35 protein-coding genes (1 of these 35 cut by a window edge) are annotated in these 41,274 nt (G+C 61.5%); 25 read left to right on the top strand and 10 right to left on the bottom strand.

What is annotated here, in order from left to right; translation table 11 throughout:
• Positions 1-452: 452 nt before the first annotated feature.
• Positions 453-1,928, bottom strand: coding sequence for an OmpH family outer membrane protein (locus IGW03_RS19860; protein WP_194724274.1), 1,476 nt, complete (start codon positions 1,926-1,928; stop codon positions 453-455).
• Between the two features lie 370 nt (positions 1,929-2,298).
• Between IGW03_RS19860 and IGW03_RS19855 the strand changes: the two genes are divergently transcribed.
• Together IGW03_RS19855 and IGW03_RS19850 are read left to right on the top strand one after the other, a co-directional pair.
• Positions 2,299-3,270 (top strand): DMT family transporter, encoded by a 972-nt coding sequence (locus IGW03_RS19855; protein ID WP_194724273.1) that lies wholly within the window; start codon positions 2,299-2,301, stop codon positions 3,268-3,270.
• A 284-nt stretch (positions 3,271-3,554) separates the two neighbouring features.
• Positions 3,555-5,045: an ATP-binding response regulator gene (locus IGW03_RS19850; RefSeq protein WP_194724272.1), complete on the top strand. Its 1,491-nt coding sequence runs from the start codon at positions 3,555-3,557 to the stop codon at positions 5,043-5,045.
• Between the two features lie 808 nt (positions 5,046-5,853).
• On the opposite strand, the gene IGW03_RS19845 is transcribed toward IGW03_RS19850, so the two are convergent.
• The gene (locus IGW03_RS19845) at positions 5,854-6,495 is read right to left on the bottom strand and encodes a response regulator (RefSeq protein ID WP_194724271.1); all 642 of its coding nucleotides are present in this window, start codon (positions 6,493-6,495) and stop codon (positions 5,854-5,856) included.
• A 236-nt stretch (positions 6,496-6,731) separates the two neighbouring features.
• On the opposite strand from IGW03_RS19845, the gene tssK reads away from it, so the two are divergent.
• From tssK to IGW03_RS19770, 15 genes are all read left to right on the top strand, one after another.
• A complete protein-coding gene (gene tssK, locus IGW03_RS19840) occupies positions 6,732-8,087 on the top strand; it encodes a type VI secretion system baseplate subunit TssK (protein WP_228535814.1) in 1,356 nt (451 codons plus the stop codon).
• Positions 8,084-9,478, top strand: coding sequence for a DotU family type VI secretion system protein (locus IGW03_RS19835; protein ID WP_194724270.1), 1,395 nt, complete (start codon positions 8,084-8,086; stop codon positions 9,476-9,478). The genes tssK and IGW03_RS19835 overlap by 4 nt, the downstream gene beginning before the upstream one ends.
• Positions 9,475-13,131 (top strand): type VI secretion system membrane subunit TssM, encoded by a 3,657-nt coding sequence (tssM, locus tag IGW03_RS19830; RefSeq protein WP_194724269.1) that lies wholly within the window; start codon positions 9,475-9,477, stop codon positions 13,129-13,131. Before IGW03_RS19835 ends, tssM begins: the two co-directional genes overlap by 4 nt.
• Positions 13,113-13,820: a type VI secretion system-associated protein TagF gene (gene tagF / locus IGW03_RS19825; protein WP_194724268.1), complete on the top strand. Its 708-nt coding sequence runs from the start codon at positions 13,113-13,115 to the stop codon at positions 13,818-13,820. Before tssM ends, tagF begins: the two co-directional genes overlap by 19 nt.
• Positions 13,821-13,835: 15 nt before the next feature.
• Positions 13,836-16,841 (top strand): serine/threonine-protein kinase, encoded by a 3,006-nt coding sequence (locus tag IGW03_RS19820; RefSeq protein ID WP_194724267.1) that lies wholly within the window; start codon positions 13,836-13,838, stop codon positions 16,839-16,841.
• 108 nt (positions 16,842-16,949) lie between these two features.
• Positions 16,950-17,432, top strand: coding sequence for an Hcp family type VI secretion system effector (locus IGW03_RS19815; RefSeq protein WP_194724266.1), 483 nt, complete (start codon positions 16,950-16,952; stop codon positions 17,430-17,432).
• Positions 17,402-17,863: a hypothetical protein gene (locus IGW03_RS19810; RefSeq protein WP_194724265.1), complete on the top strand. Its 462-nt coding sequence runs from the start codon at positions 17,402-17,404 to the stop codon at positions 17,861-17,863. Before IGW03_RS19815 ends, IGW03_RS19810 begins: the two co-directional genes overlap by 31 nt.
• A 115-nt stretch (positions 17,864-17,978) precedes the next feature.
• Complete coding sequence (locus IGW03_RS19805; protein WP_194724264.1) at positions 17,979-18,197, top strand: YMGG-like glycine zipper-containing protein; 219 nt, start codon at positions 17,979-17,981, stop codon at positions 18,195-18,197.
• 267 nt (positions 18,198-18,464) lie between these two features.
• The gene (locus IGW03_RS19800) at positions 18,465-18,719 is read left to right on the top strand and encodes a hypothetical protein (RefSeq protein WP_194724263.1); all 255 of its coding nucleotides are present in this window, start codon (positions 18,465-18,467) and stop codon (positions 18,717-18,719) included.
• A 175-nt stretch (positions 18,720-18,894) separates the two neighbouring features.
• The gene (locus tag IGW03_RS19795) at positions 18,895-19,587 is read left to right on the top strand and encodes a hypothetical protein (RefSeq protein ID WP_194724262.1); all 693 of its coding nucleotides are present in this window, start codon (positions 18,895-18,897) and stop codon (positions 19,585-19,587) included.
• A gap of 236 nt (positions 19,588-19,823) precedes the next feature.
• Complete coding sequence (locus IGW03_RS19790) at positions 19,824-21,239, top strand: acyltransferase family protein (RefSeq protein WP_194724261.1); 1,416 nt, start codon at positions 19,824-19,826, stop codon at positions 21,237-21,239.
• Between the two features lie 122 nt (positions 21,240-21,361).
• The gene (locus IGW03_RS19785; protein ID WP_194724260.1) at positions 21,362-23,923 is read left to right on the top strand and encodes a PAS domain S-box protein; all 2,562 of its coding nucleotides are present in this window, start codon (positions 21,362-21,364) and stop codon (positions 23,921-23,923) included.
• Between the two features lie 2 nt (positions 23,924-23,925).
• Positions 23,926-24,408, top strand: coding sequence for a response regulator (locus IGW03_RS19780; protein WP_194724259.1), 483 nt, complete (start codon positions 23,926-23,928; stop codon positions 24,406-24,408).
• Between the two features lie 10 nt (positions 24,409-24,418).
• On the top strand, positions 24,419-25,906 hold the full coding sequence (locus IGW03_RS19775) for a sensor histidine kinase (protein ID WP_194724258.1): 1,488 nt from the start codon (positions 24,419-24,421) through the stop codon (positions 25,904-25,906).
• On the top strand, positions 25,899-28,250 hold the full coding sequence (locus tag IGW03_RS19770) for a response regulator (RefSeq protein ID WP_194724257.1): 2,352 nt from the start codon (positions 25,899-25,901) through the stop codon (positions 28,248-28,250). Before IGW03_RS19775 ends, IGW03_RS19770 begins: the two co-directional genes overlap by 8 nt.
• A gap of 166 nt (positions 28,251-28,416) precedes the next feature.
• On the opposite strand, the gene IGW03_RS19765 is transcribed toward IGW03_RS19770, so the two are convergent.
• Complete coding sequence (locus IGW03_RS19765) at positions 28,417-28,878, bottom strand: nuclear transport factor 2 family protein (protein ID WP_194724256.1); 462 nt, start codon at positions 28,876-28,878, stop codon at positions 28,417-28,419.
• Positions 28,879-29,134: 256 nt separating this feature from the next.
• The gene (locus tag IGW03_RS19760; RefSeq protein WP_194724255.1) at positions 29,135-30,151 is read right to left on the bottom strand and encodes an ABC transporter substrate-binding protein; all 1,017 of its coding nucleotides are present in this window, start codon (positions 30,149-30,151) and stop codon (positions 29,135-29,137) included.
• A 478-nt stretch (positions 30,152-30,629) separates the two neighbouring features.
• Between IGW03_RS19760 and IGW03_RS19755 the strand changes: the two genes are divergently transcribed.
• Both IGW03_RS19755 and IGW03_RS19750 read left to right on the top strand, forming a co-directional pair.
• Positions 30,630-31,193, top strand: a complete 564-nt coding sequence (locus tag IGW03_RS19755; RefSeq protein WP_194724254.1) for a nucleotidyltransferase family protein — start codon at positions 30,630-30,632, stop codon at positions 31,191-31,193.
• 157 nt (positions 31,194-31,350) lie between these two features.
• Positions 31,351-31,767, top strand: coding sequence for a GFA family protein (locus IGW03_RS19750; protein WP_194724253.1), 417 nt, complete (start codon positions 31,351-31,353; stop codon positions 31,765-31,767).
• 26 nt (positions 31,768-31,793) lie between these two features.
• Here IGW03_RS19750 and IGW03_RS19745 read toward each other — a convergent pair whose 3' ends face one another.
• Together IGW03_RS19745 and IGW03_RS19740 are read right to left on the bottom strand one after the other, a co-directional pair.
• A complete protein-coding gene (locus IGW03_RS19745; protein ID WP_194724252.1) occupies positions 31,794-32,510 on the bottom strand; it encodes a branched-chain amino acid ABC transporter permease in 717 nt (238 codons plus the stop codon).
• Positions 32,500-33,408, bottom strand: coding sequence for a LysR family transcriptional regulator (locus tag IGW03_RS19740; protein ID WP_194724251.1), 909 nt, complete (start codon positions 33,406-33,408; stop codon positions 32,500-32,502). The genes IGW03_RS19745 and IGW03_RS19740 overlap by 11 nt, the downstream gene beginning before the upstream one ends.
• A 103-nt stretch (positions 33,409-33,511) precedes the next feature.
• Between IGW03_RS19740 and IGW03_RS19735 the strand changes: the two genes are divergently transcribed.
• From IGW03_RS19735 to IGW03_RS19725, 3 genes are all read left to right on the top strand, one after another.
• Positions 33,512-33,838, top strand: a complete 327-nt coding sequence (locus tag IGW03_RS19735; protein ID WP_194724250.1) for a nuclear transport factor 2 family protein — start codon at positions 33,512-33,514, stop codon at positions 33,836-33,838.
• Positions 33,835-34,614: an SDR family oxidoreductase gene (locus tag IGW03_RS19730; RefSeq protein WP_194724249.1), complete on the top strand. Its 780-nt coding sequence runs from the start codon at positions 33,835-33,837 to the stop codon at positions 34,612-34,614. Before IGW03_RS19735 ends, IGW03_RS19730 begins: the two co-directional genes overlap by 4 nt.
• A 273-nt stretch (positions 34,615-34,887) precedes the next feature.
• Positions 34,888-35,379 carry a hypothetical protein gene (locus IGW03_RS19725; protein WP_194724248.1) on the top strand — a complete coding sequence of 164 codons (492 nt, stop codon included), beginning with the start codon at positions 34,888-34,890 and terminating at the stop codon, positions 35,377-35,379.
• 178 nt (positions 35,380-35,557) lie between these two features.
• Here IGW03_RS19725 and IGW03_RS19720 read toward each other — a convergent pair whose 3' ends face one another.
• Positions 35,558-36,625 carry an AraC family transcriptional regulator gene (locus IGW03_RS19720; protein WP_194724247.1) on the bottom strand — a complete coding sequence of 356 codons (1,068 nt, stop codon included), beginning with the start codon at positions 36,623-36,625 and terminating at the stop codon, positions 35,558-35,560.
• Between the two features lie 195 nt (positions 36,626-36,820).
• Here IGW03_RS19720 and IGW03_RS19715 point away from each other — a divergent pair, with 195 nt between their 5' ends.
• Positions 36,821-37,654 (top strand): class I SAM-dependent methyltransferase, encoded by an 834-nt coding sequence (locus IGW03_RS19715; RefSeq protein ID WP_194724246.1) that lies wholly within the window; start codon positions 36,821-36,823, stop codon positions 37,652-37,654.
• A 142-nt stretch (positions 37,655-37,796) separates the two neighbouring features.
• Here the strand turns inward: IGW03_RS19715 and IGW03_RS19710 are convergent, their stop codons facing one another.
• Positions 37,797-38,117, bottom strand: coding sequence for a hypothetical protein (locus tag IGW03_RS19710; RefSeq protein ID WP_194724245.1), 321 nt, complete (start codon positions 38,115-38,117; stop codon positions 37,797-37,799).
• A 198-nt stretch (positions 38,118-38,315) separates the two neighbouring features.
• Here IGW03_RS19710 and IGW03_RS19705 point away from each other — a divergent pair, with 198 nt between their 5' ends.
• Positions 38,316-38,948, top strand: a complete 633-nt coding sequence (locus tag IGW03_RS19705; RefSeq protein WP_194724244.1) for a TetR/AcrR family transcriptional regulator — start codon at positions 38,316-38,318, stop codon at positions 38,946-38,948.
• 15 nt (positions 38,949-38,963) lie between these two features.
• The gene (locus tag IGW03_RS19700) at positions 38,964-40,178 is read left to right on the top strand and encodes a multidrug effflux MFS transporter (protein ID WP_194724243.1); all 1,215 of its coding nucleotides are present in this window, start codon (positions 38,964-38,966) and stop codon (positions 40,176-40,178) included.
• Between the two features lie 23 nt (positions 40,179-40,201).
• Here the strand turns inward: IGW03_RS19700 and IGW03_RS19695 are convergent, their stop codons facing one another.
• Complete coding sequence (locus tag IGW03_RS19695) at positions 40,202-41,080, bottom strand: DMT family transporter (RefSeq protein WP_228535812.1); 879 nt, start codon at positions 41,078-41,080, stop codon at positions 40,202-40,204.
• Positions 41,081-41,163: 83 nt separating this feature from the next.
• Positions 41,164-41,274 carry the 3' portion of a hydantoinase B/oxoprolinase family protein gene (locus IGW03_RS19690; RefSeq protein WP_194724242.1) on the bottom strand. 3,567 nt of this gene lie beyond the right edge of the window, so the window shows 111 of its 3,678 coding nt (coding positions 3,568-3,678); the start codon falls outside the window, past its right edge — the gene reads right to left on this strand; its stop codon occupies positions 41,164-41,166.

Raw genomic sequence — 41,274 nt, 5'->3', positions numbered from 1 at the left:
CGGGGGCCGGAATAAGCGGCTCAAGAATTGCCCATTGTTCATCGGTAAGTTCTTCTCTTCGCGTCATGATGAAAACCCCGTCATGTCGAAAAGAGCGTTGACTACCTATTTATGAAATGAGTTCTAGTCTTTCTTGCCCAATGGTTTCAGGCCGCACGAATGTTTTCGCAATGCCTTCGAATTGACGCATACCTCTAGCCGCATCAGTACTCCACCAGCCTAATGGCCGTCTTGCCGCCTCTGCTTATCCATGCCGCCGACATATGATGGTCATGACCATGCCGACATAATGTGTTCCAATTTCTTCGGTAAGGCTATTTTTTAACTTAGCATATGCAACGCAAATGCAGCGTGAATGGACAAAAAGCTGTCTGGCCTTTCTTTTGTGAGCGATTAAGGAGGGATTACAACAATGCATGCCATCCTTGGCTATGTCCCATACGGATCAACACTCACTGACTAACTATTCCCCAGTGTTGTTCAATCTCAGCAAAAATTCTATTCTGAAAGTAAAGTGCCCCACCATTTTCCCTAAGTGGCCTGACTGCTCCAAGTATTGCTCTAGCCGTATCGCCAGAAATCAACCTTAGCCTGTCAATCCGTTGTCGATCGTTTCCTGCAAGGCTGGTAACAACGGGTGCATACGGCCGTCTAGGGAGAAGGCGATGATTACTGTTTTCCAGGCTGCCGGGATGCATGATGCGTTGGAAAAGCCTTGCATACTGGTTCCTCAAATCGTTGGGGATATGGCGGAAACCCACCTCGCGTCCAAGATTTGAAAGGGCGAGCAGAAGGTGCTCCCTCAAAGCCTGCTTCGCAAACACGTTATCGCCTACTGAATGTGTACCCAATAGGGATTTGATTTTTCCGAAGGTGCTGGCTAATTTTCTAGTCAGGTAAATTACCTTAAGGGTAGCGATCTTTTTTCCATTCAGTCCTTCGATTTCCGATACCAACCGGTCCACTTTTTCGATCAACCGATTTGCTTTGTCTACTTCTTGCTCGCTCATAGGAGGAAGCTGCGCAGTTTCCGACACCATTGTTTGGGAGCTTCCACTACCACGTCGAGACTGTACGGCCAGACTGGCATCACGCCCCGGAATATCAGATGCAAGCGCTGGTACCAATGCGCGGGGTCCACTGCTTTGGGATGCGGGTCTTAACGCCCGTCTGGCCTCCTCATGCAAGACGGCAAATTGCAGCGCTTGAATATTCGGACCACTCTCTGCTTGGGCTGGAGGTGTGTTTGAATTACCTAATCGGTTAGGGCTATCGAGCTCATCTACTGGAACGGCACTTAGGGAACTTGTTCTTGACCTTCGCCCGCTGTCTATAACATTGCCGGAACCAGCCGAGATGGCAAGGATAGTCTCTGCAAGATAAGCCTCCATGGTTACGACACTCTGCAGCAAATTTGAAATATTCGGTTGTCTTCCAAAATCCCCCAACTTTGCGTGCAGCCTTTTTAGAAGCTCCACGCGCCTGTGCAGATTGCCTAGCTCCTTATCTAACGCTTCCGTCGAAAGTGAAGATTGGACAAATTCTCTTGCCATATCGCCTACTTCTTGTGCCAGATTTTGATGATTGCCGATACTTGCGATTTCTTGCATGAATGCACCCGCATTGTCATAGGCGGTCAAAAAGGTTTCGGCGTTCGACGTTCTCGAATTTATTTTCGCTTGATAGGCTTTAATCGCAGTTTCAAGCGCAACTTGGGCGCTCTGGACAATTGGATTGTTCTGAATACGCCCGTATGTTTCCGCAATGCTTCCAACTTGCGTGGAGAGATTATTTCGTTGCACTGAGGAAGGCCCGGCGATTCCATGGCCTAGCGAGGCATTAACACTGGCAGAGGAGGAAGCGTTAGACGGTGGAAGAGGTGTCTGTGCAGCTAACAGCAAACTAGGACTGGGATTTAATGAAAACATTATTAGCTTTTAACAATGAAATATGAAAGGGAAAAACAGTAATCTGTGAATGTCACAAATCGAACACCGTGACTATGTGGCAATGAGCAATAATTAGTTCCAATCATGCCTTTGGCCTTCCTTTTTCGCCGTGCCTTGCGTTCCAGAAACTTTTAATTGGGAACCATAGCTAGCGCTACCATATCCACAAAGGAAGGTAGTTGTTTAGTTAGCATTGATATCCAACGACCGCTTTTTTGTAAGACGTCCAAGCAAATTTGTACGATGACTGCTATGATGGCTGCCATATTTTGGTGCAAGCCCTCCTTCCCTCTTCGGAAGAGTGTTCGCATTTCGCTCCCATCATTTCCGTCTTCAGGTTTTCCAAAGCATGTCAGTCAGCTCAAAAACAGCCCCGTTGCCCCTCGCCGGCGTCTCCCAATTCTTTTCCAGGCCCAAGGTGGTCGTCCTGCTCGCCACCCTGTGCTGCCTGCTCTGGGGCAGCTCCTATCCGGCCATCAAGAACGGTTATGCGCTGTTCCATATCGCACAGGGCGACATTCCCGGCAAGCTGGTCTTCGCGGGCTATCGCTTCGTGATGGCCGGCATGGTGCTGCTGGCGATTGCCGCAGCATCGGGCAAGGCGGTATTCGGCATGAGCAGCCGCACCATGGCGCGGCTTTCCCTGCTGGGACTGACACAGACCGCGATCCAGTACGTGTTCTTCTACATCGGTCTGGCCTATACCACCGGCGTGCGCGGTTCCATCCTGAATGCGACCACCACATTCTTCAGCGTGCTGCTTGCGCATTTCATCTTCCACAATGACAGGATCACGCCGCGCAAGGCGCTCGGTTGCATCGTCGGCTTTGCCGGCGTTCTGGTCGTCAATTTCGGCCAGGGCCTGCTCGATTTCGAATTCACGCTGCTGGGCGAGGGCTTCATCGTGATCGCCGCCTTCGTGCTGTCGGCCGCATCCATCTACGGCAAGCGCTTGTCGCAGGGCATGGACGTGATGGTCATGACGGGCTGGCAGCTCGGCATCGGCGGCGTGTTCCTGCTCATAGCAGGCTATGCGGCCGGCGGCACGCTGAGCGGCTTTACCGTTGTTTCGACCTCGCTGCTGGCCTATCTCGCGGTGCTGTCGTCGGCGGCCTTCTGCATCTGGAGCCTGCTGCTCAAGTACAACCCGGTGGGCACGGTAAGCGTGTTCAATTTCCTGGTGCCGGTATTCGGCAGCGCGCTGTCGGCACTCTTCCTCGATGAAAGCATTCTCGAATGGAAGAATCTGCTCGCCCTCTTGCTCGTGTGCAGCGGCATCTGGCTGGTGACGCGCGTGGTGACGAAGAAGCCCGCCGCCTGAGCTGTATTTATTCTTTCGCCTGCCGCCTTTGCTTTCATCAATAGAAGGCGGCAGCGCACAGGTTTGGTCCAAACCTGCTGTATCGGCTTGTCATCTTTCCGCCGTGCCTGTTGCACGCACGGCAATCACCTCCTCATCACCGCCGTCGCCCGCTGAAATCCTTCGCGGGCTTAATGTCGCTCAAACCCGCTTGCTTGCCGTCTCGTCCTTTCAAGCGCCGCTGTAGGTACCATACGCATCTCAGGCACAGCGCTCATTCATCATCGACGAGGACTGACATGCGCATGGCAAACGACACTGCTTCGGTGCCTCACTCGGAGATCTCCTTCTTTTCCATGCTGCAGCATGCCGGACACTCCGCCGGCCTTGTCGGCCTGGTCATCCTGCAGGGAGCATGTGCGGCATGCGTGCTGTGGTTTTCCCTGGAAGGCGGCAATCCGGTTTCACCGCTCGCCTTGCTCGGCTATGCGCTGACCGCCTGGACGGTCTTCCTGGGCTGGATCTGTCATCGCCTGACGGCAAGGCTTGCCGATGCGGCAAGTGCCGAACTGCTGTACAGGCACGAGACCGCCGCGTTGCAGGAGCAGTTGTCAAGGCAGACGCTGGCGAACGAGAAGTCGAAGAAGGCGCTCTGCATTGCGGAACAGGCCTGCCTCGACAAGACGCGTTTCCTTGCCGCCGCCAGCCACGACCTGCGGCAGCCCATGCATGCCATCACGCTGTTCGTCGCCGCCCTCAAGGCGGAAAACTTCGAAGGCCGGCCGCGCTACCTTCTGGACCGGCTGGACCGTTCCATTGCAGGACTCGACGAACTTTTCAACCGCCTGCTCGACTTGGGCCGGCTGGACGCAGGCGTGATCACGCCTGCCATCAAGACCTTCGATGCCAGAGCCATGGTGGAAACGCTGGAGTCGCGCTTCGCCCCGGCAGCGGCGGCAAAGTCGCTGGACTTCCGCATACGCTGCCCCGAGGGACTGCGGGTGCGCAGCGATCCGGTGCTGCTGGTGGAACTGGTGAGCAACCTGCTGTCGAATGCCTTCCGCAATACCGACAAGGGCGGCGTGCTGCTGTCGCTGCGGGAGCGTGGCGACCGGTTGCTGATCCAGGTGGTCGACACCGGCTGCGGCATACCGGAGCAGTACTTCGAAACGATCTTCGACGAGTTCGTGCAGCTGAACAATCCTTCGCGCGACCGCCGCAAGGGATCAGGCCTGGGGTTGGCCATCGTGAAGCGGCTGGCCGACGTGCTCGATCATCACATCCTGGTGCGTTCCCGCGTGGAGCGCGGCTCCTGCTTCGAGCTGCAGATGCAGAGCGCGCCCAGGGAAAGCGCCGAGACGCGCGAAGCATATGCAAAGGCGCCCGCCTCTGCGCTCAACGGCGCGCTTGCGCTGGTCGTCGATGACGAAGCCGACATCCTCGCGGCGATGGAAGCCATCCTGAATTCCTGGGGATGCCATTGCATCGCCGCGCGTTCTCCCGGCGAAGCGGCGCGCTATATCGACGACAGCCTGCGCTTCCCGGATGTGATCATCACGGATCATCGCCTGGCCAATCATCTGACGAGCTTCGATGTGATGGCGGCGATTGCGCCCCTGCTGCCCTATGAAGTGCCGGTCATCATGATTTCCGGCGAATGCTCGCCGGGGCTGGAAAAGGAGGCGCAGGACATGGGGTATGCGTTCATCAGCAAGCCGGTGAATGCGCCGCGGTTGCATCGGGCGATTGAGGAGGCGCTGGCGAAGGGGGCGGCGGCTTTGGAGCGGGCGGCGTAGAGGCCTGCGATGGGGCTTGACGCATGCGTTGCGAAACCCTCGCTCCCCCGCCACCTCGCCGCTTGCAAGGCGCTCCGAGTCCGCGAGCGCAACGCATGCGTTGCGAAACCCTCGCTTCCCCGCCACCTCGCCGCTTGCACGCGGCTCCGAGTCCGCGAGCGCAACGCATGCGTTGCGAAACCCTCGCTTCCCCGCCACCTCGCCGCTTGCACGCGGCTCCGAGTCCGCGAGCGCAACGCATGCGTTGCGAAACCCTCGCTCCCCCGCCACCTCGCCGCTTGCACGCGGCTCCGAGTCCGCGAGCGCAACGCATGCGTTGCGAAACCCTCGCTCCCCCGCCACCTCGCCGCTTGCATGCGGCTCCGAGTCCGCGAGCGCAACGCATGCGTTGCGAAACCCTCGCTCCCTCCCCTTCAAGGGCGGTCGGCGAGGTGGAGGGTTGGGGTGGGGATGGAATTCAACTGCGCCATTTAAACCCATCCCCCACCCAACCTCCCCCTTGAAAGGGGAGGAGCATTCTCTAATACCAATCCCAAGGAATAACGTGCCAGATGAGATTGATGGATTTTTTCGTCTGGCAAGGCGTGGGAGGAATCCATAGCGGGGCTATGGATGACGAGCACAACGCCGGCAGGCGGAAAAAGACGCGGTCTCATGGCATGTTATGCCTTGGGATTGGTATTAGGTTTTACCTTCCACCTCGCCGCTTGCAAGCGGCTCCGACTTCGCAGGCGCAAGGCATGCCTTGCGAAACCCCTGCTACGCCCCCCTTGAAAGGGGAGGCGCATTCTTTATTCACTCTGGCGCCTCAAAACATCGGCAACGAAATCCCCCGCCGCGCCACTTCCAGCAGCGCCTGCGTGCGCGTGGCTACCTTCATCTCGCGCAAAATCGCGCTGACATGAATCTTCACGGTCGATTCGACGATGTCGAGCTTGCGGGCAATCATCTTGTTCGACAAGCCCAGCACCAGCAGGGCAAGCACTTCCTTCTGGCGTTCGGTGAGATTCCATTCGGGTTCCGAAACATGCACCGGGCTCGCGGGAGCGCCCGCCTCCGGCGTCAGCACGCTGTCGGGCAGGCAGACCTTGCCGTCCAGCAGATTCCGGACCACATTCCTGATCTCGGCGGAATTGGCCGACTTGGGGACGAAAGCCTTGGCGCCCATCTCGAGCGCGCGCAGCACCGTGGGCCGGTCTTCCTGCGCCGACACGACGACCACCGACATCATTTCGTTTCTGCGCTTCATGCTCTGCAGCGCATCGAAGCCGGACGCGTCGGGCAGCTGCAGGTCGAGGAAGGTGAAATCGATGGGTTGGCTGCTTGCAATCTCGGCGCCTGCGGATGCGGTATTGGCCAGCCATACGCCGGCTTCGGGTCGGATGCTCTTGACCATCATCGCGATGCCTTCGCGTATGAGCGCATGATCGTCGATTATCAGGACATTCATCCCAGGCTCTCTTGCAGTTTGAAAAGACTCTACACGGCGTGCATGGAGCTGTCTTTACTACTTGAGTATTATCGAATCGGAAGCGACGTTGGCGTATCGTAGCCTGACACGATCCGGCCGCCGTGTCCGCGAGGCGTGCCCTTTCCTGTCGCAGCCGCTGTCCGAGCCGCCGTCTGCCGTTCATTCTGACCGGAGCCCGGGAGGCAAGTTCGCAGCCCATGTCCCGATGCGAGTCCATGCCCATGTGGAAAAACAAGGTGATCTGGTCGGAAGGAACCTTTCTTCAGACCCAGCATTTTCAGCAGCAGGAACGCTACCTTGAAGGCCTGCTCGACCGCAAGGCCAGGCATCTGCACAGTCACGGCTGGGGCTTTTCCGAACTGGTGCTGGACCGCGCTGCGCTGGCGCACGGGCAGGTGCGCATCAATGCCGCGGCCGGCATGCTGCCCGACGGCACCGTATTCGACATCCCGCAGCAGGACTCCGCTCCGCCGACGCTGGAAGTGGGCGCGGAGGTGCGCAATGCCATGGTCTACCTGGCGCTGCCGCTGGAGAACGACGGTGAACCCTCCGTCGTGCTGGAGCCGCCGGCGCGACCCGGCATGCACCGCTTCACTGCGCAGGTGGTGGAGCTGCGCGACAGCATCGAAGGCTTCAATGAACGCGTGCCGGTGCAGCTGGGCAAGCTCAACCTGCGGCTGCTGCAGGCAGATGCGCAGGCCTCGCAGGAAGGGGGTTTCTCGCGCATCGGCGTGGCGCGTGTCATCGAACGCAAGGCCGACGGACAGGTGATGCTCGATGCTTCCTATATTCCGCCCGTGCTGTCGGCGGACGCCGCCGCGCCGCTGCGCTCCTGGCTCAATGAATTGCGCGGCCTGGTGCAGCAGCGCAGCGAGGTGCTGGCCCAGCGTCTGGCGCAGCCCGGACGCGGCGGCATGGGCGAAGTGGCGGATTTTCTGCTGCTGCTCATCGTCAACCGTTATGCCGGCCTGCTGGCGCATGTCGCCGGTCTGCCCGGCCTGCATCCCGAAAGGCTCTACAGCCTGTGCCTGGAAATGGCCGGCGAGCTTGCCAGCTTCGGCAGCGAGCGCCGGTTGACGAAGCCCTTGCCGCCGTACAACCATGACGAACTCGAAGCCTGCTTCTTTCCGCTGATGGTGCAGCTGCGGCTGGCATTGAGCATGGTGCTGGAGCAGACCGCATTGCAGATAGAACTGCATGACCGCAAGTACGGCGTGCGGGTGGCCGTCATCAATGACAAGCAGCTGCTGTCATCGGCCAGCTTCGTGCTCGCCGTCAATGCCAGCCTGCCGGGCGAGGTGCTGCGCGCACGCTTCCCGACACAGACCAAGATCGGCACGATCGAAAAAATCCGCGACCTCGTCAATCTTCAACTGCAGGGCATACCCCTGCGCCCGCTGCCGGTGGCGCCTCGGCAGATTCCCTACCATGCCGGCTGCAATTACTTCGAGCTCGACAAGGGCCACGAGCTGTGGCGGCAGCTCGGTTCCTCGGGCGGCATGGCCATGCACATCGCCGGCGATTTCCCCGGCCTGGAGCTTGAGCTCTGGGCGATCAAGGGCGCATCATGAGCCAGATGCCGTTCCGGCCCGCGGCAGCCGATGCCTCGGTGGTGCGGCCGACCCCGGGCGGACGCAGGGCGCAGGCGCCGGGAGGAGATGCCACGGCTCCCCGTTCGCCCGCCGTTCCCGGCGCCCCCGGCAACCGTGCGGCGCGCGGCATGGGCGAACCGGGTGCGTCGGACGGCGCCGCCTTCGCGCTGCCGCGCGCCGTGCGCAATCCGCTGGTGGCCGCCGCCAGTCCGCTGCTGTCGATCGCGCCGCAGATCCGCCACAGCAGCAGCCATCCCGATCCTCACCGGCTCAAGGATGAACTCACGCAGGGGCTGCGCCGCTTCGAGCAGCAGGCCGAGGAGTCAGGCGTAGCGCATGCCACGGTGGTTGCGGCGCGCTATGTGCTCTGCACCTTTCTCGACGAATGCGCGGCCAGTACGCCATGGGGCAGCGGCGGCATCTGGGCGCGCGATACGCTGCTGGTGCGGCTGCACAGCGAGACCTGGGGCGGAGAAAAAGTGTTCCAGCTGCTGGCGCGCCTGGCGCAGGAACCGGCGAAGAATGCCGATCTGCTCGAACTGATCTATCTCTGCCTGTCGCTCGGCTTCGAAGGCCGCTACCGGGTGGCCGACAACGGCCGCTCGCAGCTGGAGACGATACGCGAGCGGCTGTACCAGCTGCTGCGCGAACAGCGCGCCCAGCCCGAGCGCTCGCTGTCGGTGCAGTGGAAGCCGCTGCGCCTGGAGGCGCAGCGCTGGTTCGAGATGACGCCGCTCTGGGTATCGCTCGCCTTCTTCCTGGCGGCAACCGTGCTGTGCTTCTTCGCCTACAGCACGCTGCTCAACATGCGTTCCGATCCGGTATTTGCGGCGCTGCAGGCGATCAGGGCGCCTGCTCCGGCGATACCCGGTGCGAGCGGTGCGGCGGCGCCCGCTCAGCCGCCCGCTGCGACGCTTCAGGCACCGGCGTCGCCCCGCCTGCGCCGCTTCCTCGAACCGGAGATTGCTGCCGGTCTGGTCAGCGTGCAGGAAACCGTCGACAAGAGCATCATTACCCTGCGCGGCGACGGCCTGTTCGAGCCGGGCAGCGCGCAGATTTCCAAGCAGGTGCTGCCGCTGCTGGGACGCATCGGCGCGGCGCTGCGCGAGTATCCGGGCACGGTACTGGTCGATGGCCATACCGACAGCCAGCCGATACGCTCGGTGCGCTTTCCGTCGAACTACCACTTGTCGCGCGAGCGTGCCGACGGCGTCGGCCGCATTCTCGCCTCCGCCATCGGCACGCAGCGCATCCGCGCCGAAGGCAAGGCCGATGCGGAACCGGTCGCCGGCAACGACACGCCGGCCGGCCGTGCCAAAAACCGGCGCGTGACGATCACGCTGCTGCACGGCCAGGGAGGCGCGTCATGAGCGCCGAACGCCAAGCCGAACCGGCCAGGGCGAAAAAGCCCCGCCGGCCGCAGCGCAGCCGCTGGATGCTGCGCATCATGGGCGCGCTGCTGCTGGCACTGGTGATCTGGTTCGCCGGCCCTCTGGTGGCCTTCGCCGACATGCATCCGCTCGATCCCGAGTGGGCGCGCATCGCGCTGATCGCCGCCCTGCTCGTCTTCATGCTGGGACGGCTGCTGCTGAGGCAGATGAAGGCGCAGCTCGGCAACCGGCAGCTGTTCGATCTGCTGGCCAGCCGCACCGATCACAAGACGGAAACATCGGCGCCGCCGGAGGTTCAGGCGCGTTTCGAAAAGGCGGCGGCGCTGCTCAAGACCATGCGGCTCGGCGGCGCGCCGGGCAGCCGTTCCCGCTCCGGTTTCCTCGGTCTGTTCGAAGGCAAGCGCTACGCCTACCAGCTGCCGTGGTATCTGTTCATCGGTGCGCCCGGCAGCGGCAAGACGACCGCGCTTACCCGCTCCGGCCTGCATTTCCCGCTGGCCGATGCGCTGGGCAACGATCCTCTGCAGGGCATCGGCGGCACCCGCAACTGCGAATGGTGGTTCACCGACCGCGCGGTGCTGATCGATACCGCCGGCCGCTACACGACGCAGGACAGCAATGCCAAGGCAGACGCGGCCGAATGGAAGGAGTTCATCGACCTGATCCGCCGCTTCCGTCCGCGCCAGCCGATCAACGGCGTGCTGGCCACCATCAGCGCCGCCGACCTGCTCGGCGGCCAGTCGGGACAGGCCGAATTGTCGCGCCAGGCCGCCGCGCTGCGCGCGCGCATCGCCGAACTGCAGCGGCATGTCGGCCATGCCTTCCCGGTCTATCTGCTGGTGACCAAGACCGACCTGCTTCCCGGCTTCACCCAGTTTTTCGAGGATCTCGACCGCGAACAGCGCGAGCAGGTGTGGGGCTGCACCTTCAAGATGCCCGACCGCAGCCGGGGCGTGGATCTGCAGCAGCAATTGCGGCCGCAGTTCGATGCGCTGGAAGACCGGCTGTTCGCGCAGCTGCTGCCGCGTCTGCAGGCCAGCCGCGACGGTGCGACGCGCACGCTCACCTACGGTTTCCCGAACCAGTGGGTGCAGCTCAAGGAGACGCTTGCCGATTTCACCCAGCAGGCATTTTCCGCTTCCTCGCTGACCGGACCAAGCTGGCTGCGCGGCGTGTACTTCACCAGCGGCACGCAGGAAGGCACGCCGATCGACCGCGTGCTGGGTTCGCTGTCGCGGTCCTTCGGCATCGAGCGCAAGCTGCTGCCGCCGCAGCGGCCCACCGGCAAGTCTTTCTTCATCACGCGCCTGCTCAACGACGTGGTCTTCGCCGAAGCGCCGCTGGCCGGCACCAACCATGCCGCCGAAGCCCGCATGCAGAAACTGAAATGGGGCGGCATGCTGGCCGGCGGACTCGCATCCGTTGCCGCCATCGGCCTATGGACCGCCAGCTTCCTCGGCAACGACGCCTATATCGACGATGTCGCGGCCAAGGCGGCCGCCTTCAGCAAGACGCTGGCTGCCCGCCCCCCGCGTCCTGACGATGTGCCCGACATCCTTGCCATGCTTGATGCGGTGCGCAAGCTCGGCCATACGCAGCGTGTCGACCCGGACGCACCTGCGCTGCATCTGCGCGGCGGACTGTTCCAGGGCGAGAAGCTCGAAGCGGGCGCCGACCAGGCCTACGGCCGCATGCTGTCGGCTTATCTCGCACCGCTTGCATCGGCGCGCATCGAAAGCGGGCTGCGGCAGAAAGCGGTGAATGCCGAATTGCAGTATGAAACCCTAAAGGCTTACCTGATGCTGCACCGACAGGGCCGGCTCGACCCGGATGCGCTGAAGGCGTGGCTGGCCTTCGACATGGAAAACGACGCGATGCGGCGCTTTCCTGCAGAAATCCGCGAGCACCTGCTGCAGCACATGGACGCGCTGCTGCGCCGCGACAGCCTCGGACCCGGCATCGCGCCGGATGCGGGCCTGATTTCCCGCGTGCGCCAGGAACAGCTGCAGGCGCCGTTCGCGCAGCGCGTCTACAGCCGCATCAAGCGCCAGGGCATGGCTGCGGCGCCGGGCGCCTTGAACGCCGTGAAGGAGTTCCGCATCGCCGATGCGGGAGGGCCCAACAGCCAGATCGTATTCGCCCGCCGTTCCGGCCAGCCGCTGTCGACCGGCGTGCCGGCGCTGTTCACCTACGAGGGCTACTACAAGGGTTTCAATCCGCAGGTCGACGACATGGTCAAGTCGCTCGGCGAGGAGGAAGTCTGGATACTCGGCGTGGCCGGCTCCGACAATGCGCGCCGCGCCGCGAACCTGGTGACCCGCACCTCGCTGGACGACGAGGTGCGGCGGCTTTACCTGCAGGACTATGCCGGCATCTGGGAAACCTTCATCGCCGACATCGGCCTGGTGAGCGCTGCCAATCTCGGCCAGAGCATCGAGCAGGCGCGCCTGCTGTCGGGACCGGATTCGCCGCTGCCGCGCCTGCTGCGCGCGCTGGTCCGCGAAGTCACGCTGAGCGAGCGGCCCGATCTTGCGAGCCTGCCGGCCGACAAGGCCAACGCCCTGATCGCGCAGGGCAAGGACAAGCTCGATGCGCTGCTGGGCGCGCGCAATCCGCAGGCCTCCGGCGAGCCGCGCCGCATCGAGGCCATCGTGGACGACCGCTTCGAGCAGCTGCGCCGCTTCGTGCGCAATCCGGCTCCCGGCCAGCCTGCGCCGATGGAGGCTTCGCTCAAGCTGATCAATGACCTCTATGCGCTGCTGAGCGCGACCGACGCCGCCCTCAAGTCAGGCAACACCCAGCCGCAAAGCGATGTGCCGCAGCGCATGAAGGCCGAAGCGGCGCGCATGCCGGAGCCGGTGCGCGGCATGCTGACCGCGCTGGCCGACGGCAGCCAGCGCCAGGCTGTTGCCGGCAGCCGCGGCAATCTCAGCACGCGCATGGCGAGCCTGGTGGGCGAACCCTGCAGCAAGGCGCTGGACGGACGCTATCCCTTCGTGCCGGGCAGCAGCAGGGACGCGGTGCCGGAAGACTTCGTGCGCATCCTCGCGCGCGACGGCGTGATGGACGATTTCTTCCAGAAGAACCTGCAGCCGCTCGTCGACACCACCGTCAAGCCGTGGCGCTTCCGCGCGCTCGGCCAGGCCAGCGACGGCGGCGGCACCGGCACCAGCGACGCCCTGCAGCAGTTCGAGCGGGCGCATGAGATACGCCAGGCGTTTTTCCCGCCGGGCAGCAACGGCCTGACGATGCGGCTGAGCCTGCGTCCCGTCGGCATGGATGCCTCGCTGTCCCAGGCCATCCTCGATGTCGACGGACAGCTGGTCAGCTATGCCCACGACAATGCACCGGCGGCGTCGGTGCAGTGGCCCGGTCCGCGCATGAGCAACCGCATCACGCTGCAGGTCTATACCGCGCAGGGCAGCGAACATGCGCAAACCTTCGACGGCCCCTGGGCGCTGTTCCGGCTGTTCGACAAGGCGCAGATCGCCCAGAGCGCCCAGCCGGAGCGCTTCCGCGCCACCTTGAACGCGGGCGGCCGCCGTGTCGCCTACGACGTCATCACCAGCAGCGTGCAGAACCCGTTCCGCATGCCCGCCCTGCAGGCCTTCAAATGTCCGACGAAACTCTAAGCAACCCGCTCAATCCGTTCGCAAGCGGCCCCATAGGCTGGTACGGCAAGCTGCCCGCGCTGGGCGACTTCCTGCGCCGCAACCTGCCGGAAGAATTCCTGCCGGCCTGGGATGCCTGGCTGCAGTCCGGCATGGCGACCGCCGCGCGCGAACACGGCGATGAATGGCGCGACGATTTCCTGCGCTTCCCGGTGTGGTACTTCCTGCGCACGCTGCCGGCAGCAGGTGAAGAAGGCGGTTCCGCCGGCATGCCCGACGGCGCCTTCGCCGGCATGCTGATTCCGAGCGCCGACCGCGTCGGCCGCCTGTATCCGCTGACGATCGCCTTCATGATTCCCGCGCCGCTGTTCGAGCGCATGAGCTTCACCGAGCTCGAAAGCCGCCTGGAGGACATCGAGACGCTGGCCCTGGCGGTGCTCAACGACGACAACCTGCAGGGCTTCGAACAGGCGCTGGACATGCTGCCGCCGATGCGCGCGGCAGGCACCGCGGCGCCGGTGGTGGCGCCGGCGGCACTGGCGCAGCAGCTGGGCCGGCAGGCGCTGCTGCTGAAGCTGCGCACCTGCACCCTGTTCTGGGCGCCCGATGCCGGCCCGGTCGAACCGCTGCTGCTGGCGCCGCTGCCGCTGCAGGCCGACAGTTTCTGCAAGCTGGTGCGGCCGCTCACCACCCCCCTGATGGCTCAATGACATGGACTTTGCAACATGGACTTCGACAACGACAGAACCGTAGTACGCACGGGCCACCGGGCTTCACGCGCGCCGGATGACAACATGAGCGGCGCGATGAATACCCTGCCCATCGGCACCCGGCTGGGGGAATTCGAAATCATGGACCTGATCGGCGAGGGCGGCTTCGGCATCGTCTACCTTGCCTACGACCATTCCCTCGACCGCCATGTCGCGCTCAAGGAGTACATGCCCTCGGGCATGGCGGCGCGCACCCAGGTGCGGCAGGTCACCGTGCGCTCGCGACAGTATGAAGACACCTTCGTCACCGGCCTGCGCAGCTTCATCAATGAAGCCCGTTTGCTGGCGCGCTTCGATTCGCCGTCGCTGGTGAAGGTCTACCGCTTCTGGGAAGAAAACGGCACCGCCTACATGGCCATGCCATTCTATGACGGCGTCACCCTCAAGCAGGCCTTCAAGGAACAGCGCATCGCACCCGACGAGGAATGGATACGCGCGCTGCTGGCCAACATGTTCGACGCGCTGGAGACCATCCACCGAGAACAATGCTTCCACCGCGACGTGGCACCGGACAACATCCTGCTGCTCAAGGACGGACGGCCGCTGCTGCTCGACTTCGGTGCGGCGCGCAGGGTAATCGGCGACCTGACCCAGGGGCCGACCGTCATCCTCAAGCCCGGCTTTGCGCCGATCGAGCAGTATGCCGACATTCCCGGCCTGCGCCAGGGCGCCTGGACCGACATCTATGCATTAGGAGCAGTGGTCTATTACCTGATCACCGGCAAGGCGCCATCGCCGGCGGTGTCGCGCGTCGTGCACGACGACATGGTGCCGGCACGCGTGACGGGACGCGGCCGGTTCAGCGATGAGTTTCTCGCGGTGATCGACCGCGCGCTCGCCGTCAAGCCGGAGAACCGCATCCAGTCGGTGCCGGAAATGCGGCAGGCGCTCGACATGGAAGGGGTGGAAGCCCGCCCGCTGCCCGGCACGCCGGGCGCCGTGCGCACCGGGCCGCAGCGAGGAGGAGCCACGCCGAAGACCAGCCAGGGTGCGAGAACCGGCACGCCCGGCGCCACCGGTATGACGGGCATGACGGCGATGCCCGGCGCCGGCGCGGCCAGGCCGGACAGTCCTGCGCGCCAGACCACGCGCAGCATGCCGCCCCCACAGAGCGGCCAGAGCGGCCAGAGCGGACGGAGCGACCCGGGCGACCCAGACGATACCGACGCCACGGTGGACGACTGGAGAAAGTCCGCGCTCGGCGACCAGCGCTATTATCCGCAGGAGCGCAGCCGCAGGAAGGTAGGCATCATTGCAACGGCGCTGCTGCTGGCAGGAGGCGCCGGCACCGCGCTGCTGGGTTACCGCTGGATGAGCCAGGACGAACCGGTTCAGGTGAATACGGTGCCGTCCGAACCCTGGTATTCGCGCAACAACGATACAGTTCCGCCGCCGGTGGCCGGCGGAACGGGCAGTACAGGAAGTACGAGCAGTACCGGTACTGCCGGCAGTGCAGGCAGATCGAGCGGGAGCGGCGATGCCGGCAGCGCGGCCTCGGGCAGTTCCGCATTGGGACTTCCGCCAAGTGGCGCCAGGCAGAGCGCACCGCCGGCGCAGCCGGCGCCGCCTGCGCCGCCGGCGCCGCCTGCGCCGCCCACCGCAAGTGCGACGCGTTCGCGCGACGTCATTCCGCCCCCGCCGGAAACATCCGGCTCCGCGCCACCGCCTTCGGCCCAGGCGGACAGACCGCCCACAGGACTCGACAAGGGATCTGCGAGCACGCTCCCGCCGCAGGCCATGGTCACCACGCCGAATATTCCTCCGCCTGCGCCGCCCGTCGACACCGCCGAAGACAAGCTGTGGAACGGCGCAAAGAATACCGATACGGCCGAAGGGTACAAGGCTTATTTGAAACGTTATCCGAAAGGCAAATACGCAGCCGCGGCCCGCATACTGTCGGATGAAAAGCAGCGTGCGGATTTTGCGAAACTGGGCGAATCCCAGGAACCCGAGGCCAAGGCGAATTCCGGCAGCGAGCGCACGGCATCGGCAACTTCGGGTGCCTCGTCGGCATCGGGAGCATCGGGAACATCCGGGGCATCGGACTCGGCAAGCGGGCGCAGGGATGCGGCAGGCACATCGTCCACCGCATCTCCCTCCCGTCAGGCCGCATCACCTCAGCAAAAGCCGGACGCTCCGCAGAACGGGGCCGTATCCGCAGACCAGCAGGTCGCGAAAAACACGGCGCCGCAACGGGAGACGGTGCCCGGCATCATCGCCGAGCCGCCCCGCAAGGAAGCCCCCCGAGCACAGGAACCGAAAGAGGAAACCTCCGCCCCCGCGCCTGCGGGACCGCAGCGCACTTACACCTTCCCCGGCCAGACCATGGTGGGCAGCTTCAGCGCCGATCCGGTCAGCGGCCTGGTATCGGGCACCGGCCAGATCCGCTGGGACAACGGCGACCGCTTCGAAGGCCGGCTTGTGAAGGGCGTCAAGGAAGGCAAGGGCCGTTTCGTCTGGGCCAACGGCCAGGAATACAACGGCGACTGGTCCGCCGACAAGCCCAACGGCAAGGGCTCGCTCAAGTTTGCCAACGGCAACCGCTACGACGGCGACATACGCGACGGCCAGCCGCACGGCCAGGGCACGACGCGCTTCCAGAACGGCGACGTCTATACCGGCAACTGGGTGCGCGGCGTACTCAACGGGCGCGGCGTGCTGCAATTCGCCACCGGCGACCGCTACGAAGGCGAAATCCGCAACGGAGTACCGGACGGACAGGGCAAGACGCGCTTCCGCTCCGGCGACACCTACGTCGGCCAATGGTCGCACGGCAAGCACAATGGACAGGGCCGCTACACCTGGCAAAGCGGGAATTACTGGGAGGGTGAATTCCGCGACGGCAACCAGACCCAGAACGGACAGCTGGTACGCGCCGAAAGTAGCACCAATACCGTCCCCGCGACCGCCGGCGGCGACGGCACGCGCGAAGGCCAGGCGGCGGAAAGTTCGGGCCGGTGAATCTATACCTTCGTTGTATGGCGATGCGCATACTGCAGGTATATCGTCTTGTTCAATACCAGCACACCTGCATGAGTAGAGAACGCCATTCTTGACAAGGAGATTGCCATGGCCGTCGATATGTTTCTGAAGCTGGACGATGTCAAGGGAGAATCGCGCGACGCGAAGCACAAGGACGCGATCGAGGTCCTGGCATGGAGCTGGGGAATGACGCAGACCGGCACCATGCATATCGGCAGCGGCGGCGGCACCGGCAAGGTCGGCGTGCAGGATCTCTCGATCACCAAGTACATCGACAAGGCGACGCCGAGCCTGACCATGTACTGCTGCAACGGCAAGCACTTCAAGGAAGGCGTGCTCATCGTGCGCAAGGCCGGAGCCAAGCCGCTGGAATATCTGAAACTCACCATGAAGGAAATCATCGTGACGTCGGTTTCCACCGGCGGCAGCGGCGGCGAAGAAAGGCTGACCGAAAACATCTCGCTGAACTTCGCCGAATTCAAGTCGGAGTACGTGCCGCAGAAAGCCGACGGCTCGGCCGACTCGACGATCACCGCTGCATGGCATATCGCGGAGAACAAGCAGGGCTGAGACGAATCACAGGCAAGGCGTTTCCGCGCGCATTGCCCGTTCCGCCTGTCTTGCCGTCAAAATGCGTCTTCCGCTTTTCTCGATGTTGCGCCTGGCAGTTGCAATCAAAGTTTCACCCGCAAATCGCGCATGTCAGCAGCTGTGACCGCACCGTTTCTGCGGCAGGGCAGATCCAAAGTTTCCCCTTTCGTCAAGCAGCGCCCTTTCATGAGGCCGCCGGAATCATTTTTTGGAAACCCTTCCTTCCGATCTTCAGCCAGTCGGACATTGCACATCCCCATCAGCTTTTGATTCTGCAGATCATTTGCTCAATGCATCATGTTTATCGGCCGTATCAAGACGACATTATCGACAAGACCTCATCACCGGCTGCAGTCACGGCAGCCGCGCGATGCTGTTGTTTGAACGTGCATGAAAGCCGCCATTGGTAACAGTTGGCAACATGCACTGGGCGTGGCCGCATCCTCCCCTATGCTTTCCGGCGCTGGCGCCCCAGGCGCCTGAAGCTTGAAAGAAGCATGTCTTAATTTTTTATGGGTGGATGAAATGAAGAAAGCATCACTGATTACCGCGACGACGCTTGCCGCAGTGCTAACGCTGGCAGGATGCAGCGGCATGACGCAGCGCGACAAGAATACGGCGGTCGGCGCAGGCATCGGTGCGGTGGCCGGTTCGGTGCTCACCAACGGCAGCGGCATCGGCACCATCGGCGGTGCGGCGGTCGGCGGCGTGATCGGCAACCAGGTCGGCGGCAAACGGCGCTGATCGCAGTGCCTTAGGCAGGAAACATGGTTTCCTGCCGTTTGGAACTGATGAGGTAAATCAAGGAGTGGGGCATGTTCCCGGTTCTGCCTGCATGGCAGAGCGACAAGTGAATGCTAGTATGGATTCATGTCCCGCTCAGCGCGGCACAACCCGGTGCGGCGCAGCGCAACGCGCCGGGCAAATTATGGCCGGATCAAAGAAGGTGGCGCAATGGCAACGATATCGACGATCGGAACTGCAGGGCAATTAAGGGCGACAAGGGCCTTGATGAAATTCTGCCGCGACCACCGGCACGATCCCCTGTACGTGGAAAAACTCGGAGACTGCCTCAACGCGCTCGAGAAGAAGGACAAGGACCGCGTGATGAACATCATGGAATTGTTCAAGCATGGAGGCAGCGGTTCCTACCTGGACTGGCATCCCGAAGTCATGGCCGAGAACGAAGATCCGGAGTATGTCGAAACGGTATGGTGGGCCTTGAATGCCAACTGGCATCATGCGCTCAGCGTCATTAACAAATGAATGTTCAGCAATCATGTCTTGACCGACCGGCTTGTCGGACAGCCAGTCGATTAATGCAGTTAAAAAATTAAAGTGCTTTAAAGCGTTCAAGAGGAAGACATCTGAAAATTTGTTAAAGAAACACATATCCACCAGCCTGCACCAAGCCTCAATAACCAACAACAAGGAGACGACGATGGACTGCGGAATAGTGAAGACCGGCGCGCTTGCCGCCTGCGTGGTAATGCTGACCGCCTGCGCAGGAACACAATCCTCATCCCGGCAGGGTCCTGCCGACATGACTTTCTTCATCACCAGTACCGGTCCCGGCAAGGGAGCCGACCTGGGCGGACTCGACGGCGCCGACAAGCACTGCCAGTCGCTGGCAAGCACTGCCGGCGCCGGCCAGCGCACCTGGCGCGCCTACCTGAGCACCCAGGCTTCCGGACTGAGCGATCCGAACTTCGTCAATGCGCGCGACCGCATCGGCACCGGTCCCTGGCAAAACGCCAAGGGCGATGTCATTGCGAAGAATGTCGAGCAGCTGCACTCGCCGTCCAACAACCTGACGAAAGAGACCGCGCTCGATGAGAAAGGCCAGCCGGTCAACGGCCGCACGGACAAGCCCAACAAGCATGACATCCTGACCGGTTCCCGGCCCGACGGCACCGCGTTTCCCGGCGCGCCGTTCGGTGACATGACCTGCGGCAACTGGACCAAGAGCGGGACTGAAGGCTCGGCGATGACGGGTCATCACGACCGCATGGGGCCGATCAACGCGCCATGGGCCAGTTCATGGAATTCATCGCATCCGACGCGCGGATGCAATCCCGATGGCATCAAGAGTACGGGCGGGGACGGATTGCTGTATTGCTTTGCGGTGAAGTGACGGACGCTTGTCGCGCGGGTGGCATAAGGGCAGAGGTTTGCAGGGCTTATGCCAATCTTAAGTCATGACATGCCGAACGAGATTGATGGATTTTTACCATTGGCACGGCCGAGGTTGCAGATCAGGAGTCCATAACGAGGGTTATGGATAAATAGAGCGGTTTCGTGTTGACCTGCTTGTCGAACCCGGACCGATTGCCTCTGGTACTGCGTTGTGGCTCTTGCCATGGCACCGCCATGTCGCGTCGTCACGCCTTGTCCCGCAGCCAAATCACCCCGGCCTCGCCCAGTCCAGTCAAGCCTGAAGCGCTCCGGCGGAAAATCCGAGTTTCTTCTGATCACGCTCCCCTCCCGCAAGAAAGAGGGGTTGGGGCGAGAGGGCTTGCCAAGTCATCAGCCTTTGCAACTGCCCTTGCTCCTCCCCCCGCTTCGCGCACAGCGTGCGGCGATACAAAATGTCGTCACCTATCTCGTGATCAAGCCAAGGAACTTAGCCCCTGCATAGCGGCCCTGATGGTAATTCCGAACCACGAAGCTGCTCCTGCGAACTTGGCCGCCGTCAAGCTTTCCAGGACGACCCGACAACATATACCCCAATCGACAGCAGTCATGCCCATCGCCAGCAACAAGAACATTCTGCATCTCGACGGCTGGAGAGGAACCGCCATCCTTGGCGTCTTGCTCGCCCATTTCCTGAAACTGGAAGCACTGGGCGGATTCGGCGTGCAAATGTTCTTTGTTCTCTCCGGATTGCTGATGGGACAGCTTCTTTTCGTCAAGCAAGTCGGCCTGAAGAACTTTTTCTTCCGCAGGTTCAGCAGGGTGCTTCCGACGTTCTGGCTCTTCACGGCAGCGATGGTGGTCTACGCAGGGCATTTTCAGCGCGGCACCTACCAGGTGCCTTTCAGCGAACTCGCCAGCGTACTGGCCTTCCTTCGCACCTATTACCCGGCGGACCCGCATATCTGGTCGAACAACTGGCCCATCGAGCATTTCTGGTCACTCAATGTCGAGGAACACAGCTACGCCTATCTTGCTCTCGGCGCGGTGCTGCTGCGACTGTTCCGCCGCCGTCCCGTCCTGGATATCTTCCTCGCCGGTTCAACCGGTGTCGTTCTTCTTCTGACAGCGCATCAGTTCCATGTTCTCGGTGACAGCACCTACTGGGCGATACAAAGCCAATATGCCGCCCTCGGCCTGCTCGCCTCGGCGTCGTACGGCGTTCTGAAGCAGAAATACGCTTCCAGATTGCGGATCGCAGTTCCCGGCCTGCTGCCGATACTGGCTTTTCTGATCGCCCTGCTCTGCTATACAAGCTATCGCCAGCAGGGCCTGCACCTTACCGCCGCGCCGCTGTTGCTGGCATTTGCGGTCAACCATCTGAATGCGGTTCCCGTCATAGTCAGGAAGCTTCTTTCGGCAGCCTGGCTGAGATGGCTCGGCGTGTGTTCCTTCTCCCTCTACTTGTGGCAGCAGCCTTTCCATCATGCTGCAAAACATGATCCTGCCCATAGCATGCTTTATCTCATCGCAGCCATCGCTGCCGGGGCGCTCTCGTTCTACCTGTTCGAGAATCCGGTCCGATCGCGGCTGAATGCATGGTGGGAGCAGACGGCGGAGAGAGCGAAATTCCGGCGACCCAAAACAACATGATGCTGTCTGAAAAGCAGGCTGGCCAATCACAGTAAAATCTCATCACTTTGCTGCGCCTGGCCGCCGGACGCAGCGGTGTTGCACCCGGCGCACTGCAAGCGGTCCAACCAAACAAAAGGCACATGAGGACGCATTTTTTTCGATCCCCGGTCACCATTGCAACTATTGCAAGCATTCTGATCCTGAATCTTGCCTTGCTCGTGCTTGGCCGCAGCATCAAGCATCAGGAGGAAGCCTGGCAGTGGCTGGTGCATACCCGGGAAGTGCTGGAACATCTGCAGACGACCTTGACCTTGGCCAATGAAGCGGAAGGGGCGCAGCGCGGCTATCTCCTGACAGGAAAAGATGAATACCTGGCGGTCTACAACCAGGCCAGACAGAGCATTCCACCCACGATCGGCACGCTCCGCTCGCTGACTGCGGACAACCCGACACAGCAAAACTCATTGAAAACTCTCGAGACGCTGCTCACGGACCGAATCCTGCGCTTGCAGCAGGTCCTCGATCGCAGGACAAGAGGCGAGCCGCTGGATCTCGCGTCGGTGGAATCGGGGCGTCTGAGCAAACAGCAAACCCTGTTGCAAGCCAACAAGATACGGGATGAAGAACAAAGACTCTTGGCAGAGCGGCAGCAGGAAGTGGATGAAGCCCGCAAGGAACTCATTCTTGCAGTGACCATCGTTGCAACCGTGTCCATATTGCTGCTGGTGCTGCTCTGGATTATCTCCGAGCGGGATGCCGCGCGACTGCGGTCGGAACGGGCGCAGCTCGACGCCACCTTGCGCAGCATCGGCGAAGGCGTCCTCGCCACCGATGTGCAGGGCCGAATTCGCCTCATGAATGCAGCCGCGGAACGGCTTGCCGGCGTCAGCGAGGCCGACGCGGCCGGACGGAGTCTCGATCAGGCCATCAGGATCATTGACGGCACGACCCGGCAGCCTGTTGAGCTTCCGCTTGCGGAGGTGGTTCGGAGTGCGAGCACGGCAAGTCTTCAAGGCGATAACATGCTTCTCTCCACGACCGGGGCGGCACGCAATATTGAAGTCAGCCTGGCGCCAATCAAGCCCGGCACTTCGGACATGGAAGGCGTTGTGCTGGTGCTGAACGACGTTACGCAACGCCACCTGCGCGAGCAGGCACTGGCCGAATCGGAAGCCAATTATCGCTACACGATTGAACTGAATCCGCAGGTGCCATGGAAAGCCGCAGCCGACGGGATGATTACCGGATTCTCGCCGCGCTGGCTGCAGCTGACGGGACTGCGCGGCGAAGCGCCCATGGAAAGCGGCCTGGCACGCGTTATCAACCCCGCCGACTTCGAGCATGTAACACGCCAGTGGAGTCATTCGCTGGCCACCGGGGAGCCGTTCGACGTCGAGCACCGCGTCCGCAGCGCCGACGGCAGCGACAGCTGGATGCGCTCCCGCGCGAATGCGCGGCGCGATGAACAAGGCAGGGTGATTGCATGGTATGGCTTGACCGAAGATATCCATGCCCGCAAGGAATCCGAACTTGCGCTCATCCATCGCGAGGCCGAACTGCGGGCAAAGCTTGCCCAGCTCGAGACGATCTACAGCGCCGTGCCGGTCGGACTCGGCTACGTCGATGTCAAGATGCGGCTCGTCGAACTCAACGATGCGCTGGCCGAGATCAACGGCTTGCCGAAGGAGGTGCAGATCGGCCGCTGTCCGGGAGACATCCTTCCCCTGCCCCTTGGCCGCGACCTGACCGCCATCTATGCCGCGGTACTGCAGGAGAAAAAGCCGGTGACCGGCATCGAGTTTCAGGTGGGGGCAAAAGAGCACATTGACGGCAGGCGCGACTGGCTCGCCAGCTTTTACCCGGTCATCGAAGAAGGCGAGGTGCAGGGTATCGTCGCGGCCGTGCTCGAGGTCACGCAGATCAAGGATGCGCAGCGCAAGCTGCTGGAAGCCAATCAGCACCTGGAGCAGAGGATACTCGAGCGAACCGAGCAGATCGCCGAAGCCAATGCGGAACTGCGGGCCTTCGCGCATACGGTGGCGCATGACTTGCGCGCGCCGCTGCGCAATATCGAAGGATTCTCCGCTGCGCTCATCGAAGACGAAGCGGACCGGCTCTCGGAAGAAGGAAAGACCTACGCGAATCGCATCGGCGCGGCAGTCGTGCGCCTGGACCGGCTGATCACCGACCTGCTTGCCTACAGCCGGCTGTCACGGATAGAAATACGGCTTGAAACCGTGCACCTGCAGACAGTCCTGCAGATTGCACTGCGGGACCTGGAAACGCAAATCGGGGAAACCGGAGCCCGCATCGACATCGACGATGCGCTTCCGGATGTACTCGGAAATCGTGCCGTCCTCGCTCAAATCACCCAGAACCTGCTGTCGAACGCGATAAAATTCGTTGCGCCCGGTGTCGCCCCCTGGATCCGGGTAAGCGGCGCAACGGTCGGCAGCATGGCAAGGCTTCAATTCCAGGACAACGGCATCGGAATCGCGCCGGAGCATCAGGAACGCATTTTCGGTGTCTTTGAACGCCTGCACGGCCAGGAACAGTATCCGGGCACCGGAATCGGCCTGGCCATCGTCAGGAAAGGCATCGAAAGAATGGGCGGATCGATCGCAGTCTCGAGCCGGACGGATGCCCCGAACGCCGGAACCACCTTCGAGCTGACCTTGCCGGCAGCTCCCAATCTAGGATAAGCATGGACGCATCACTTCAACAGTCATTTCTACCGGGCCTGCCCTGCATCCTGCTGGTGGAAGACAATCCCGACGATGTACTGCTGACCCAGCGGGCCGTCCGCAAAGCCGGCCTGCAGGTATCGCTCTGCGTCGTGAACGACGGCGACGAGGCGGTGGCTTATCTTGAGGGAACGGGCCAATACCACGACCGGCGCACCTGGCCGCATCCTTCGGTCATACTGCTGGATCTGAAGCTGCCGAAGCGGTCCGGGCTGGAAGTACTGCGCTGGATCCGGCATCGGCCGGAACTGGCCGGCATCCCGGTGGTGGTGCTGACTTCCTCGACCGAAGACGAGGACATCAAGCAGGCATACGAAGCCGGCGCCAACTCCTACCTGCAGAAACCGGTGGTCTTCACCGGGCTGGTTCAGCTGCTTGGCATGCTGGACGTGTACTGGCTGCAGACCAACCTGAGCACAACGCGCACCGGCACCACGAATTGAAAACAGAACAATGACGCTCAACATTCTGCTGCTCGACGACAATCCCGACGACCGCGCACTGTCGCGGCGCGAGCTCGAAAAACACTTCCAGGACACGCAGATCCAGGAAGTCGGCGACCGCGCCGGGTTCGACCGCCAGGTGGAAGCCGGGCTGGATTTCGACATCATCATCACCGACTTCCAGATGCGCTGGACAACCGGGCTCGACGTGCTCAGGCAGGTCAAGACGCTCGAACCGCAGCTTCCGGTCATCATGTTCACCGCCACCGGCACCCAGGAAATCGCCGTGGAAGCGATGAAGCTGGGACTGGACGACTATGTCATCAAGAGCCCGCGGCATTATGCAAGACTGCCCGTCGCGGTGCGTACCTGCCTGGACCGTTCGGAGATCCGCGCCCGCGCCATCCGATCCGAAACCCGCCTGGCCTCCCTGCTGGAGAATATCCAGCTCGGCGTCTTCCGCATGTCGCTGGAAGGGCGGCTGGAAGAGTGCAACCGTGCGCTGCGAAACATGCTGGGCGGCGATCAGGGTGAACCATCCGCGATCCGTCATCCCCTGCTGGACCGGGTCGTCGAATCGCTGCCCGCGCTGAAGGTCCCTTTCGACACCACGGAACTCCAGGCCAAGATCGGTGAAGACGATGCCGGCGGCAAGTTCTACGTCGTCAAGCTGGTGCGCGTCAAGGTCAACGGTCATGATGCCATTGACGGCATCGTGGAAGACGCAACCTCCCTGCATCAGGCCGGTGCGGAAATCCACCGCTTGAATGCCGAGCTGGAACGCAGAATCGTCGAGCGCACGCGTCAGCTTCAGGAAGCGAACGAGGCGCTCGAGACCTTCGGCTTCTCGGTGTCGCACGACTTGCGCGAACCCCTGCGAACCATCCAGGGCTATGCAGACGCGCTGCGCCAGGACATCCAGTCCGGCAACGACAAGCAGATAGTCAGCTATGCCGAGCGCATCGATGCCATCACGAAGCGGGTGGACCTGATGGTGTCGGAGCTGTTCGAATTCGCCAGGTTGTCGCGTGCCGAACTGGCGGCCGAAGTCATTTCCCTGCGCGAGGCGGTCACGGATGCGCAGGCCGCGCTGCAGAGCGAACCGGGCTACCGGCAAGCCTCCATTCAGATGAACGTGCCGGACAGCCTGCTGGTGAAGGCGTATCGCCCGGTGCTGGTTCAGGCGCTGACCAACCTGCTCTCCAATGCCGTCAAGTTCGTCAGGCCCGAGACCCATGCCTCGATCAACGTCCTGGCGAAATCGGCAGGCTCGACCGTCAGGGTCGAAGTTCAGGACAACGGCATCGGCATGGACAAGGCGGCGCTCGAACGGATATTCAACGTGTTCGAGCGCCTGCACGGCGAAGAGGAATATCCCGGTACCGGCATAGGACTTGCGATCGTCAAGAAAGGCGTCGAGCGCATGAACGGAACGGTCGGCGTGCAGTCCGCGCCGGGTGTCGGATCAACTTTCTGGATCGAGCTGCCAAGTGCATAACGATGAATCGGCCGCTGCAGGTCTGCGTGTTCTTCTGATCGACGACAATCCGGACGACCGCGCCCTCGTTGAACGCGAACTGAGACTCCATATCGAGAACCTTCAGGTTCGCCATATCAGCGACGCCCGCAAGCTCGAGGATGCGCTGGCCGACGGAAGCTTCGACGTTGCCGTCACCGACTACCGGCTGCGCTGGACCACGGGTACCGACGTGCTGAAGGAAATCAAGCAGCGGCATCCGGGCAAGCCGGTCATCATGTTTACCGGCAGCGGCAACGAGGAAGTCGCGGTGGAAGCGATGAAAGAGGGGCTCGATGATTACATCACCAAGACAAGCAAGCATTACCCTCGCGTACCGTATGCGGTGCTTGGCTGCGTGGAGCGCGCCACCAACCGGGAACGGCTGCAGAAAGCCCTGGAACGCGAATCGCTGGCCAAGGCCAGGCTGGAAATCGCCTTGCAGTCCGCGGGGATGGGCACCTGGCAATACGACATGCATGGCAATGAGCTGAGCTATTCGGACGATATCGGCCCGATGTTCGGCCGTGCCAGAGGCTTTACGCATGCAAGTTTCGATGACTGGCTCAACGAAGTCCATCCGGAAGACAGGCCGCTGGTACTGGCGCAGTGGGAGGCTGCGGTCGCCGGGAAGAGCAACTATCACGCCGAGTTCAGGGCGCTCGGCGCGGACGGAGAGATACGCTGGATCGCATCCAGCGGCAAGGTGCTGCTCGACGGCGACAACCTGCCGAAGCTGGTGATCGGCACTGCACGCGACATCTCCGCCGAAGTCTCATTGAAGGAAGAGAAGCGAAAGCAGCAGGAAGAGCTGCAGGCGATCTTCGACTTGCTGCCCGTCGGCGTGGCGATCAGCCGCGACGCGCGCGCTGAACATATCATCATGACGCCCTATTTCTCCGGCTTGCTGGGCACGGAGCCAGGCACTAATGTTTCCGCCAGCGGCGAAATGGCGGATGCATTGCCTTTCCAGTGCTACCAGGGAGGCGTTCCTGCGAACCCCGATGACTTGCCGATGCAGCGGGCGGCGCGGACCGGCGAACCTGTTCGCGGTGAGGAACTGGAAATACGGCGCCGCGACGGCAGTTCGGTTCACGTACTGATCAATACGGCGCCGCTGCTCGACGAGCAGGGCCAGGTGCGAGGCGTGGTCGGTGCGTTGATGGATATCAGCGCGCTCAAGAAGACGCAGAGCGAACTGGAAGAGTCGAATCGGCAGAAGAACGATTTCCTGTCCGTGCTGGCGCATGAACTGCGCAATCCCATGGCAGCCATCGGCTACTCGGTGGAACTGCTGCGGCATGTAGCCACTCCCGAATCGATCAGCAAGGCCAGGGAAGTCATTGAACGGCAGACGGCACACATGGGCAAGCTGCTCGACGATCTGCTCGACCTTAGCCGAATCGCACGCAACAAGATAGCGCTCGACATGCAGCCGACCGACCTGCGCCATATCATCGAACTGGGCTATGAAAGCGCGCGACCGCTGATCGAGCCGATGGGCCATCAGGTGCAGTTGAGCCTGCCGGCGGAGCCCGTCACGGTCGTGGCGGACGAAGTGCGCCTCACCCAGGTCATGAGCAACCTGCTGAACAACGCGGGGAAGTTCACGCCGTCAGGAGGCCGAATCGAAGTCCGGCTGCGGCGTTCGGGTCGCATGGCACAGATCGAGGTGATCGATAACGGAATCGGCATTGAACCGGAGAAGCTCGACTACGTCTTCGAGATGTTCTCGCAGGCGCAATCGAAGGTGACCGGCGGCACATCAGGCTTGGGCATCGGACTGGCCATCGTGAAAAGACTGGTCGAGCTGCATGGCGGCTCGACCAAGGCATTCAGCGATGGGGCCGGCAAAGGCACGCGCGTGCAGTTCGAGCTGCCGCTGGCGGAAGCGCCGCACGCCGGCATGCCGCCTGCCGCAAGCAGCGACGTTCCCGATTTTCATCATGGCCGCGTCCTGGTTGCGGATGACAATGCCGATGCGGCGGATCTTCTCGCCGAAGTTCTGCGAACGGTCGGGTATTCGGTACATACCGCCTACGATGGAAAATCGGCGATCGAGATGGCTCAAGTTTGCCAGCCGGATGTCGCGATACTCGACATAGGCATGCCCCTGGCCTCGGGCCTTGATGTGGCCCGCTGGATACGCAAGCAAGGCTGGGCAAAAGACGTGATGCTCATTGCCGTCACCGGTTGGGGACAGTCGCAGGATCGCAAGGCGACCATGGATGCGGGATTCGACATGCATCTGGTCAAGCCCGTCAATGCGACGGAGATCATGCGCATCGTCGGAGAGCGGCAGTCAGTCAGGTCTGGCAACGACTAAAGGTTTTTGGAGGCGGCAATTTGAACATGCCGCCCTTGCCGACAATTTCCCGGACGACCAGTTAATCTGAATATTTCCATGCATAGTATCCGGGCGGCCCCGGCAGTCAATGATGAGTTGACCCGTAACGGGCGGCCTCGTCAAACGCGAGCATGCCGGCGAGAGATTACTTGTTCTCTACGCGCGTCACCTGCCATGCAACAATTCTCCAGCTTCCTTGCTGCGGAGCCCACACGACTGTGCGGCGCAGATCAATAGGGCCGAACGGTTTCCCCCCGAGCAAACCCTTGAACGACAGCAGAATGTGCACGACCGCTGTATCGCCGTACACATGTATGGTTTTCTCCCGCACGTCAATGGACTCATATTTCAAGGAGCCGGACTTGAGATCCGCCAGTTCCTGCGCTTTTGTAAACAGCTTGCCGTTGCCGTGGACGATGATGGCGTCTTCGGCGTAATACTTCTGGTAGAAGTCGGTGTCGCCTTTCAAGTTCGCTGCAATCATTGCGTCTGACAGCGCAGAGATTTGCTGCTCGACCTTGCCATTGGCGCCTTGGGCGGATGCGAGCGGTGCAACCAGCAACCATACGGAGAAGAATGCCGACACAACAGGATCTACTGTTTTCATGAGAGTGCTCCTTTGATTGGCTCGATATCGGATAGCAGCTTTCCGGCGTGGCAGGTATCCGGCGACGTTCGCCTGCAGAACGGAAGGCCGGACAGGGAGCCTGTAACGGCCGCCACATCAACCAGGCTATCCCCTGTGCTCGGCCAGGAGCAGTCAGATTTTCGGTGATCTTCGCATTCGACGGTTTGGAATATGCTACCGGCCTGATACAGCGCTTGTTCCGCCGAGAGAAACCTCGGCAAGTTCATTGCAGCGTTTATTCAAAAACGTGGTTGGCGGTTTTCAAAAGCTCCGAAGGAATCACAATCCCCAACTCCCGGGCAGTCCTTTGGTTAATGTCCAACTCGCGGCGAGATACCACTTCAAACGGTGTATCCGCCGGCTTTGCGCCTTTCAAAATCTTGTCGATGACAGGCGGCAGCCGGGGAAAGTCGGCGGTAAAGGGCGTGCCATAGCTGATCAGGCAACCGGAATCGGACGCGCCACCCCAAAACATCGTTGGCAGACGCTGTTTCGAGGCGAGTTCTGCAATGCGCTTGCGGGCCGCAATGGTGGCAGGAACTTCCAGCACGACCAGCGCCTGTGCGCCGTCGGTCGCCATGGCCTTGAATGCGGTGTCCAGATCAGGGTTCGGCCCCCTCACTTTCAGCACTTGTGGCGAAAGACCGGCCTCACGAGCGGCGGCCACGTTGGCGCGCTCTATCGGAGCCAGACCGCTGGCGTCGGCGCCGGGAATGTCGGAATCGCTCAAGACCGCAACACGCGTCAGTTTTGGCAAGAGCGTTTTCAGCATGTTCAGCTGACGACTGGCAAGCTCAGGATCATTGTTCGTCGCTCCGGTAATGTTCCCTCCAGGCCGCTCCAGCGTTTTCGCTACGCCTATCGCTACCGGATCGGCAACGAGAGCAGCGACGACCGGAACGGTCGTGGTTGCCTTTCGCGCAGCGTTCGTTGACGGGCCGCCGAAGGTGGCAATGACATCAACGCCCTTTGCTACCAGTTCGGAAGCAAAACCAGGCAGACGCTCAAGCTGGCCTTCGGGAAAGCGCGCTTCATAGATGATATTCGTTCCCTCAACATAGCCGAGTCGAGCCATGCCTTTGCGAAGCTCATCCAATGCCGGATTGGGTTTCCCATCCACGGTAGCGCCGCCATTCACAAGGACGCCAACTCGGTAGACCTTGTCAGGCTGCTGTGCATTTGGTGTTTCCGGGAACAGAACCGAACCTGAGATCAGGGCTGCCAAGCCCGCCAGAATAATACGCCGGTCCATGGTGTTTCCCTCCGAATAAAACGGCTGGAATGCCGAGGCGATAAAACCATCTTAGGTCGCCAGTGGCTTGCTGCCTTTATCCTCCGATGAGCATCCTTAATACATATCAAGCTGCGCACTTTTCTTTCGGACCTGTAAAAAAGGCCGAGACAAAAATCGTGACCTTCCGCAGGCCAATGATTTATTCGAAAGGATGAATTCATGAGAAAACGTTTCAACGAATCACCTTCCCCTTCTGAATATTTTTGATTCGCTTGAATCAGGAGGTAAACGGCAGCTTTTCAACTTACCGGCAAGCGCCGTGATGATGGAGGATGCGCCTGGCATGGCCATCGACGAAACCATCAGGAAGAAGAAAATATGTGTATATTCCGCCGCATACGAGGATATGAATTTTCACGACCTGCGGCAGACCTGACATGTTATTCGACTCTTTTACCTGTTGGCCCCGGTCAATCCGGATGGCAACCCTTACATCATGACGGACATCGCGAAGACCGAGGCTTTGATACGTGCTGACAAATGGCGCATGGATTGTCTTGCTGTAGTCAAGACGCTCAGTCTTCCAGACTGGCTTCTTGTCGCCGGCTTCGTCCGCAATCTGATATGGGATCACCTGCATGGCAAGACGAAAGCCACTCCGCTGAACGACGTGGACGTAGCCTTCTTCGATCCTTCCGATCTTGCTCCGGCAATGGAACAGGATATAGAGTCAATTCTGCGAAGCATGCGACCCGAGGTGTGCTGGCAAGTGCGCAACCAGGCGCGCATGCATCTACGCAATGGACATCCTCCGTACCGGAACACCACGGATGCAATCAGTTACTATCCGGAGCAAGCCACGTGTGTCGGCGTACGGCTAAGCGCACCGAACGAAGTGGAAGTAGTGGCTCCACTCGGACTGGAGCACAATTGGAAATTGTCGATTGCGCCGAACCCAAAGGCAAACTATGCGAATTCGGTCTTCATGGCGCGTATGAAGAGCAAGCGCTGGCTGGAAACATGGCCGGCATTGGAAGTGGCGGATCACTACGGGATCTAACGAGGTGCCCCGCCGTCCGACCATGCCACGATGCTTTCTGTAACCGGAACGGTCAACGCGGCTAAAATAATCGGGTCATCTTCATTCCAGTGCTTGATTCAAAATACAAATTTAAGATAGTTGCCGGATTTTTAGACCTTCATGGGGACAGGAAAACGTGACTCAATCTATCGGCGGCTGCAAGTGCGGTCAAGTTCAATACAAGATAGCCGGGCCGACACTGCAAGTCGTTGCTTGCCATTGCGGACTTTGCCGGAGCATGACCGGTGCGCCGTTCTCTTCCTATGTCGTCGTCAGGGAAGAGCATTTTTCTGTCGCCTCCGAGAACGAAACTCTTGCCGCTTATACGGTGACCGAGCGCACCAGGCGGCATTTCTGCGTTACCTGCGGCACTCCGATATTCAATTCAAATCCTCATACATATAGAGGACTCGCCATGGTGTATCTCGGGACCCTTGAAGGTCACGAAAACCTTGTCCCTGGAATCAGTATCTTCTGCGAGAGCAAACTTCCATGGGTGAGCATTGATGCGTCGGGTAAGAGCTTTCCAAGTGCTCCAACACGAGCCGCGTAATTCAGCCGATTGACAGGCGTGGCACCTCAATGAACAAGCAGCACCGCACTCTCAACACGACGACCGCGAACATCACGCTTCCTACGGAAAGCCCCATGGACGGCGACGTGCCGAGCGCCGTGCCGCCGATCACTCCGGCTAGAGCGGTTTCGTGTTGACCGGCTTAGTCGAGGCCGAGGCGGATTGTCTCCGGGACAAGACGTGGCGACGCGACATGGCGGTGCCATGGCAAGGAGCCGCAACGCAGTACCAGAGGCAATCGGTCCGGGATCGACAAGCAGGTCAACACGAAACCGCTCTAATGCCGCAAGCGCTGCACCGCCCCCGAACACGACAGTCCGGGTCAGGGGGACGTCATGGCCCAGCGCTTCGACCATATGAGGATGGGTAAGCGAAGCCTGGACTACCAGGCCGATGCGCGTGCGCGAGAGAAGCAGATGGATAAAGAACAGCATCAGAATTGCTGCAAGCATGATGAAGACGCGGTACTTCGGAAAGGCAGTGCCGTAAAGCGAGAACAGCGGACCGTCAAGCAGGCGCGGGAAAAAGTAGAACTTGGCTTTCAACCCCCAGATCAGGATCACGACCTGCACCAGAAGGTAGGAGACACCATAGGTGAGGAGCAGGGCCTGCTGGTCGTTGTCCTGCTTGAATCTGCGCAAGCCGTATTTCCCCACGACAGCGCCAACGAGTCCCACAATCGCCGGTGCGGCCAGGAGGGCGCTTTCGGCCTCATGGATCAAGCTGTCCCTGCGCCGCCAGCGCCTGAGCCTGTTCGATCAAGGCACGCATCTTCGGCTGCGCTTGCGTTCGAACCGGAAAATACAGATACAACCCGGTCGTTTTGGGCACGAAGGTGTCAAGCACCCGCACGAGATGGCCTTGCCGCAGATCGGCCTCGATTTCGATATCGGGAAGGTAGGCATAGCCGAGTCCCTGGCGGGCGAACTCTGCAATTGCTGCCGTATCGTTGGCGACCAGGGCAGTATCGGTTTCTAGTTCATAAGCGCCATCCGGGCCGGTGAAGCGCCACGCGTGCAGAAGGCCGGAGCTGTTGAATCGGTAACGGATCGTTTTATGGTTCAACAAGTCCTGCGGCACGCCGGGCGCGCCATGCCTCCCGAGATACTGCGGCGCGGCAACGACTGACCATGACAACTCCCGGCTCAGGCGGACCGTGACCATGTCCTGCTCGATGGATTGCCCCAGCCGGATGCCGGCATCGTATCCCTGTGCCACCAGATCAATGACGCCGTCGTCCAGCGACAGGTCGAGCGACACGTCCGGATAGTTCGCGCGCATGCCCGGCACCAGCAGCCGTGCAACCCGCAAGCCAAGCGCCCGCGGGGCGGTGATGCGCAGCCGGCCTGCCGGGCGCTCGCGGAACGGCTCGAGCGCAGTGAATGCCTCCTCGATCTGGTCGATTGCCGGCTTGAGCATGGCAAGCAGGCTCACACCGGGTTCGGTCAGCGACACGCTGCGCGTGGTGCGCCTGAACAGCACGACGCCATGACGGCGTTCGAGCGCCCGTACGCCCTTGCTGCACGCGGTCGGGCTGATCGCCAGTTCCTGGGCGGCAAGTGAAAAGCTGCGGTGCTTGGCGACGGCGAGGAAAATGCGGATCAAATCGAGTGAAGTCATGACACCAGATTATGAACCAGAAGTTCATAAGCCATGTAGGCGAGGCCTGTTTTTCCCAAGAGTTTAAAAATCTAGACTGCCCATTCAACTTCTGGAGACCAACATGATTCATTTTCCTGCACCCATCGCCGCCTACCTCGAGGCGGCGAACGCCAACGATACGCGCGCCCTTGCCGCCTGCTTCACTGCGGATGCCCTTGTTCATGATGAAGCAAGGGAATATCGCGGCATTGAAGCGATCCTGGCGTGGAAGGCCGAAACCAGCACTCGTTACCGCCCGATCGTGGAAGCCCTGCATATCGAAGGCGCGGACCGGGACTATCGCCTGCAAGCGCGCGTGACCGGCGATTTCCCGGGCAGCCCTGCGATGCTCGCCTATCGTTTCGTACTCAGCGGCGACTGTATTGCATCCCTGGAGGTCGGCGTATGAGCACGCTGGAATTCCATGGCAAGCGGGCCCTCGTGACGGGCGGAACCAAGGGCATGGGCGAAGCCATCGTCCGCCTGCTGGCGCAGCGCGGCGCCGCAGTCGTGACGACCGCCCGCCAATTGCCGGCAGAGCCGCTGCCCGGCGTACGCTACCTCAAGGCTGACCTTGCGACTCCTGCAGGAGCAGACACGGTCGTGGAAGCCATCGAGCGCGAACTTGGCGGCATTGACCTGCTGGTCAACAACGTAGGCGGTTCTTCTGCGCCAGGCGGAGGCGCGCTCGCGCTGACCGATGCCATCTGGGAAGCCGCCATCCAGACCAACCTGATGGGCGCGGTAAGACTCGACCGCGCATTCCTGCCCGGCATGCTTGCGCGGGGACATGGCGCCATCGTGCACATCACGTCGATTCAGCGCCGCCTGCCGCTCTATGAGTCGACTGTTGCGTATGCCGCCGCAAAAGCCGCGCTCGCAAGCTACAGCAAGTCTCTGGCCAATGAATTCGGGCCACGCGGCATTCGAGTCAATGCGGTGGCGCCGGGCTTCATCGAAACCACCGCCGCGACCGCCCTCATCGACCGCATGGCGGCGCACCGCGACATCAGCGCCGGGGAAGCACGCGGCGCGCTGATGAAGTCACTCGGCGGCATCCCGCTCGGCCAACCCGGCAGGCCGGAAGATGTCGCGGAGGTGGTGGCATTCCTGCTGTCTGCGCGCGCGGCATTCGTTCACGGTGCGGAATATGTCGTCGACGGCGGCACGCTTCCGACTATCTGATTCGGCTGCGGATTCTGGTCACGGCATTCTGCCTTGCTTATGCATGAGAACCGTCATGCTGGCCGGGCGGTCGAAGAGATCGACGAACGTGCTGAAGAAAACGCATCTCTTGTGCTCGAAGGCCCTCGGCTTTGCGATCCCGAGTGTTGCTTCCATTGGCGTTAAAAGCGGGGTGACCATGAAAAGACGCAGTGCAACAGCGCAGCAGCGAAGGGCATGCCTGATGCGACGCTTGACACTTGCCTCCGGCCCAGGTTGGGAGCAACGGTCACCATGAGGTTTGCAAGCTTGTTCGTCATCGGCATGTTTGCGGTTCTGCCGGCTTTGGCGAAGACCGAAGCACCGGTGCTTTCGCCATCAGGCTATGGCCTGGTGCAGTTCGGACAGCCTCTCGAGAGCGTGGAAAAGAACTTGGGTGAAGCCGCATCGCCGAAGGAACGCGAATCGGCATGCGATTTCGTGACGTTCAGAAAATACCCCCGGATTCGCTTCATGGTGGAGGAAGGCATCGTGACGAGAGCCGATGCGAAGGCAGGGGTCAGAAACAGTGCAAAGATCGGTGTCGGATCGTCACTCGCAAGAGTGCAAGCAATGCACCCGGGAATAAAAATCATGCCTCACAAATACGACGATAAAGGCCACTATCTGATTCTCGATTCAACTGACGGCAGCGCAGCGGTCTTGTTTGAAGAAAGCAGAGGCAAAGTGACCCATGTCCGTGCCGGGAAAAAGCCTTCGGTCGAATATGTCGAGGGATGCCTTTGACCGCAGCCTGCCTCACAACATTGCTCACGATGGATGCGCGGCGTCGAGAGAGCTGGGCTTTGCTTTGAACCGCGGACGGGGTTCGAGATCGCCGCACGATAAACGGCGGATGCACAAGGCAGGTCAATGCCGTCGCTTCACATGCGGGTGTCGAACACGCATGAACTTGCCTGAACATTCAGGACTGACGCCGTGCAAACGCCTGCACATCGCCCGTATCCCGTTTGATGGGCGGAGCAAGCGTTGCCTGTGCACTGCTTGCCTGCTGTGCCTGGCGCGTGCGCCAGCTTGCCGGGGGAAGGCCGAATTCACGCTTGAAGGCACGGCTGAAGGCCGCTTCGGAATCGTAGCCGACCCGGCTGGCCAGTTCGACCAGCGGCTTGCTGTCGCCGCGCATCAGGCGGGCGGCCAGGTGCAGCCTCAGGCGTGCGAGATACTGCATGGGCGGCAGGCCCAGCAGATTGGTGAATCGCTGCGCAAGCGACGATCGCGACAGGCCTGCATGGCTGGCCAGTTCCTCCACGGTCCAGGGATGAGCGGGCTGTGCGTGCAGTCTCGACAGCGCACGGCCCACATAGCGGTCACGTACTGCGGCAAGCCAGCCTTTTTCATTGTCGGGCAGGGTATCGATATAGCGCCTCACCGCTTCGACGAACAGCAGCTCCGAGAGCTTGGCGAGCACCGTGGCGCTGCCGGCCTTCGGTTCGGCGGCTTCGGCTGCCGCGAAGCCGAGCGCGGTGGCCAGCCAGACCTGTTCCCTGCCTTCTCCAAGATTGACCTTGAAGATTCGCGGGAGCGAAGCCAGCAGGGAATTGCTCTGGCCCTCGTCGCATACGAGAAAGCCGCATACCATGCCCGTGGAAGCGCCGCCGCCTCCATAGCGAAGATGCATGACCTCGCCCGGCTGCATGGCGACATGCTCGGAAAGCACCTGGGCGGAGGGCGTCGGTTTCAGCGCAAGGTTACTGCCCATCAAGTGGCGTTCGCCTTGCGGAACGACTAGCAGATCGCCGGCGCTGACCTGTATCGGCGCTTGCTCATCGTCATCATCCTCTTCCAGCCTTGCCCAGCAAGAACCCCTGGTAATGAGGTGATAGGAAATCACGCGGTTTGCCCGCGGAAGATACGCGGCGCACAGATCGCTTTCCGCCTTGCCTACCAGGCACCAGGGGGCCGTGAACTCGGCGTTGAGGTAGACCGCTCCGCTGAGCTGCACGACGCGCAAGACATCAGACAGCGCGTCCATCTCGGTTTCTCTTCAAATCCGGCGTCCCGGGCAAGAAAGCCGGACGCTCGGTCATTCATTAAGGCGGTGGGACGATCAATACTAGACCCGTCCTCGATGCCCGCACTTTGCGGCAGCACAACCCGGCGAGGATGAAAACCGGAAGCCGATGTTCCCACACCAGAAACCATTACATTGATGTTGAAGGAGTACTTGATGTCCACTGTTATGTCCCCTCCCTCTACCGCAGTCGATCTTGCCGCAGTGAAGTCGCGCCAGCAGGCCGCCTGGTCCACCGGCAACTATGCCGTGGTCGGCACCACGCTGCAGATTGTCGGCGAGAACCTGTGCGAGGCGCTCGACCTGCGCGCAGGCAGCCGCGTGCTCGATGTCGCCGCCGGCAACGGCAATGCGACGCTGGCGGCCGCCCGCCGCTGGTGCAAGGTCACCTCTACCGATTACGTTCCTTCCCTTCTGGAGGCCGGACGCATCCGGGCACAAGCCGAGGGCCTGGCGATAGAGTTTCAGGAAGCCGATGCCGAGAACCTGCCGTTTCCCGCTGCATCGTTCGACGTGGTCATGTCCACCTTCGGCGTCATGTTTACTCCCGACCAGGAAAAGGCAGCCGCTGAAATGGCGCGCGTCTGCAAACCGGGCGGCAAGATCGGCCTGGCAAGCTGGACCCCGGAAAGCTTCATCGGGCAGGTATTCAAGACGATAGGCAAATACATTCCTCCGGCACCGGGCGTGAAGTCGCCGGCGCTGTGGGGCACGAAGGCCAGGCTGCAGGAACTGTTCGGCACTGCGGCCGGAGAGATCCGCGCCACCAGCCGTGAGTTCGTCATGCGCTACCGCTCGCAGGAACACTGGATCGAAGTCTTCCGCACCTACTACGGCCCGCTCAACAAGACCTTCGGCGCGCTGGATGCCGAGAAGCAGGCTGCCTTCAAGGCCGACTTGCTGGCGCTCATGGCGAGCGGCAACCGGTCGGGCGACGAAACCCTGGTGCTGCCTAGCGAGTATCTTGAAGTCGTGATCGAGCGGAAGTAAGTTGCAAAAACCTTGTGCCGGAAAACTTGTCCGGCGCACCACTTCCGGCCGGATCGAACGAGCGGTCTGAACGCCAGCCTGCCGATTGGAAAATCGGCGGGCACATCGCTCTCATCGTTCCATCTTTCAGGCGAGCGAGAAATCAGCGGGGAATGTCCGACCCGCCGTCACGCCGGCGGCGGCGCTTGCCGAACAGCCGGTTCATGACGAGCACATAAAGCCCGGCCGCGCCCGCAATGAACGCCGCGGCGGCCAGATACCGTCGGGCCAGCGCCAGGTAATAACCGCTCGGGTCAGCCTCCTTCAGCGCCTTGTCCGCCGCCTCCCGCTGCTGCCGCTTTTCCGCTCCCGCCGCTTCGCGCTTGCGCACTGCCTCTTCGCATTGCGCATTTCCATGGCAGAAAGCGATAGCCCTTTCCATCCTTTCAGCAGCAATCGCGGCTTCCCGTTCAGCGTCCGCCATGGACGGTGCCGCAGGCAGCAGGCCGAAAAAAAGAATGAAAAGACAACGTGCAAGGAGAGACATGCTGGTGCCGGCGAAAAAGGGTACACGACTATAACGGCATTCCGCGCGCGTGAGGGATTTCCCGAACCCCCGCTGCAGGCCGCACCACTTCTCCGCTATAATCAAACGCCTGTTTGAAACGGCTGTTTAACAACAATGGCAACATCCGACGCTTTTCCCCAGACGCGCGAGCGCATCCTTCACATCGCCGCCGACGTCTTCGTCGAAAACGGCTTCAAGGCGGCTTCCATCCGCAAGATCTGCGAGCGGGCGAATGTCAATGTCGCCATGGTGCATTACTACTTCGGCAGCAAGGACGATCTCTACCTGGCCGTGCTCGACTTCGCGCGCGAGCAGGAAGAGAAAGCGTTTGTCGACGGCACAACCGCCGGCAACGAAGCCCCGGACGAGAAACTGCGCGCCGCAATCAAGCGGCTGGTGTCCAATCTCCTGACGCCTGGTCCGGCTTCGCTGCGCACCCGCCTGCTCGCATGGGAACTGATGGACCCGTCCGCAGCCATCGGCACCATTGCCGACCGAGACATCCGGCCCGAGCATCGCTTCTTCGCCGATCTGATCCGCGGCATCACCGGCGATGCGCTGGAGGACGACGCCATCCAGCGTTGCGTATTCAGCATCATCGGCCAGGCCGTTTTCTATGCCAGCGCCCGGCGCGTTCACGAGATCGCCGCGCCGGAGATCGCCTATGACCCGGCGGGCATCGTGAAAATTGCCGAGCACATTTACCAGTTCTCCATGGCCGCGCTCACCGGCCTTTCCACACATTGATCAAGACTTAGCGTGATGAATACCAAGCTGCTGACCGTCGTCCTGGCCGGGCTGGCCATGATCGGCCCTTTTGCCATCGACACCTATCTGCCTTCCTTCCCTGCGATCGCCGAGCACTTCACCGTCGCTCCGGCGCTGGTGCAGCAAACCCTCAGCGTCTATCTGTTTGCGTTTTCGCTGATGAACCTGTTCTACGGCACCCTGTCGGATTCCTTCGGCCGGCGCCCCGTGATTCTCTTTTCTCTCGTGCTCTTCACGGCGGCATCGATCGGCGCGGCACTGTCCGCGAGCTTCACCTCGCTGCTGGTCTTCAGGGCGCTGCAGGGTGCGTCCGCAGGCGCCGGCATGGTGATCGGGCAGGCCATCGTGCGCGACCGCTTCCAGGGTGCGGATGCGCAGCGCTTCATCGCCAACATCATGATGGTGTTCGGCATCGCTCCCGCAGTCGCGCCGGTGATCGGCGGCCTGCTCCATGTCGCCTTCGGCTGGCGCTCCACCTTTGCCTTCATGACCGCCATCGGCATCCTCCTGCTGATCGCCTGCTGCGCCACCCTGCGCGAGACCTTGCCGGCGGCATCGCGGCAGCCTTTCCGGGCCGCCGCCATCGCCGGCAATTACTGGACGGCGCTGCGCCATCCGCAATTCCTGCTGCGCGCCTTCGGTGCCGGCTTCGCCTTCAGCGGCTTTGCGCTGTATATCTCATCTGCGGCCAGCTTCGTCATGCAGGTGCTGCATCTGCCGGAGACCGCGTTCGGCTGGCTGTTCATTCCCATGGTTGCCGGCATGGTGATCGGCTCGGCGACAAGCGGCAGACTGGCGCACCGCGTGCCGCTTCCCGGCATGGTCCGGTGCGGTTTCCTCGTCATGGCGGCAGCGGCTGCCATCAACCTGATCTATACCGGCCTGTTCGCGCCGGCCGTACCTTGGGCGGTGCTGCCCATCATGCTGTATGCCTTCGGCATGGCCATGGCAGTGCCGGCGATGAGCGTGATGACGCAAAGCCTCTTTCCTCAGATGCGGGGACTCGCCGCCTCGTTGCAGAACTTCATTCAGATGCTGATTTTTGCGCTGGTATCGGGCTTCGTGGCGCCGCTGCTGTTCGATAGTGCCTTCAAGATGGCTGAAGGCGTGGCGGCCGGACTGGTGCTCGCCATGGTGTGCTGGGCATTGGGCAGCAAGGAGCAAGTTGCGCCCCCAACTGCCACGCCTGCGAAGGATCGACCCTTGTGATTTCAGGGGGCCGTTGAGCAGAATTATTCCTGTTCGGCGACCCGCACCGCCGGTCTGCGCGCTTCCCACAGCACCACGGCCAGGCCTGCGGAGCAGATCAGCGCAATGCCGATCGCCGTGGTCAAGTCCGGCAGCTGGCCGAACGCGATCCAGCCCAGCATGGCGGCCGCAACAATCTGCAGGTAAGTGAAGGGCGCAAGCAGCGTCGCCTGGCTCCTGCGGTAGGCCATGATCTGCAGCAGGTGGCCGGCAAATCCGGTGAACCCGGTGGAAATCAGCAGCACCCATTGCGGCGCCGACAGGTGCGGCACTTCCCAGAACCACGGCAATGCCGCGGTCAGCGCGACGGAGCCGAACAGGCCGCCGTAGAAATTGGTGGTGAGCGGATCATCATGCGCGACGCGGCGCGTGGAGATCTGGAAGAACGCAAACGTCAGTGCGGTCAGCAGGCCGAGCGCAACGCCGAGCGGATCGAGCGGCGATCCCGGCCGCACCACGATGAGCACGCCGGCAAAGCCCGTCAGCACGCCGATCCAGCGATGCAGCCGATGCGATTCACGCAGCAGCCACGGCGCCATGGCCATCAGGAACAGCGGCGCCATGAAATTGAGGGATGTCGCTTCGGCAAGCGGCAGGCGCCTGAGGACCGAAAAGAACAGTATCGTCGACAATACCATCAGCAGGCCGCGCGTCAGCTGGCGCGACAGCGAACGGGTCTTGAAGATGGCGCCGCCCCGCGACGGCAGCACGACGGCCGTCATCAGCGCGGTGTGCATCAGATAGCGCACCCATGTCACCATCAGGACCGGCACTCCTGCCAGTACCAGCCATTTTGCCGACGCGTCCAGCGTGGAGAGCGTCCACAGGCCTGCGATATGCAGGAGTATTCCGTTCCTGTTCAATGTCGTTCCGATTGAGGGTAATTCCGCATTGCCGTATCAACGCTTGCGCAGCGGGTCCAAGCCCGCCGCATGAATGCCGTTCATTATGCTTCAGGTGCGCCGAAGCCGCCTCCGCCCGGCGTTTCAACGACAAACACGTCCCCGGCCTGCATCTCGATCGATGCGGTCGCCCCCAGATCGACACGCGTGCCGTC

This window comes from Noviherbaspirillum malthae (assembly GCF_015352985.1).
In the GTDB taxonomy this organism is placed as follows: Bacteria; Pseudomonadota; Gammaproteobacteria; order Burkholderiales; family Burkholderiaceae_D; genus Noviherbaspirillum; species Noviherbaspirillum malthae.
The sequence above is the reverse complement of the archived record's forward strand: the minus strand, read 5'-3'. Positions and strand labels throughout refer to the sequence as shown.

Excerpts from the sequence above, each read along its gene's own strand:
- IGW03_RS19860 (WP_194724274.1), bottom strand. The coding sequence starts at position 1,928 with ATGTTTTCATTAAATCCCAGTCCTAGTTTGCTGTTAGCTGCACAGACA.
- IGW03_RS19795 (WP_194724262.1), top strand. The coding sequence starts at position 18,895 with ATGGACTGCGGAATAGTGAAGACCGGCGCGCTTGCCGCCTGCGTGGTA.
- IGW03_RS19805 (WP_194724264.1), top strand. The coding sequence starts at position 17,979 with ATGAAGAAAGCATCACTGATTACCGCGACGACGCTTGCCGCAGTGCTA.
- IGW03_RS19785 (WP_194724260.1), top strand. The coding sequence starts at position 21,362 with ATGAGGACGCATTTTTTTCGATCCCCGGTCACCATTGCAACTATTGCA.
- IGW03_RS19705 (WP_194724244.1), top strand. The coding sequence starts at position 38,316 with ATGGCAACATCCGACGCTTTTCCCCAGACGCGCGAGCGCATCCTTCAC.
- IGW03_RS19800 (WP_194724263.1), top strand. The coding sequence starts at position 18,465 with ATGAAATTCTGCCGCGACCACCGGCACGATCCCCTGTACGTGGAAAAA.
- IGW03_RS19715 (WP_194724246.1), top strand. The coding sequence starts at position 36,821 with ATGTCCACTGTTATGTCCCCTCCCTCTACCGCAGTCGATCTTGCCGCA.
- tssM (WP_194724269.1), top strand. The coding sequence starts at position 9,475 with ATGAGCGCCGAACGCCAAGCCGAACCGGCCAGGGCGAAAAAGCCCCGC.
- IGW03_RS19720 (WP_194724247.1), bottom strand. The coding sequence starts at position 36,625 with ATGGACGCGCTGTCTGATGTCTTGCGCGTCGTGCAGCTCAGCGGAGCG.
- IGW03_RS19810 (WP_194724265.1), top strand. The coding sequence starts at position 17,402 with ATGGCATATCGCGGAGAACAAGCAGGGCTGAGACGAATCACAGGCAAG.
- IGW03_RS19835 (WP_194724270.1), top strand. The coding sequence starts at position 8,084 with ATGAGCCAGATGCCGTTCCGGCCCGCGGCAGCCGATGCCTCGGTGGTG.
- IGW03_RS19765 (WP_194724256.1), bottom strand. The coding sequence starts at position 28,878 with ATGAAAACAGTAGATCCTGTTGTGTCGGCATTCTTCTCCGTATGGTTG.
- IGW03_RS19700 (WP_194724243.1), top strand. The coding sequence starts at position 38,964 with ATGAATACCAAGCTGCTGACCGTCGTCCTGGCCGGGCTGGCCATGATC.
- IGW03_RS19740 (WP_194724251.1), bottom strand. The coding sequence starts at position 33,408 with ATGACTTCACTCGATTTGATCCGCATTTTCCTCGCCGTCGCCAAGCAC.
- IGW03_RS19845 (WP_194724271.1), bottom strand. The coding sequence starts at position 6,495 with ATGAATGTCCTGATAATCGACGATCATGCGCTCATACGCGAAGGCATC.
- IGW03_RS19710 (WP_194724245.1), bottom strand. The coding sequence starts at position 38,117 with ATGGCGGACGCTGAACGGGAAGCCGCGATTGCTGCTGAAAGGATGGAA.
- IGW03_RS19775 (WP_194724258.1), top strand. The coding sequence starts at position 24,419 with ATGACGCTCAACATTCTGCTGCTCGACGACAATCCCGACGACCGCGCA.
- tssK (WP_228535814.1), top strand. The coding sequence starts at position 6,732 with ATGCCCATGTGGAAAAACAAGGTGATCTGGTCGGAAGGAACCTTTCTT.
- IGW03_RS19820 (WP_194724267.1), top strand. The coding sequence starts at position 13,836 with ATGGACTTCGACAACGACAGAACCGTAGTACGCACGGGCCACCGGGCT.
- IGW03_RS19725 (WP_194724248.1), top strand. The coding sequence starts at position 34,888 with ATGAGGTTTGCAAGCTTGTTCGTCATCGGCATGTTTGCGGTTCTGCCG.
- IGW03_RS19855 (WP_194724273.1), top strand. The coding sequence starts at position 2,299 with ATGTCAGTCAGCTCAAAAACAGCCCCGTTGCCCCTCGCCGGCGTCTCC.
- IGW03_RS19790 (WP_194724261.1), top strand. The coding sequence starts at position 19,824 with ATGTCGCGTCGTCACGCCTTGTCCCGCAGCCAAATCACCCCGGCCTCG.
- IGW03_RS19735 (WP_194724250.1), top strand. The coding sequence starts at position 33,512 with ATGATTCATTTTCCTGCACCCATCGCCGCCTACCTCGAGGCGGCGAAC.
- IGW03_RS19850 (WP_194724272.1), top strand. The coding sequence starts at position 3,555 with ATGGCAAACGACACTGCTTCGGTGCCTCACTCGGAGATCTCCTTCTTT.
- IGW03_RS19730 (WP_194724249.1), top strand. The coding sequence starts at position 33,835 with ATGAGCACGCTGGAATTCCATGGCAAGCGGGCCCTCGTGACGGGCGGA.
- tagF (WP_194724268.1), top strand. The coding sequence starts at position 13,113 with ATGTCCGACGAAACTCTAAGCAACCCGCTCAATCCGTTCGCAAGCGGC.
- IGW03_RS19760 (WP_194724255.1), bottom strand. The coding sequence starts at position 30,151 with ATGGACCGGCGTATTATTCTGGCGGGCTTGGCAGCCCTGATCTCAGGT.
- IGW03_RS19815 (WP_194724266.1), top strand. The coding sequence starts at position 16,950 with ATGGCCGTCGATATGTTTCTGAAGCTGGACGATGTCAAGGGAGAATCG.
- IGW03_RS19755 (WP_194724254.1), top strand. The coding sequence starts at position 30,630 with ATGACGGACATCGCGAAGACCGAGGCTTTGATACGTGCTGACAAATGG.
- IGW03_RS19780 (WP_194724259.1), top strand. The coding sequence starts at position 23,926 with ATGGACGCATCACTTCAACAGTCATTTCTACCGGGCCTGCCCTGCATC.